The sequence below is a fragment of the Paenibacillus sp. OAS669 genome, from assembly GCF_014873645.1.
Taxonomy (GTDB): Bacteria; Bacillota; Bacilli; order Paenibacillales; family NBRC-103111; genus Paenibacillus_S; species Paenibacillus_S vulneris.
Genome location: NZ_JADBDR010000008.1, coordinates 230685 through 288355, shown reverse-complemented (window position 1 = coordinate 288355; position 57671 = coordinate 230685). Strand labels below are relative to the sequence as shown.

The window sequence follows — 57671 nt, the reverse complement described above, 5'->3', positions numbered from 1 at the left end:
AACGGGCCCGCGTTATTGATCAAGATATCGATGCCGCCTAGCTCATCGACCGTGTGATGAACAAGCTTCTTCATTTGGTCCTGGCGTGTGATATCGCCCTGAAGCGCAAGACACCGGACCCCCATGCTCTGTATGCGTTCTCTCAGCTCTATAGCTTCTTTATCGCTTTGAACGTAATTAATAACCATATCGCAGCCCGATTCAGCCAGCAGTAAGGCTGCCATCTTACCCAGGCCTTTGGCGCTCCCGGTTATGAATGCAACTTTTCGCTGTTCGTCCATGAACGTCCTCCTCATATGTTTCTTGGCTTCTCAAAAATGCTCATATTCAAAGGTTTGGACGGACCCTTTTGTACATTCTATTCAAAGTATAGAGGAACCATGCCTGGCTTTCAAGCTTTAGACCGGTCATGAGGATATCGGCCGGAAGACTCTGTCAGCTTGGTAATATAGGCAAAAATTAAACGGACGGCGTGATACGTCATCTCGCAGCCGGAAGCAAGATCCTGCATATGCTCCCGGATATTCTCCGTTCGGATCCTCTGCTCGCTGCCGTCGTTAGTCTCGGACACTCTCAACAGATCGTCCAGCAAATCCGCATTGATCGTATGGATCTCCAGATTCCGCTCGATTCGAAGCCGTTCAACGGGCTCTTCGTACTGTTCCTTCAGCCGGAATAGCTGTTCCTCCAGCTCCGTATACAGACCGTTCGTATGCATATTGCGAAGCACGGTGAAATAAGAGAAGCGAGCCTTGATCTCCTCGGTTCTGAGCCGGAACCGTTCATTCATGAATTGACCTAATTTGTCCAGGATGGCAAAAAGACGAATGATCGCATTTTTATAAAAATAAAGATGCCGATGGTAGTCGTCAAGCTCATTGTTGTCCATTTCATCAAGATAAGCCGAACGCACCCTCTCGCCGTACCTGGCGGCAGCGTATTGGCTCTGCTCCAGCTCATCGAGCGATCGGACAAAGCTGCCGCACCATACATAATACCGCCGCTCCTGCGGATTGCGTTCCTGTACCGGAATGTCACGAATCAGCTCTATGTAGCCGTGAATAGCTTGATTAGCCTTAAGCAGCTCGCCCTCATCCTTGCGGCGGGGTTCATTGAACAGCATTCTTAGCATTGCGACAGCCTCCTTGCTGTATTGGCGGGACATCGATACTTTCAGCCTGAGACGTATTCCTGACCCGCCATGAAAAGCAAATAATTGTAAGTATGCCCAAACCAGCGGATGGTTACTAATGCTGCCGGTAAAATCCCCCCACTAAGCGAGGCCCTGCTTAGCGGGAGGCTCCCGGAAATGTTCCAATGCATAAAAGGTATGCCGCGGCTTCAGCGCAGCATACCTAGCTTCCTTGCTTTAAACCTTATTAAAGTACTCTTTCCAGCGGCTGTCCACAAGCTTCACGATATCTTCACGCGGAATCAGCTCATCAGGATAGCCCGGCTTCATCCGGGCGTCGATAACGAGAGGCAGCTCGTAAGCCAGATGATGACCTTTGACGTGGGTTCGTGCATAAATATCGCTGGCCGGATTAAAACGTGTAAATACCGTCCACAGGAAGGCGGTTTGATTAGCCGTCGCTTGATCGGCATCATCCACGAGAATAACCATAGGCCATTCCTTCAGCCGATCGCCGGATCTCTCTACCAGCCTTTGCGCCAGCTCCGGTTCACGGGAATACTCCGCTCCCGATACGACGAGGCAGCCCCGGCAGTATACGGACAGCTTGTCGATCTCCGGAATCTCCCCGCCATCATAGACAGCCGGAAGGCTGCGGATCGGCTCGCCGACGCCCAGCATGATCGCTTTGCTTCCGTGGTTCAGACGTCCGCCGGTATAATCAAGCGTATCATGAGAGGTGTTGTTAAAGATGAATAAGTCGCGGTAAGGATCGAACCGTTCAAGCACCGCTTCCAATAACGGCGTGAAATGCTCCAGCGAGATGGGCTGGTCCGTCAGCATGAGGAACTTGGTCAATGTCAGCTGCCCCTGCCCCAGAATGGCAAAGCCGGTGGTCAAAGCCTCGCGGCTGTAGCTTTCCCGCACGACCGCGGCAGCAAGAGAATGGAAGCCGCTCTCGGCGTAGGTCCACAGCTCCTTGACCCCAGGCATGACCATCGGGAATGCCGGCGATAATAGACGCTGGAGAAACTCGCCTAGATAGTAGTCCTCTTGTCTAGGCTTGCCGACAATGGTTGCCGGATAAATGGCATCCTTACGGTGCCATACATGGTCAATATTGAAAACAGGGAAATCATGTGTTAACGAGTAATAGCCGAAGTGGTCGCCGAACGGCCCCTCTGGCCTGCGGACATGCGGCGGTACGGAGCCGCAGAAGGCGAACTCGGCCTCGGCTACGAGCCTGTGGCCCCCATGCGGGTTTTCCGCCATGGGCAGCTTTTGTCCGATGATGAGCGAAGTCAGCATCAGCTCGGGCAAATGCTCAGGCACAGGCGCAATCGCAGAAGCAATAAGCGCAGGCGGGCCGCCCAGGAACACGGTGACGGGCAGCGCGACTCCGCGCTGCTCAGCCTCGTAGTGATGGAAGCCCCCGCCTTTATGAATTTGCCAGTGCATCCCTGTCGTCCGGTCATCATAAACCTGCATGCGGTACATGCCGAGGTTATGATGTCCGTTAGCGGGATGCTCGGTATAAACCAGCGGCAGCGTGAAGAACGGGCCGCCATCCTCCTGCCAGCAGGTCAGAACGGGCAAACCGGCAAGCGGCGCATCCTTGCGAAGCTGCTGCATAACCGGCGCGGCCGAAGAAGGGACGGTTTTGGTCCCTACCTTCATCAAATCCATGATCAGGCCGCGCTCATTCCATAACGCTTTGGGCGTCGGAGGCATCAACGTGTCAGTCGCGTTAATGATTTGCTTCATAAACTGCTCCGGCTTCGGACCGAACGCCATATCCACTCTTCGGCTCGTCCCGAACAGATTCGTTACGACGGGAAAGGAGCTCCCCTTAACATTCGTAAACAATAGGGCAGGACCTTCCTCATCAATAACTCTCCGATGAATTTCGGCCAGCTCCAGATTCGGATCGACCGGCGCGCTGATCTCGACCAGCTGCTTGTCCTGGCGCAGCGCTTCCACAAATGCACGTAAGTTCGTGTAAACCATTCGTCACCTTCTCCTTTTATCCTAACGTTATGTATAGCGAGTCCAGTTCCACTATGTTTTCGCGGCCACCGCAAGGTGCCTGTCTCGCCTGATTTCCTATGCAATAATAAAGGCTTACGCAGCTCATAAGAAAGCTCCGTAAGCCCGTCATTAGCGGATTCCTTTCCTGCCCTGCAGGGTTAGAACACATAAATAACATAAGATTCCGAACAAACAAGAAATAAGAATCGTATGCAGCATGCTGGCAAGCAAATACCAGTCATACCCCATAGACAAAGTTACATAGCCTCCGCTCAATATTTGCAGCAAAACGAAGATCAAAGCCCATTTCCCCGCTTGAACCACATTGTCGCTGTCCCCCATTTGTTTCTTCACGGTGAAATAGAACCAAAGGAGAAGGACCAGCAGCAAAACCGCGCCCAAACGGTGAATAAACACGATAAGCGTAGCTCCGGACAGCTCTGGGATAACTTGTCCGTTGCATAACGGCCAGCCTATGCAGCCGCCTGCAGAGTTCGTATGTCGGACGAAAGCTCCCAGATAAACAACCCCATAACAATAAATCGTGATAAGCCATATGGCCCATTTGATTCCCGGACTTAGAGATTGCTTGGTTTCCGACAGCATCGACCCAAATCGGGTGTAGACCAGAGCAAGCAAAAGAGTTAATGCGAAGGCGACCAGCGAGATACCGAAGTGCAGTGCAAGAGTTGCTGATGATTGGGGCCACATTACAGCCATAGCGCCTAAAATCGCCTGAAGAACGGTAAAGACCATCGCCAAGCTGACGAACCATTTCGCATCTTTCCTTGTGCTATACCGAAGGACCAGGATTAAAGTAACAAGTAAAATCATACCCACAATGCCTGTCACGAAACGGTGACTGTATTCAATGATGGATTCGATGGTATAAGCAGGAACGAATTTGCCGTTGCATAACGGCCAATCATCTCCGCAGCCGCGGCCCGACTCCGTTTTGGTTACCAGAGCGCCCATAATCAGAATCAAGAGCATTCCATACATACTGGCAAAGGATGACCATTTTAACCATTTCTGCCTATTCATGTGATGAACTCACCTACTTTTTTAAGTCTCGACATGATGAGTCAAGTCAATCGCTCATGTTTCATTATAGCCATAAAACTAAAGCAAATCCATGCGGAATTGTTACAAACCCTTGAAACAAGACAGCCGGTTTTCATAGCATTCCCGGTAAACCCAGACGGGCCGCGCGATGGGCAATAGTGACATTTTGATGGCAATGGGATAACGATGCTCTCCCTCTGAAACAGGGCCGCATTTGCCCCATTTATTCTTCCTCGAATGCAACGGTACATTACCTTATTAAAACAAACCGCCGCCCTATTGCCAGATTCCTCTGAGCAACGGGCGGCTGATGATGATGCCTGATTATTTTTTCAAAGCCTCTGAAACCTCTATTGCACGATCCAGGAATTGTTCGATCTCGTCTCTAGTTTTACGCAATTTGCTGACGAAACGGACCAGCTCCTGCCCTTCGCGGAATGCAATGAAGCTTGGAATGCCGAGAATGTTCAGCTTCTCGCAAAGATCCGGCACCTCATCCCGGTCCAGCTCGATAAAATCTAACCGGTCTTTATAGGCTTCTACCACTTCTGGCATAAACGGTTCAATAAAGTGGCAGTCTTTGCACCAGGTTGCTTTAAAAACAGCAATAGTCGGCTTTGCACCCTCTATTTTTTGTTGAAAAACTTGCTCGGAATGGACTTTTTCCATAGATATACACCACCTTCGAGTTGTCTTACAACACGTTATAGCATGCCTCAACCCTTGTGTCAATGCACTCGGCTCTTATGGTAATTTGCGGTACTTTACAATTATTAGAAAAAGTGATATCATAAAAATATCAAAAAGATATTTATTTGATAACAAATTCTTGTTTAAGAAGGAGTGCAGACCATGAAAGAAAAAAAAGCGTGGGTTCTCAACGGATTTCTCGGAGTACTATTGATCTTGATCTTTGTCGCCGCAGGCTTGCTGTTACTGATTAACGTCAATGAAATTGTCGGCGTTGTTGCTATCGTTATTGGCGCTCTTCTTGCGAGTGGACTTACGGTCGTTCAACCGAATGAAGGCTATATCGTTACCTTTTTCGGCAGCTATGTAGGAACGATCCGCGAGAGCGGAATCTGGCTGACCGTACCCTTGTCCTTACGCAAGAAAGTATCGCTCCGCGTTCGCAACTTCAACAGCGCGAAATTAAAAGTGAATGATATTGAAGGAAATCCGATTGAGATCGCTGCGGTTGTCGTATTCAGAGTCGTTGATTCGGCTAAAGCGACGTTCGATGTGGATCGCTATGAGCAATTTGTTGAAATCCAGAGCGAAACCGCCTTGCGTCATGTCGCTAACAAATATCCTTACGATGTATTCGAAAGCACTGGATATTCGCTTCGCGGTAATTCGGAGGAAATTGCGGAAGAGCTCAGCAAAGAGCTCCAGGAGCGGTTGTCTGTTGCAGGGGTTGAGGTGCTCGAAGCCCGTCTGACTCACCTGGCCTACTCTACGGAAATTGCAAGCGCCATGCTGCAGCGCCAGCAGGCAACCGCGATCATCTCTGCACGCTCTAAGATCGTGGAAGGCGCGGTAGGCATGGTACAGCTAGCTATTGCCCAGCTGCAGAAGGAAGGCGTCATCGAGCTCGACGAGGAGCGGAAAGCCGCTATGATCAATAATTTGCTGGTAGCCATCGTGTCCGATCGTTCCGCTAATCCTGTTATTAACACCGGAAGTCTCTATTAAGCCTTAGCCCTATGGCACCCAAGAAAAACTTTGCCCTTAGACTAGACCCTAAGCTGTATCAGATTCTTGAACGATGGGCCGAGGATGAATTTCGCAGCGTGAACGGGCATATCGAATTTTTGCTCCGCGAAGCAGCCTCACGTGCGGGACGCCTTCCCGGCCCGCGGCCTCCCGGTATTCCTCTGGAATCAACGGATTCGGAAGAAGACAACTAAGGGCATTCAGCATGAATATAAAAAAGCCTGATCCGGCGGAATCAGGCTTTTTTTGTGCTTGCCACAGATGTAGAAGTGTCGGCTATCAATTACCCGAGGAAGTAACGTTATAAAGTGGATGGGCTTCGAAGACTGCTGCAGGTGCTTTGAGGGAAGCCTCGGAAATGTACAGATTCTGTTACGAAAAAAAGAGAAGGTCGTCTTTCAACGGCCTTCTCTTCGAAAATAACAATTGATGATTCCATTATGAACGGGAAATACTAATCGCGAGTGATCGTTACCATTTTCAGGTCAGGATTCCATTCTACCTTGGCCCCCATGCTCTCTGCAATGAAGCGCACCGGTACGAATGTCGTCCCGTTAGTAAGCTCAGCCTCTGTCTCCAACGCTTTGATCGTTCCGTTGACGGAAGCCTGCTTGCTGCCGACGTTCAGCTTGATGACGGCGCCGCTTACCGGATCGGTAATGGTAACCTGCTTCGTAGCCGCATCCCATGCTACATCCGAATCGAGCTGTTCAACAACAAAACGTACAGGCACCATCGTCACATCATGGCTAATGTAAGGCTTGGAGGACTCATCATAATAGCTGTCGTCCATAAACAGGTTAATTTCTTTTTTGGTAATGCGCAAATCGTATTTGAGCAATTGGTACAGCTGAGATTTCGAATCCAGCGCCGCAAGGATCTTGCCCGGCTTGCTGAGCGAGTTCATCTCCAGCAGACCGCCGCTGGTATTGATGGTATCTGCCGTAACCGGCTTGTTAATATTCCAGACATCTGTGCTCGATGTAATTTTGATTCCGCTGACCGGTTGATCTGCGCTCTCAGGGAATGTGATATGAATTTCCATCGCCGATTTGCGTGGCATAAGGTCGCTGTCTACATACAGATCGTAAGTGGCATACTGCTTATCGCTCAATAGTACCTTCAGGTCTTCTCCACCTGCCGAGCTGAGCGCCGATTGTACGGATTGATCATAATTGTCTACAACCTCTTTCAGCTTCGTTTGCAGGAAGGTGAAAGCAAATTCGACCGCCAAGGTTTTGTTGTTCAAGTAAGGAGCGATCATCTCATCCATCGGGCTGCCGCCTTGAGCCTTGCTTTCTTTGATAGCCTGCTGTGCAATCGGAAGCATCAGATCGTACAATTGACCGAGAATGTCCTTCATTCCCTTTTCGTCCTTCAACAGGTTCGTTAAGAAGCCTTTGACCAGATCAACGAGCTCGCCGCCTTTAATCTCAGCATGAATCCGTTTGAGGTTCAAGCCTTCATTATTGACATATTCCTTGGCATCCATAATCGTAATGTTCTTCGGATTAGGCAGGTTGCCGCTGATATACCCCGCGAAGACTGGAGTCAATTCAGCCGATTTTTTGTACAGCTGCTTTATTTGCTCCTTCATTTCCTGGGACAGCACATCCTGTGCTTGCTCCATGGCTGCTACGCTGTTATGTAGGACGATCGGTTTGTTCGCGCCTTCCACCGTCAGGTAGTAGTCTTGATCTGACAATACCATCAGGAATGGAATTTTTCCTTTGTTATATTCAAATGCCCCTTTAATCGATACGTGCGTAGTATCCTGCTGCTTCATATCGGTAATGCTCAGCTTCACCTTGCTGAACAAATCCATCATCCGCTGCTGCTCATCCGTCAATTTGGCTGATGCGTTAGGTATGAGCTCCAGGGTCATCGTCTGAGTGCCTTGAGAAGACTTGACGCTTACAGAATTTTGCATCACCTTGTTCAGATCGACTCCGCTTACGGACTGACAGCCTGCCAGAACCACCAGCATGACGACCAGCAGTATAGGCAGCCATCGGTTCCATCTTTTGTTTTTCATGCCGTACCTCCATTTATAGAAAATAAGTGCGCTAAGTCAAGCATAAGTATATACGCACAAAGTGGAAAAATGATTCGTTTTCCCACATATATCTAATTCGACAGCAGGAAGCGAATTCCTTTTTTAACGCTGGAAATAAAGGCAGAAGGCTGCTTGCAGGGAGGCCGGGAACAATGATGAAGCGTGGAAAATACAGATGGAACAGCTGGGATTTATTCAGCAAGCTGGCCGATACGCCGCAGGAAATTGTCCAGTGGACAAAAGGAAAGGCCTCCTCCTTCCTGTACGAAACCGCCCAGCTCGATCAAATCGGCGGGATCGGCCTGTCGAAGGAAGCGGTGGATGGGCTGCGGTCGCGGCTTAACGCGGCGCCCCCTCCGACTCCATGGCCAAATCAGCACCACCATGCGGCGCTGATCGACCGAATCCGTTCAACGACCGCCTGGCATAACCGCAATAATGTAACTCGCACCCATGCCTACCTGCATATGTACCGGAAGCATCCGGAGCTGCACTGGGCCTTGCTCGCCCATCTGGTCTCACGCAACGGAGGCTGGAGCATGACCGATTTGAAGGGAGAGCTCCTCCCCTACCTGCTGGACGAATCTCAACGGGAGCACCTGTTTACGTTTCTGGAGCGTGCCAATGCGCTTATTTTTCATGACGCTTATCCGCAGCTTCTGCTTTACGAAGCCAGCCTCAACGCAGGCAAGCCGCTGTTTCAGTATCTTCGCCTACTTCATGTCTCGGACTTTATGCAGCCGGTATGGGAGCAGTTCTGGGAGGCGCGGAATTCCGCTCTTCTCACGATGGGGCTTATCATCAACGAGCAGAGCTATATTGAGCAGCGTGTCGTACAGCATCCTGTATACCGCAAAACGGTGCTGGATACGATATGGTTCCAGGCCCAGTCGCTGCTTCAGCTGAATCAGGTCGTGATTCCTTATAACGATGCCGACAAGGTACGATTGGCGGGCCTTATTTTGGAGAATTTCGGAAGCTTGAAGGAGAGGATTGAGGTAGGAAAGAAGCTGTATGCGGTGCTGTTCGGAATCCCGGTCGTAAAAAAAGGTGCGCTAACCTTTGCATTGGATACTCAGCATACCGGATCGCGTGCCGATTACTGGCCTCATCTGTTCGCCCCGATTCGCCAATCGCCGCCTGTGCCCAAAGGACAGCTGAAGGAGTGGCTGGACGGATGCCGCCTTCGTCCCGACGCCTCCCCCTTGTACAGTCCGCGTTTGACCGATGCTTGGCGGGACCGTCCCTTCTCCCCGGCTGAGGATGGGGACTGGTACACTCCTTCCGAATTGGAGGCCGTTCTGGCCTATCTGACCCCGGTAGAGCCTCCGTTCGCCTTCGAAATGACTCACGAATACTGCTTCGGCTTGAACAAAATAGAGCTTGCCGTGCTGGCGGGAGATTTGCTGCATTAATTTAGTTGGAGCGGCTCCAGGTTTGGTAGGCATCGACCTCCTGCACGGCAGGATTGATGTTGTAACGGTAATAGGAAGCCGAATATTCATATGGCTGCGATTGTTCAGGACGACGGTCTTGATCTATGACCAGCCTGATTTCCCATATGTGGTCGTTCCAGTGAACCTTGCGAGCAATCTCATCCATATGATCCAGCGTGGAGAATGCCTTGACCTTCTCGAGAATCGAGTCTAGCAGCTGCTCATCCGGATCGGTGGACACATTGACTCTGCAAGTAAGCTCAGGACGTGTGAACGAGCAGCGCACCGATGATACCTGCGGGGACAGCTCCCGCAGCTCCTTGCTTAATGCTGTAACGGACGCTGTCTTCACCGGAAAGGTCTGGCTGCATGCCGCGAGCAGCATCACGACCATCCCGATAAAACTATATTGCAGCAGCCTTGTTCTCATCCGGGCTCTCCTTCCCATTCTATCCATTAAGAGCCGCCCCGGCATCCAAGCTTCCCTGTTGCAGAGCAGGCGCCGCCGAGGTTATGGGGCTTTACTATCAGCTTATTTCGTAGACAAGCCAGTTGGAACGATGACCGCCCATTTTGCTATAAAAGGACTGCGCGGCCAGATTATCCTGAGCCGTCTCCCAGGTCATATAGGCAAATCCGTTGGATCGCACATGCCGGAGACAAGCCTGGAACAGCTCCTCGCCCGTCCCTAAGCCCCGCTCGCCGGCTGTAACGAACAGATCGTTCATAATAGCGGCGGGCTTCAGCTGCAGCGTGCTGTAGGTAAAGTACAGCGTTGCAAACCCGGTCAGCCTTCCTTCCCGCTCGGCTACGAACTGGACCCCCGAAGCAGGATTCTCCTGCAGGCGGTTAATAAATTGGCGCAGCGCTTGCTCGTCGGGTCGAGGCCTTTCGTAAAAATCGATGTACTGGTTCATCAATGTCATCAGCTGATTCACGTCTCTCTGTTCAGCCTGCCGTATCGTTCTGTTGGTCATCGTATTCATGTCTCCCCTGCCATCCCATGTTTGTTTCCTTATCTTATCATGATTAGGATGGGCTGAACATACCAGCTACTCCAGGCTGCGGCGCAATATGCGGTAGCCCAGCGGCTCCAATTCCAGATGCATCATCCCGTCTTCGGGACGCACCTCTTCCCCCGTCAGCGCATCGGACCAGTCCGCTGTATCCATCGGATGCGAGAGCACCGTCTTCTCCTCCGTATTATTCATCCAGACGGTAAGATGCTCCCCTCCTCCCAGACGTTCATAAATAATCCTGGAGTCACCCCGATCCGCTTTCAGGAACCGGAAGCTCCCTTTGACAAGCGCCTCCCGCTTGCGGCGCAGGCCGATCAGAAGCTTGTAGAAATCATACAGCTCCCGGTCCTGCTTGTCCGGGTCCCATTCCATACACTTGCGGCAGTCCGGATCGTCCTTGCCGGTAAGACCGATTTCGTCTCCGTAGAAGATACACGGCGTCCCCATGTAGGTCAGCAAAAATACAATGCACAGCTTCAATCTCCGCTTATCGCCCCCAACCCGGGTCAACGCCCTCGGCGTATCATGGCTGCACAGCATGTTAAAGACAACCTCGTTCGTCTGCTGCGGGTACCGCATCAGCAATCCGCCCATACGGTTCGCGAAGGTGAATCCGTCCATAGACGATGCCGAGAAAAATTCCAGCAGCTTATTAGAGAACGGATAATTCATCACGGAGTCGAATTGATCACCCATCAGCCATTTCAAGGAATCACTCCATACTTCCCCGACTATGTAAGCTTCCGGATTGGCAGCTTTCACCACCTTGCGGAAATCTCTCCAGAAGTGATGGTCTACTTCGTTGGCCACATCGAGCCGCCAGCCGTCGACGCCTACTTCCTTCGTCCAATATTCTACAACATCCAGCAAATAATGCTTCACCTTCGGATTGGCTGTATTCAGCTTGGGCATGCTGCCGAAAAATCCGAATGTATCGTAGGACGGTATACCATCCTTACATTCCAGAGGAAAGCTGTTGACGTGGAACCAATCGGCATACTCCGACTGCTCTCCATGCTTCAATACGTCTTGAAATGGAGGGAATTGCTCGCCGCAATGATTGAACACGGCGTCCAGAATGATTCGAATATCCCTGGCGTGACATGCATCCACCAGCTTGCGGAGCAGCTCATTGCTGCCGAACGACGGGTCGACCTTTTTATAATTGGTCGTATCGTACTTATGGTTCGACGGCGCTTCAAAGACTGGAGTGAGATAGATCGCATTGATGCCGAGATCGGTCAGGTAATCCAGCTTGTCAATAATCCCCTGCAGATCGCCCCCGAACCGATTGTCGCCGGTCGGCTGCTCCCCCCATGGAGAGACTCCCTCAGGATCATTGGAAGGATCCCCGTTCGCAAACCGGTCGGGAAAGATTTGATAAAACACAGCCGATTTGGCCCATTCGGGGACCGAATTCGTATCAATCGGATGGATATATGGAAAGTCATAATAATCGCCGGTAGGCGCCGGCCTATCATGCTGAATGCCCTTTTCCGTCATCCATACGGTTTCGGAGCCCGCTCTCAGCCGAAAGCAGTAGCTCACCCGCCGGTAGGGCGGCACCACGGAGACCTCCCAATAATCGAACATCCCGTCCGCTGCCATTTTGACGAGTGAATACTCGGCATAGGTACGTTCCCAATCATATTTATCTCCTGTTTCCGCCACCACTTCTTCCACATCATCCCGCTTCGTTCTAAGTCGAAGATGAATCGTTTCGTTATCGTACGCATAAGCCCAGTTGCTTTGGGCCGCATGGTATAAGCACTCTAACAGCATCAGGATCGCCTCCATCCGTTATCTGGGTTCTATCACTCATTAACCCGCCGGAATCCCGGCTAAACAAAGGCTCCTGAAAACGCCAAAAAACCTCCCGTGCTTCGCCCTGCTTGAAGGCTTGAAGAAAAGGAGGCTTCTGCAATCTTATTTGATCTTTTGATAAACTTTTTCCTCGGAGTTTACGGTATCATAACAGGCTTCAAAGCCGCTGAACCTGATCGTCTCGCGTTCACCAAGAACTAGCATGCCGAACCGGGACAGACTTTCGTAGAATAAACGGTGTACCCGCTTCTGCAGGTTCCGGTTGAAATAGATCATCACATTCCGGCAAAAAATCACGTGAAACTCGTTAAAGGATTGATCGGTCACGAGATTATGCTTGGCGAACAGGACGTGCTTTAAGAGAGATCTGTTAAACGTCACCTTATCTTGAGCATCAACCGTATAATAATCCGAGAACGAGCCTTTGCCGCCGGAGGCGATATAATTGTGCGTATACTGCTGCATGCTGCTGAGCAGCACCTTGCCGGACTGCGCCTGCTCCAGCGCTTCCTGATCGATATCGGTCGCATAGAGGCGGGCCTTCTCGTACAGTCCTTCCTCCCGCAGCAGGATGGCCATGGACAGCACTTCTTCTCCGGTCGAGCAGCCGGCATGCCATATCCGAATAGAGGGATACGTATGGAGAAAAGGCACGACTTTATTGCGAAAATAAAGAAACAAGGAGGGCGTTCGAAACATTTCGGTCACATTGATCGTCAAGCTGCGCAGCAAGGGCTCGATCATCTTCGGATCGTGCAGCACCCGCTCCAATAGGGCCGTAATCGAAGGCAGCCCTTGCTGCTTCACGAAATGAGTAATACGCCGGCAAATGGAATCATAGGCATAATCCCGAAAATCATTGCCGTACATGCGGTATATGCCTTCGAGCAGCAGCTCGATCTCGATCCTCTGCCTCTCATCATCAACTGGCTCCTCCGAAGACGGGAGATGGCCCATGTAATCCGACAACGTCTTCACCCCTCCTTACTTATATAACCACACCTTCAGCATCGAAAGCAGCTTGTCTGTATTAATAGGCTTGCTGATATAATCGGAAGCTCCGGCTTCTATGCATTTTTGCCTGTCCTCCTTCATGGCCTTGGCCGTGAGGGCGATGACCGGCAGCTGCTCGTGCCTCGGATTGCTGCGGATACGCTTCATGGCTTCGTAACCGTCCATCTCCGGCATCATGATGTCCATCAGCACCAGATCGATGTCCGGGTTTTGCTCCAGCAGATTCAGCGCTTCCCGCCCGTTCTCGGCATAGGTTATCTTCAGCTTGTGCTCCTCCAAGACATTGCTGAGTGCGAATACGTTGCGGATATCGTCCTCCACCAGCATAATATGTTTGCCGGCGAACACATCCTCCGCATTGTTGAGCTTATGTAGAAGCTTTCTTCGTTCCTCTGGAAGCTGGGATTCCACCCTGTGCAGGTATAGCGCCGTTTCCGCATAGAGCCGCTCCTGCGACTTTACATTTTTGACAATAATGCTCTCCGCATATTTACGCAGCTCCCGCTCCTGCTTCATGTCCAAATCTTTGCCGGTAAAAATAATAATCGGCAGCGTGCGCAGCCGGTCTATATGGCGAATCCGGTCCAGCAGCTCGAAGCCGGACATGTCGGCCAGCTCCAGATCGAGCACCATGCAGTCAAAATGCCCGGCATGAAGCTCACGCAGCGCCTCTTCCCCATAGCCTACCGCTGTAATGGCGACATCGTCATGGGCAATCAGCTCGACCAGGCCGTCGCGAAGCGGCACATTGTCCTCAACGATAAGCAAGCGCTTCGGAACCCGGTTCAATTGCTCTTCCATATGGTCGAAGGCCTGCTCCAGCATGTCCTTGCTGACCGGCTTTTTCATATAGGCCATCGCCCCGGATACCAGGCTTTGCTGCGGCTCGTCCACTACGGACAGCACATGAACCGGAATATGGCGGGTTTCCGGATTTTGCTTAAGGAGGTCCAGGACGGTCCAGCCGTCCATGACCGGCAGATGAATATCGAGCATGATCATATGCGGCTTATATTTGTTGGCCAGCGCCAAGCCTTTGTCGCCCTGTGTTGCGACCAAGCCCTTAAAGCCGCGGGATCGAGCCGTATCCAGGATACATTTGGCGAACGGAACATCATCCTCGATGATCAGCATGACCTTATCGCCAGTCTCGATGGCCTCCCTATCATCCTCTACCTCATCCGGCAGGAGAAGCCCCGGATCCGACAATGCCACTTGAGGGATAACGATATCGCTAATATGGGGCACTGAAGGTCTAGCCGGCTCTGAAGCCGTTGTTTCCGCCGCTGCTGCAGCTTCCCTCATCGATTCGTTCAAGGATGGCGCGCCTTCCAGCTCCATCTTCGCCGGAATGTAGAGCGTAAACGTGCTGCCCTGCCCGCTTTCGCTTTCGACGCGGATATCTCCGCCGAGCAGCTGCGCGAGCTCACGACTGATGGTAAGACCGAGTCCGGTCCCGCCGAATTTACGGCTTGTCGTCCCGTCTACCTGTTGAAACGCTTCGAAGATCAGCTCCTGCTTGTCCTTAGGAATCCCTATCCCGCTATCGGTAACCGCGAATGCAACGGCCTTCTGGCCGACAATTCCCGGAGCCTCGGTGAAGGCAAATTCCGTCGGGTAAATGCGAAGGGAAACCTCGCCCTGCGGTGTAAACTTGAAGGCGTTCGACAAGAAGTTTTTCAAAATCTGCATGAGCCGGTGACTGTCCGTATAGAAGTAAGGCGGAACCTGCGGATCTGTCTCGACCCGGAATCGCAGTCCCCTCTTCATGGCAAGAGGCTGAAAATTACGGTGAAGCATGCCCGCTATATCTTCGACTACCGTCAGGTCGACATTCAGCTCGAGCTTCCCGGCTTCTACCTTGGACAAGTCGAGAATTTCATCAATCAAGCGCAGCAGGTCGCTTCCGGATGCATGAATCGTATGCGCAAATTCCACCTGCTTGTCGCTCAAATTGCCTTCCTTGTTTTCCGCAAGGAACTGGGACAGAATCAGCATGCTGTTCAGCGGAGTTCGCAGCTCGTGCGACATGTTAGCCAAAAATTCGGACTTGTATTTGGACATCGTCGTCAATTCCTCCGTCCGCTTCTGCAAGGCTTCCTTCTGCCGTTCGATCTCCATGTTGACCTCTTCGGAGAAACGGACCTGCGCCTCCAGCTGAGAGGTGCGTTTGGACAATTCCGCATTGACCTTCTCCAGCTCATCCTGCTGCCTCTGCAAACGTTCTTCGGATCGCTTCAATGATTCATTGGAAGCCTTCATCTCCTCCTGCTGACTCAGCAGCTCCTCCGATTGAGCTTGCAGCTCCTCGGACTGCGTCTGCAGCTCCTCTGCAAACGCCTGGGATTCTAGTAATAAGCGGGCAATTTCCATCCGCCCCAGCACGCTGTTGACCACCGTTCCGAAGGAGGCGCGCACCTGCTCCAGAAGCTCCAGATGAAGCTCGCTGAACGGCTCGAAGGAAGCCAGCTCAAATACGGCCTCAACCCGGCCTTCATAAGCTACCGGCGTAACCAGCAAGCTTCTCGGAGCGGCACCGCCAAGTCCGGACGTAATCTGAATATAGGATTCCGGAATATCCTGCAGCAGCAAAATCCGGTTCTCGACCGCTGCCTGTCCCACAAGTCCTTCACCCATCGGGATGACAGACTTTCCTGCCGATGAGCCGCCCCCCGCGTAGGAAGCCATCCGAACGAACTGCTGCTGTCCGTCCTGCCCTCTGCGAATATAAAATGACCCGTGCGAAGCGTTCGTTACGACTGCCAGCTTGGTCATGAACGATCGTGCCAGCTCCTCGATGTGATTAATGCCCTGGCTCATTTCCGCGATTTCGGCAATGCTTGATTTCAGCCAGTCCTGCTTCTGAACGTTATCGAGCAGCAAGTTGGTCGCTTCCGCAAGCTCGCGGATTTCATCTCTTGTCCGGACTTCGATCCGATCGCCCAAATTTTTATCCGAGGAAGCAATTTGCCTGATGGCTGTAACCACCTGCCGAATCGTTCGGACGACAGAGCGGGAAATCATCCACGTTCCAATAATCGAGAGAAGGAGTGCCAGCGCCATCAGAATATACAATTCGTATTGCAGCTCCCGGTTTCTGGACTCCAGGTCGGCGACACGCTCATCCGTCAGCTGCTTCTCCACACTGCGGAAATGCTCCCATTGAGAGCGCATCTGGTCCATATATCTCTTGCCTTTATCGTCCCTGTAATACCGGAGGATCTCCTCCATATTGTTATCCTTGCGCAGCGGAATCAGCCTGTCACCGGAGGCTGCCATCCATGCTTCAATGTTGCTCTTGATGGCTTCCAGATTTTTTTGCTGCGCCGGATTGTCCGAGATCCGTTCGTACAGCTGGCTGTAGCCCTGCTGCCAATTCCTTTTGCCATCGTTGTATGGCTCCAGGTAGCTGCTGTCCCCCGTAATGACGTATCCCCTTTGCCCGGTTTCCATATCCAGTACATTCTTTTCGATTTGATTCGCCAGATTATGGACTTCAATATCATGGTCGGCTATAAAATGAATTTCTTTTTGCAAATCATCAATCCGGTTTATGAGGAAAAAAATCGAAGCGGCCATACACAAAAAAATTAAAACATAGCCTAAGGCGATTTTAGAACTGATGTTCCATTTTCTGTTTTTCAGCATACAACTAACCCCTTAAAAAAGATGCGAATGATTGCCATTCTAATCAGTATAGCATATTTCAAAGCATAGCCGGAAACCTCTGGAAAGGCATAGTAAGCCTTCAAGGACATTGCATCCAACATAACACCGCACAGCGGGGCTTAAGCTTTGAAGCTGATTCAGGTACCTTGCCGGGAGCCCCCAAACGGCAAAAAAAACCGCCGGTACCCAGTCTTCTCAGCTTGTCCCGGCGGTTATTCTTATGATGTAATTCAAGACGGGCACGCTGCTAGCGTGCAATCTTCTAAGATTCAATTATCCATGCTGCTTGGCCTTTTGAAGAAGTCCGGGAGCAACACGCCCGACCAGCTTCTGAAGCGGCCGCGGCATATGCTGCAGATCCGACAAGCCGACGGTTCGGGTCGCAAATAGCAATAGAGGATAAGCTCCCCCTACTATGGCGCAAATAATGATGGTTTGAATACAGGCGTTCCACCGCGGATTTCCGAATGGAACTACATAGCTCTGCGCGAGCCAATCCAGACCGATTCCGACTACGACCATGACAGCCGTCGTCACGCTCAATCCGGCCCAGCGCTTGGCTCCCAGCACCCGGAAGTTCACTTCCTTACGAAGAACACGCAGGTTGAGCCATGTCATGATGACAAAGCATAGACAGGTCGCGGCTATGATACCGTAGATGCCCAGGGACGGCGCCAGAACGAAGCTAGCAATCAGCTTCACCGCGATGCCCGCAACCACGTGCAGCATCAGCGCGCGCATCTTGCCCATGCCCATGAGCACGGCGCCGGAGGTTTGCATCACGATCTGGAAAATGGCGCTGACGGTCAGCACAATGATGATAGGAGCCGCATAGGTTTCAACGATTGCCGAGTCCTTCGGAATGCCGAAAATAAAGGCATTGATCGGAGCTGCCGCCAAGCAGATGACAAGCACCATAGGAAGACCACTCAAGATGGACAGCTGCAGCACTTTCCCTGTCTGATCGGATACCTGGTTCATATCCTTTTGCGAATAAGCCGACGAAATGATAGGTACGACCGATTGACTGAGGGCAACGGCCAGGATGATCGGAATACCGGCTAACGACTGCGCTCTGCCGACCAGAATCCCGAGAATTTCCCGCGCGCTCTCCTCTCCCACCTGGTCTTTGAGCAGGAGGGTCACTATCGAGGAATCGATCGTGTAAATGAGTGTCACCGTCATCGAAAAGATAACGATAGGAATCGAAAGCTTGAACATTTGGCTGTAAATCGTCTTGAAGGAAAGCGTACTGCGCGTAACGCCTTCCTTGGTTTGATCCGCAGCCGCCGTCGCAGCCACCCGCTCAGCGGCATCGCTTCGGCGGAGGCGCAGGGCGTAGTAGACCATGACAGCCGCTGCCGCGACGCTGCCGATCACTCCGCCGAACGAAGCTCCGGCCACCGCCCACTCCACGCTATGACCAAGCAAAATATAAGCCAGCACGACCGAGGTGACGACGCGGAATATCTGCTCGATAATTTGCGAGAGCCCGTTAGGCATCATCATCCTGCGGCCTTGAAAATAACCTCTCATAATCGCTATCAGCGGAAACAAGAGCAGTGCCGGAGCCAGGGCCTGAATAGGGAGCAGCGCCTGCGGGTTAATAATGCTTTCAGCATAATAAGGCGCAATAATATACAGGAATAAGGTCATAATGACGCCTGCGGCCGCTGCAAACCACAATGCGGCACGGTATACACGGTTCGCTTCCGCATGCAGTCCTAGCGCCGTACGCTCCGAGATCATTTTGCTAAGCGCGCTCGGAATCCCGGCCGTCGCGACAACAAGAAGCATCGAGTACAGGTTAAAAGCGATTCCGTAAGCCGCCATCCCGATATCGCCCAGCAGTAAAATCAGCGGAATCCTCTGCACCACGCCCAAGGCGCGGGCGACCAGCGCCGCTAATGTCAATATCAACGTACCTTTAACTAGCGAATCCTTTGCCAAAACCTTCCCTCTTCCCAAAAAAACTGATTGCTAATAATTCAAAACCCAAATGATGAACACGATGATCATTATCAGCTGCAGGATTACTTTGACGACCAGGCCGGAGAAGAAGCCGACCAAGGCTCCGATACTTGCCCGGATCGCTTGCCTCCATTCGGTCCCTACAATCATCTCCCCGATAAATGCACCCAGGAAAGGACCGATAATCAGGCCAGCTACCGGAATGACGAAAGGGCCGAGCAGCAGCCCGACCGTACTGCCGATAACAGACGCTCTCGTGCCGCCGAACTTTTTGACCCCCAGCGCGCTGACCAAATAATCGGCCACCATCAGCACGATGACAATCGTAGTCTGGATAAGCCAGAACCAAAAACCAAACGGACCGAAGTCCACCATCCATCCGTAGATGAAAAATGCCGCATAAATCGCCAGTGCCCCCGGAAGCACCGGATAAACGGCACCGGCCATCCCGACGGCAAACAACGCAATGACGATAATCCAGGCTGCTATAACCATGGCCGACACCTCTCGATATCCCCCTTAGTTCAAGGTCAGGATAAAATATATTGTTCTATAATCCGAGCTACGCCGTGCTCCTCATTCGATACGGTTACGACGTCGGCTTCGCTCTTCACTGCATCCTGGGCGTTGCCCATGGCTACTCCCAGACCGGCTTCACGAATCATGGAGATGTCGTTCAGGCTGTCACCCATCGCAATCACCTGGGACATTTCGATGCCGAGCATCCCGCATACCTGTCTCAGGCCGCTTGCCTTGCTGATTCCTTTGGGATTCAGTTCGATGTTGCAAGGGTGGGAGTTCGTAACCTCCATCTCTCCCCACTCGATCATCTGCTCGCGTATTGCGTTCAAGACAGGCTCATCCTCATAATAATACCCGAATTTGAGCCACTGCTCATCCCACACCTTCTCAGTCCAGCGATCTTTGTTAAATAGGCCGTTAACGGAATAAGCCCAGTACCACGTATCGTATTTCAGAGCAATATCGCGCATTTGGATGATGAGCTCGGGGTTGAACATGTTACGGCTGTGCAGCTTGCCGGGAGCAGACCATACCTCGCTGCCGTTGACGGCAACGATTGGGGACTGCAGCTTCAAATCCTCCACGTATGGAAGTACGTTAGGAATTCCGCGGCCAGTAGCGAACATAACCGTAACCCCCGCTTCGGATGCGGCTTTGACGGCCTTGCGGTTCTCGGCGGACACCGTCTTATCCTCCATCAGGAACGTTCCGTCCATATCCAAAGCAATCAGCTTGTAATTACTCATGAAGCTGCTCCTCTCTATAGTGCTTCCGCAAGCGTTGGTCTAGGCAGTTCTTCCATGTAAGTGACATGCCACAAGGCAAACATATAGATGGTCCATAGACGGCGGGCATAATCTCCCTGGCCGTTCTGATGCTTGACGAGCATCTGACGAACGGTATCCATGTTGATGTAATCCTCGATGCCGCTCGCTGCGATCTGTTCCATCATCACTTTGCCCTGATTGCCCTTCACCCAATCACGGAGCGGAACCGGGAAGCCGAGTTTCGGACGGTTCAGGATAAAGTCCGGAATAATCCCTTCCATAGCCTTACGGAATATATATTTCGTTGTTCCTTCAGCGATGCGGTAACGGGCCGGAATTTTGCGCGCCACATCGTACAGCTCAACGTCCAGAAACGGTACGCGCAGCTCCAGGGAATGAGCCATCGTCATTTTATCCGCCTTCATCAAAATATCTCCCGGCAGCCACAGATTCATGTCGATGTACTGCATCCGCGTAACCGGATCCAGATGGCGGGTCTTATCATAAAATTTCTTCGCGATTTGCAGCGGGTTCGTATAGCTGCCCAGCATCTCACGGTCGATTCTGACGACTTCCGCCTTCATCTCTTCCGTGAAAATTTTGGCGTTACCGATAAACCGCTCCTCCAAAGGTGTCGTTCCGCGTAAAATATAGTTTTTGCCGTACGTTCCGTTAGGCAGAAGCCGTGCCAAAGCATGCAGCATCCGCTTCAAAGCATGCGGCAGGCGTTCGACAGGCTGCAGCGCCTGAGGCTCCCGGTAAATGCGATAGCCGCCGAACAGCTCGTCGGCTCCTTCACCCGACAGTACGACTGTTACGTGCTCGCGGGCAAGCTGGGCCACATGGTAGAGCGCAATGGCCGACGGATCGGCTACCGGCTCGTCCTGATGCCATACGGCCTTGGGCAGCGTGTCGAAGAAATCCTTTTGTGTAATGATTTTGGCATAATGCTCCGTATCGAGCGCCGATGCGGTTTGGCGGGCAATCTCGGTCTCGTTGTTAGGCCCTTCAAAGCCTACCGAGAACGTACGGATCGGTTCAATGTTGCGCATATGGGTAGCAATTGCCGTGGAATCGATACCGCTGGACAAGAAGCACCCGCGCTCCACGTCGCTCTGCATATGATGGATGACCGAATCCTTCAGCCCTTCGCGGATCTGCTCCACGTACTCCTCAAACGGGCGTTCCACAGGCTCGAACATCGGATCCCAGTAACGCTGGATTTTCATATCCCCATCGTAGCTCACGGTGACGGAATGACCCGGAGGAAGCTTATGAATTCCTCTGAACATCGTATCCGGCTCAGGCACGTATTGGAATGTCAAATAGTTCAGCAGGCTCTCCGTATGAATCGTGCGATCCATCCCGTCAGCCGCCAGCAGACTCTTGATTTCCGATCCGAACAAAAACCGCTTGCGATCCTTGTAATAATAAAAAGGCTTAATGCCGAAATGATCGCGCGCCCCGAACAACAGCTTTTTGCGGCGATCCCAGATTACGAAGCCGAACATCCCCCGCAGCTGCTTGACGCAGTCCTCTCCGTACTCTTCATACATATGTACGATGACCTCAGTATCCGAATGGGTCTTGAACTGATGGCCTCTTTCCTGCAGGGTGTGCCGTAAATATTTGTAGTTGTAAATCTCTCCGTTGAACACGATCCATACCGTGTCGTCTTCGTTGGCCATCGGTTGATGGCCTTCGCGGATGTCTATGATGGACAGCCTTCTAAAGCCTAACCCAATCCGGTTCTCGCTCCAGAAGCCGACATCATTCGGTCCGCGATGGATGATCACGTCGGTCATCGCTTTCAGCATAGCCTGAGACGGCTCTCTATCATCAAAATACATAGCTCCGGTAATCCCGCACATCGTATTGCTTCCTCCTCAAACGTCCGTACAGTAACGGTTCGAAATAATTCGATAGTCTAGTATACCATATTCGCAGCGAGTTCAGGAAATGGAACCAAAAATCCGTCTTTTTTTTTGATATTGGACAAAAGAATCGGCTGAAGGGAGTAAATAAAAAGCCCTCCAACCGGAAGGCTTTTTGCTGATAATAAAAGACACAATAGCACCTTGCACACGTTCGTAAGCTGTGCGCAATGTATATCGGAAGCAAACCAGGATGAAGCTGCAGGTAATGTACTATGGGATCACGCGGCGGTCTCGAGCCTATTCCGCCGCTGCTTCAGCTTGCGCCATACGACTCCGTGAGACGGAGAGAACAGCAGGGCCAGCACGAACATGGCTCCTGCTACGGTAATCATGCAGCCGGCGATGGAAGCATCCAGCAGCATGGAGACATAATAGCCCGCAACGGCGCTAATAATGCCTGCCAGCATGCTGTAGACGATCATGACACCGAGCCGTTCGGTCAGGAGGTAAGCGGTCGCCGCCGGAACTACGAGCATCCCGACGACCAGAATGGCTCCGACACTCTCGAACGATGCGACCGTCGTTACCGAAACAAGGCCCATTAGCAAATAATGGAACAGCGCAACCGGGATGCCTACCGCCGCTGCCATCGCCGGATCGAACGAGCATAGCTTAAATTGCTTATACAACAGCCCGATTACAGCGCCGCTCAGCAGCAGCACCAGACTTAGCACCCATACGGCCTTAGGTCCGATATCCACACCCGCAACCGTTAACGTATCCCAGGGAACGCGAATGATTTCACCGTACAGCACGCAGTCCAAATCCAGGTCCACCTGGCGTGTATACAGGCTTACCAGCACAACCCCAATTGAGAACAGGGCTGTGAATACAACGCCTATCGACGCATCCGACTGGACCCCGCCCTGCTGAAACAATTGAATGAGAAACACGGTGATCAGCCCAAGTACGGACGCGCCGAGCATCATGAATAACGAATCGCGTGAGCCGCTGATCAAAAATGCGATCACGATACCTGGCAGTACGGAATGACTTATCGCATCGCCAACCATCGCCATTCGTCTTAGCACCAGAAAGCAGCCCAATAAGCTGCAAGAGCAGGCCACAAGAGCCGCTGTAACGATAATCCAAAAATCGTTCATGCCCCTCTGCCCTCCTTTCCCGCCTCGAACGCTGCCCTATCTAATCCTCCGGAAGCCACGGCCTTCTCCTCCAAGACCGCTCTTCGGACCGAAAGCCGCTGGAGCACCTTGGAAAGCACCCCCCGTTTCGGCGCTATTAATACCGATACAACGAAAAGGGCAGTGGCCGCCAGAACGCTAAGAGGCCCTGTCGGCATATTGTTGGCCGTCGAGCTGATGAGCGTGCCGGCAAACCCGCTGACGGCCCCGAAGAAGCCGGAGAGCACGACCATCACCCCAAGCCGCTCGGTCCAATACCGTGCCGTAACCGCCGGCGTGATCAGCAGTGCCGACATCAGCACGACACCGACGGACTGGATGCCGACAACCACCGCCACAACGATCAGAAACATCATGAATTGCTCCAGAAAAGCGACGGGATAGCCTAACCCTTTGGCAAACCCGGCATCGAAGCTGAGCAGCTTGAACTCTTTGAAGAGCAAGGCGCATACCGCCACCAGCACTCCCGCAACTGCCGTCATAATAACGACATCCTTGTGTATCATGGAAGCCGCCTGACCGAACAAAAACTTATCCAGTCCGCTCTGATTGCCGCTGCCGCCGTGCTGGATTTGCGTTAACAGGACAATACCGAGCCCGAAGAACACCGACAAAACGATCCCCAGTGCCGAGTCCTGCTTGATACGGGAATTTCTTGTGACGAAGCCGACGCCAAAGGTGGCGATCAAGCCGGAAACTGCAGCTCCAATGAGGAAAAATACGATCGATTTGGAGCCGGTCAGCATGAAGGCAATGCACACACCCGGCAGCGCCGCATGGGCCAGCGCATCCCCCATCAGACTCTGCTTCCGCAGGTAAGCGAAGCTGCCCAATACCCCGCTGCTCAAGCCGAGCAGGATGCTACCGAGCAAAATCCACTGCGTATTCGGATCGGATAAAAGCTCCAGCCAGTTTCTGCCCATTTCTTCTCACCTCGCACTGACGATAAGCGACTCGTCGTCCCGTTCTAGCAGCGCCAACCGGCCGCCGTAGGTTTCCTGCAAATTCCCTTTGGTAAAAATATCTTTGGTCGGCCCGATGCCCATCAGCTTTACATTAAGCAGCATGACCCAATCAAAATATTCCTTCACGGTTGCAAGGTCATGGTGCACGACCAGCACGGTTTTCCCTTGCTTTTTGAGCTCGTTCAGCAGGGTGATGATAGCCTTCTCCGTAGCTGCGTCGACACCGACGAACGGCTCATCCATGAAATACAGCCGTGCATCCTGCGCGAGCGCCCGGGCCAGGAATATGCGCTGCTGCTGGCCGCCGGACAGCTGGCTGATCTGCCTGCCTGCAAAATCGGCCATGCCGACCTTCTCCAGGCATTCCATCGCAATTTGCCGTTCTTTGGCGCCCGGCCGCCGGAACCATCCCAAATGCCCGTAGCGTCCCATCATCACCACGTCCAAAGCGCTTGTCGGAAAATCCCAATCGACCGATTCCCGCTGCGGCACATAGCCCACCAGCTTGCGCTGCTCCGTATATCGTTTCCCATAGATGGTCACCTCTCCGGTAACCTTCGGAATTAAGCCTAGCGCCGCTTTAATCAGCGTGGATTTGCCCGCTCCGTTCGGTCCTACAATTCCGATCAATTTACCTTCCGGTATGGCGAAGGAAATCTCGCGGAGGACCGGCTTTTTCTGGTAGGCAACGGTCAACTGTTCAATGCTCAATGGGGTTTCGGTATGCTTCATTTGCTCATCACTCCTATCCGTCCTCATTCGTTATTTCAACGCCTTCACTATCGTGTCGACATTGTGGCGGACCATCCCGATGTAGGTTCCTTCCGGCGTCCCGTCTTCTCCCATCGCATCGGAGAACAATTCCCCCCCGATTGTTACCTCATGTCCCTGCTTCTTGGCGCCTTCAATGACGGCCTCGATCGACTTCTTCGGTACGCTCGATTCCACGAATACCGCTTTAATCTTGCGGCTGACCAGAAATTCACGAAGATCGCTTACATCCTTCGAGCCGTATTCGGACGCCGTGCTGATCCCCTGCAGTCCCATCACCTTGATGTGATAGGCATCCCCGAAATAACCGAAAGCATCATGAGCCGTAACGAGCACTCTCTGGTCCTCGGGAATGGAACCGATCTGCGTCATTGCGTACTCATCCAGCTCCTTCAGCTGCTTGATATATGCGTCTGCATTGCTTTTGTAGGCCTCCGCATGGGCGGAATCGAATTTGCTCAGTTCATCCCGGATCACTTCCGCAGCTGAGATCCAGTGCTTGACATTGAACCATATATGCGGGTCATGGGAGGCCTCGCCCCCTTCCCATCCTCTCAGCTGCGCTTCGGGAATATTCCTGGATACGGCGACTGTCGGCTTATCCTTCGCCATTTTCTCGAAAATGTCCACCATTTTCCCTTCAAGATGCAGCCCGTTATAGAAAATCATCTGCGCCTGCTCCAGCTTCTTCACATCGCCTTGGGACGCCTTGTAAAGATGCGGATCCACACCGGATTTCATCAAGCCCGTCACTTCCACATGCTCTCCTCCGACCTGTCTCACCACATCGGAAATCATACCAATCGTTGTCGTAATTCGGAGCTTGCCTCCCGCCTCATTCTTGCTCTTCCCTTCCCCCTGAGCGACGCATGCCGCTAGTACGCCAGCTAAGGATAAAAACATGATGGTCATAATAAATCTTTTCCATGACGACACGATGCTTCTGGTTCTCACATTTCCCAACTCCCCTGCATGTTTGTTTAAAGACACTTTTTTTGCCCAAGCCTCAAATGTTTCCTTCTGTTATTTTTGTTTCCTTAATGCAACTTTAATTTATTATATACAAAATTGTTTCCGCAGTGCAACATTTTTCTTGCAATAATTTCCTTCTTTTTTTGTTAACCCTGTCTTTATCATGGAGCTTGGAGTTCTTGCATTATTTTTGATAAGATAAAAAGAAAACATTTTTTAACAGGAGGCCTCTGATGGCAAATTTCGAACAGCAGTTGAATCAATATGCCGACATCATTGTAAACATTGGCGTCAACATTCAAAAAGGGCAAATCTTGGCCATTAACGCGGCTATCGACGCGGCGGAGCTGGTTCGCCTGCTTGTCAAGAAGGCTTATGAAGCCGGCGCTTATCAGGTCAAAGTGAACTGGTCCGACGATACGGTCGCCCGTCTTCGGTATGATTTGGCTCCGGACGCTTCTTTCCTCGAGGAGCCCAAATGGTATGCGGGGGAAATGCTGGAGCTTGCGGAGAAAGGCTTCGCGGTCATCAGCGTGGTTTCATCCGATCCCGATCTGCTCAAGGGCGTGCCTCAGGAACGGATTGTCAATCATCAGAAGACGTACGGTAAGGCCATGGCCAAATACCGCCAATACATGCAGTCGGATAAATTCAGCTGGTGCGTCGTTGCGGCTCCGTCCAAGGCTTGGGCGGCCAAAGTGTTCCCGAACGTGCCGGAGGACGAGCAGCTCGGTAAGCTGTGGGAGGCTATTTTCAAAACCGTTCGCGTCGATCAGGCTGATCCTGTAGCCGCATGGGAAACCCACATTCGTACCTTGAACGAAAAATCCGACTACCTGAATGCGAAAAAATATAAAAAGCTGCACTACGTGGCGCCAGGCACCGACCTGACGATCGAGCTGCCGGAAGGCCACATCTGGGTAGCGGCAGACAGCATTAACGAGCAAGGGAATGCCTTCGTCGCCAACCTGCCTACCGAGGAAGTATTTACTGCCCCGCTTGCCACGGGAGTAAACGGCAAGGTGTCCAGCACCAAGCCGCTTAGCTACGGAGGCAATATCATCGACGGCTTCACCCTTACTTTCGAGAACGGCCGCATCGTCGACGCAACGGCGGAGCAAGGCCTCGACACACTGAAAGGGCTGATCGAGATGGACGAGGGCTCGCATTATTTGGGCGAGGTTGCGCTTGTCCCTCATCAATCCCCGATCTCGCAATCGAACATTCTGTATTACAACACGCTGTTTGATGAGAATGCTTCGAATCACCTGGCCATCGGCAGCGCCTACGCGTTTTGTCTCGAAGGCGGCAAAGGCCTGTCCCAAGAGCAGTTGAAGGAACGGGGACTCAACACGAGCATGGCCCATGTCGATTTCATGATCGGCTCCGGTGAGATGGATATTTTCGGTGTCACGGCAGACGGCAAGGAGGAGCCTGTGTTCCGTAAGGGGAATTGGGCATTTTGAAGCGAGTGAAAAAGGGGGCGCTGCTAGCGCCCCCCTTGTCTGTTTAGAAACCTGAAGAAATTAAACTATGACAATCTGCTCCAGTGGGATATGCCCCTCCAGCCGCTGTTGAAACCCGTGAAAGGTGATTCTGTTTAGCGGTATTTTCACGGGTTTCAAAGGCGGACGTAAACTCCTCCGAGGCATACCCCACCTCCATATAGCATAGTTCTCGCAAAACAGGTTTCTAAACAACACGGGGGCGCTAAAAAAGCGCCCCCTTTTTTTAATAATATAGAGTGGATACATTCTGGGTTTACCCGCAAAATGCCAGGTTCAGATTCGCCCCTCACTTTATAGGGGTTATGAAAATAAATAATCAATATCGGTGAGTACCCGCTCCGTCAAAGGAAAAACAAACTCCTCTTCCTTCTCCAGATGATCGATAAGGATACGACAAGCCTGGGTCAAATAAGCTCCGGCGCGTTTGATCTGCATCGCGTCCGAATCCGGCTTGAGCGCGTGAACGGCTCTGAAGAACGAGCTCAAATGATCCATCGCCCGCTCATGGTCTTTCTCCAGCATCCATAAGGAAGGTACGATCGTCGGCTTGTTCTGCTTATGGAAATAGACATTCAAGAATGGGTAGAGCACCTCTTCCTCCCATTTGGAATGGCGGTCCAGCTCCTCCTGAAAAGCCATCGCCCACAGCCTCAAATGCACCAGCGTTCCCCTTGCCTTGCCCTTGTCGGCTTCCTGCTCGGCTTGGATCGACTGCTCCTTCATTTTCAGCAGCACCTGCATTAACTCGGCATGCTCCAGCTTCAAACGGTCCACCAGCTCGTAAAGCCCGTTGGGATGAGCGGTTACCGACGCAGCCTCCGGCTTGTCGTGCATATTCATGGTTCTTCGCACCTCCAAGGATAGTAATGATCTGTTCTTTACAGATTACTACGCTACCCCTTGGTTGTATGTGCGACTTCTAACACTTTTTTAGATGAGAGCTTACGGCTTGGGAGTTTCCGATTGCTTGCCTTTAGGCACACCGTCCAGACCGTAAGCCTGATCGTAAGCATCGAAAATTTTGCGCGCAATCGGAGCCGCATTCCACGCCCCGAAGCCGCCCTCCGGTACGACGACTGCCACGGCAAGCTTAGGCTTTTCGGCAGGCGCGTAGGCTATAAAGACCGCATTATCGATCATTTTGCCGCCGACCGATTGGGTGGACGTACCCGTTTTGCGGGCTACCGAATAAGGGAAGCCCTCGAAGCCCTGCACATTAACCTTAAGCATCCCCCTGGTAATCGAATCCCAGTATGCATTAGGGAACGTCGTTTCCTCCAGCACCTCCGGCTTCATTTCCTTAACCGGCTGGAAGTCGTAGGTTTCGATTTTGTCGACCAGAAGCGGCTTCATTTTTTTGCCGCGGTTGGCGAGCGTTGCTGCGTACTGCGCCATCTGGAGCGTCGTGTATTTCTCATTCTGGCCCCAGGATGCATAGACCATCCGGGATTGCAGCGTCTCCTTCGTATTCGTCTTGAATTCGCTGATCCCCGCCGATTCTCTCGGCAATCCGCTGCCCGTCAGGACGCCGAGTCCGAACTTGTTCAAGTAGGACTCCCAAATGTCGACGGCCTTTTGGCCGCTGCGCATGTACAGCGGGTTACCGATCATTGCCGACATGAACGTATTCGACGAATGCCAGATGGCGTCCGCTGCATTAATCGGTCCGTAAGCCGCACGGTCCGAGTTGGTCAGCTTGGCGTTGTTGTCTTTACCGTAGGTGAACTCCCCTGTATCGTTATAAGTCGTATTCACGCCGAACAATCCTTCGTTTAACCCTATCAGCACGGACAGCGGCTTAATGATGGAACCGACATAAACGATGGAGGTCGGGTGATTTTTCAATTCGTTTTCCGGATAATCCGGATAAGCGGTCGTTATGGTGCCGTTGTTAATAAAAGGCTGGATGCGGCGGTATTCCTCCGAGGACAGCCCTCCGCTCCATACGCCGGGATAATAATCCGGCATGCTGGCCATGGTCACGACCCGCCCCGTATCGACTTCCATAGCGACGGCATAGCCGGCTCTGGCATTAGGCGCATAGCCGTAATGCGAGGCGCGGGCTGTAGCGGACTTCGCGTAAGCCAATTGATCCATAATGGCCTTCTGGGCAACCTGCTGAATATCTTTATTAATCGTCAAGATCAGATTGTTGCCTTTCTTAGGCGGTTCAATAGAAACCTTCCCGATGATTTTTTGGGACGCGTTGACAGGATAGGTTTTCATCCCGTTCTTCCCGCGCAATTCCTCCTGATACATCAGCTCGATACCGTCATACCCGACATCCTCTGTATCCAGGTATCCCTCGGTATTGTTTTTATTTTTATAGAAATCAAGTCCGTTCTTAGGCTCTCTTGCCTGAGAAAACGGCCTCATGTACCCGACAAGCTGAACCGCGATTTGCGAAGGATCATAATTCCGGACACTTTCCTCCATAACCTCGAGCCATTTCAGCTCGTCCCGATGCTCCAGCAAAAAAGCGATCTCCTTGTCCGTCAAGCCCGATTTAATCCGCCGCGGAACGAAGGAGTAGCTTGGGGCTGTGGTGGAATTTTTGTCCAGATCATACCCGACGTCCATTGCTTTAATAATATCCGCCGCCGTCAAGGGTGCCTTGGCAGGGTCGCCGAACTGCTTGAACAATTCCTCCAGCCTTTTGGCCAAGGCAATAACCTCATCCTTCTTCTGGTCGGATTCCATCCGAAAATAGAGCGACTGCGTGGAGCTGGTGTAAGCCAGAGGATTCCCGTTGCTATCGAAGATGTTGCCGCGTATCGGGGCGATCGGCGTATCCCGCTTGGTCGTCTGGGCCTCTGCAGCCTTCAGCTGCTTGCCCTCTACGAATTGAAGAATAGCGAGTCTGACAATAAGGACGGAAAACAAAAAGAACGTACAGAAGAACAATAAATTAATCCGAACGGTAAAATGACGCCGCTTGTTCGTTTCATGCTTTTGCGGATCATCCGTCGACATGGACTTTCTCATGATGTGACAGCTCCTTTACTATTACCCGAGCAGCTCACGTAATGAATGAATGCCAATGCCCGAGTGATAATCGTAACGTTTGATTTTGACAGCATCGATACCCGCCTGATTCGGCGCCCAAATATCGTTCAAATCATGATCCCCTACATAGAGCACATCGGCCGCCGATAGGCCGGAACGCTCCAGTGCCAGGTGGAATATGGCCGGGTCCGGCTTCTCCAAGCCGACCAATGTGGACACAATAACAGGGTCAAAATGATGTAAAATACCTTTATGCTCCAGAATATCGGGCAGCGTTGCGGCGAAGTTGGAAATAATGCCCAGGCGGAATCCCCAATCCTTCAGCGCAGCAATGCTTTCCTGGACATCCTCGAACAATTGGTATGGCTCGGGTCCTGTGAACAAATCATAAAGTCCATGGCAGCATTCATGAATTTGGTCCTCGGTCCAATCTTCCTCATGAACGCCGAGCTTTTCCAATATGTAGTGATAAATCTTCATCCAGAAAGCCCGGTCCGATTCCGGCGTGCATGCTTCAAAAGGATCCAGCTGCTTCCCGTAGTAAAACAGCCGGAACGCTTCGGTGAACAGATCCCCCACCTGCTCCTCCCCCCGATGAAGGGAACGGCTTGCCAGAAATTGCTGCATAATTATTCTTGAAGCCGGTATCGTCATTAGCGTATCCCCCACGTCAAAAAAGACGGCTTTATACGCTTCTATTGGTTTTGGTAACATCCGAATGTACTCCTTTGCCGTATTTCTCCCAAGAACATCCATAAAAACGCTTATTTTCGACAATATTCCGCCAAAAATGCGAATCCTCTCTAGTTTATCATACTTTGCCCGAAAGAGAAAAAGCCGGCGCTCCCCCATACGCATCGGAGAGGTCCGGCCTTCTTAAGCTAAGCTTCACGAATGTGCGTTTCATTAAAATTCGGCGGGTTAAACCAATTGCCTCCGCTGGCGACCCAGGTCGAGTCCAGCGGCACCCATTTGTTGCTCTCCGACAAATAGACTTCATTCCAGGCATGAGGACCATATCCGCCGCGCCCGTCATAGCCAAGCCCCGTCACTACCTTCACATCAAGACCGGCGGAACGGGCCAATACCGCATACAAGCGGGAAAAATCGATACATACGCCTTTCTTCGTCGCAAAGGTTTCTTCCGGGGTTTGCTCCTTCCAAATCCTCTGCTGCTCATACAGGTTGACTTTATCCCAATCATACTGAATCCGCGTCCCTACATAGCGGTACAGCAGACGAGCCTTCTCCTCGTCCGTCCCGGCTTTGGCTGTAATCTCTTTGGCAGCCTCAGCGATATTATTGGGAATTTTGGCGTCCAGCACTTCATACTTGCGCTGCAGGATATTATCGAATTCCTGTTCGACCGCTCTGGTAAACACAGGCAGCCGGCTTGCGAGAAAATCCCCGGTTACAGGACGAATGATCTCGTTGGCACCTTTTTGATATAAGTCCGAAGCCTGGATGTAGTTGGCCGCCGGTGTCTGTGGAAATAATGTGGCAGCGATGAACAGCACGGCTATAATGAGCAGCGAGCGGCCAAGCCCGGTCACGCAGCCGATAACCCCGCCAAGAATGCTGCTGATCAAGGTAGGCCCCCCGCCCCGGCGACGCGCATCATGTCTTAATGTCTCGGCGACCCAGCCGTCCATGACGGGATCGATGATCCGATACAGCAGCTGCTTCAGCAGCATATACCCAAGGACGAACAGTACGCCGTAACGCAGCAGCGTAAAATCCCTCACACTTGTCATAAATGTATAATACAGCTGCTGGAAGAAGCCTATATCCGTTGCAGGAATGACCAACTGAAGCGAGATTAGCCATGCCTGTACCTCCGGCGACAGCCAGGAAGCTATCCGCCAGGCAAGAAGCACACTAACAACGACGGCGACGGCCTCAGCTACCATCAGCATCAAATGGCGTGCAGAGGAGGAGGCTCCGCGAAACATCCCTTGGATAACGGAAACTAGTAACGTGGCCGCTAATAGCAGGGTTATCCAGTTGGTCGATCCGATAACGCCGATCCAATCCGTCACATTCTCACCTCACTTGTATTCCGCTGCAAGCTGCAGGGTTAAATCTTCGTATTTTTCTTGGCTTGTTCGATAAGCGCGTTAATGACATCATCCATTTTCATGGTGAAGGTCTGATTCATGAAGGTAACCTTAACCTCATTGGATTCCGGATTGCCTTCGAGCTTCAAGCTTTTTGTCGTTACGGTAAAGGTACCGTCCGGGTTCTGCTTGTACTGTGCGTCCTTCATTTCCCCGGAAATCGCCTTCAAGGCTTGATTCTTCGCCTCCGCCGTCACTGCGGTTCCCATCTCCATCAATTGATCCTTATAATCTGCTCCATAGTAGAACAGCCCCGCAAGTACGGCCAGTACGATAATCCATTTCACGACGGTCTTTACAATTTTAATAACCAAAAACAAAACGATGATCGCGCCGACAATAATAAACCAACGATCCTGCAAAAACGACATTAAAAAATCCAACTTCCATCTCTCCTCTAAGCGTAACCTTTTTTTGTTCCCCTGATTGCCCTTACTGATTGTCTTCTTCTCTACGGCGCCTTAGCTCCGCAAGCCTTTGTTGGATATGCTCCGACTTGTCCGCCCGTCTTGCCTTGCGGTAGGTGGATCGCAATCGCAATAAAGCGATGAGGACGATAAGTGCTAGCAACATAAGAATAACCGGATCCACTGTAAGCCGCCTTTCTTGATCACGAAACACGCGTATCGATGAATTGTACGTACGCCGGCGCAAAGGGTTGCAAAATAATGGTACTAACCCTAAGGCTCGTCACGTACAAGTAATGATAAGGCATTCCGTTGAACCGATTCACAAACATGAGATACGAGGTGAAGATGTTGAAAACCGCAATATGGCTGTATTTGTTTATGTTTGTCGCCTTTTTCGATCTCCATGCACAATACCCCATCTTGTCGCCGTTCGCTATTTCTCTCGGTGCCGTCCCATCCTTCATTGGACTTATATTAGGTGTGTATTCCATTACTCATCTTCCCGGAAACCTGCTGGCAGGCTATGGTGTCGATAAGTATGGCAGCAAACGGTTTATTGTGTTTAGCCTGATTGTAGCAGGTATCCTGCTATTAGTTCAATCCCGTGTTACCGATCCGTGGCAGCTGCTCTACATTCGATCGGTCAGCGGCTTCGTATTGGCTTTCCTGTCGCCTGCTTGCCTGTCTATGCTCGTCAAAATCGCGAAGGATAAGGTGCAGCAGAGCAAGCTGATGGCAGGCAACGGCTTCGTTCATACGATGGCCTCCGTGCTGAGTCCGGCTGCAGGCGCTTATCTGGTAGCCAAGCTGGGCTTTGTCCAATCGTTCAACCTTCTCGGGTGGCTTCTTATTATTACCGGGGTATTGGCGATATTCGGCGTTAAAGAACCGGCCTACCGGGAAACTTCCATGGCCGCATCCATACATGGACACGAAGCTCTGCCGGCCTCAACGGAGAACGCAGACCCATCCGTTCAGGACATCGGGAAGCAAGGGGTCCCTTGGCTGTTTTTTGGCATTCCTCTCGCACTCTCCTGTTCGCAGGGGATTTTATTTTTCGAGCTTCCGCTTATGAAGGAAGCGAGCCAATCGATTCTGACTTCGGGAATTTTGTTTTCTCTAGTCAGCCTTGGAGCGCTGGTAACGCTCAGCATGCTGTTTATTAACCGGATCTCGCCCTTTCTGCGAACCAGCATGGGGAGCCTTGCATTGGCCTTTATCTTTTTCGGCATGTCCGTGAATTGGCCGATTCCCCTTCATGTCTCCTTATTCATGATCGGCATGGCCAAAGGAGTCATATATCCATCCATCGCTTCCTTGCTGGCTGCTCTTTCAAGCGCCAAGCGGTACGGCCGCATTTTTTCATTTTTATCGATTTCCTATTCTATCGGAGCTTTTATAGGACCCATTGTTGCCGGACATTGGAGAAGCCATACTTCCCCGTTCTTTATGGCGTTCCTCTGCCTGATGCTCGCTCTTTGTCTGCTCCCCCTCAAGACGTTCAAACCTGTCGAGGCCTGATAATCATCCCTCCACTACATTTACCGCCTAATACGCACCCACATAATTTGCCGTAAATGGGTCAACGCACAGACCTTCCCCCCTCTCCTACATACTATAAATCATGTCAGGAGAGTACTTTTCAGATTGAGGGGGTGAATTCAATGGGAGGAGTCGGTGAAGTAGGAGGCATCTGGACTTCCACAGCTGTAATCCTGGTCCTTTTCATTCTTTTGGTCATCGTTCTGAGAGGCTGCTTTTATTAATTTTAAGTAACATGGCATACCAACCGTCCGATAAGGACGGTTTTTTCTTTTTTTTGTTTCATTGTCATTTAAGCGGGGTAAAGCAAGGTTAGGATCGAGCATGTGGTTTCAGCTTAAGGGGAGGGAATATTCCACATGGATTAAATTTCCACACGGGGACCACCCCAAAAGAAGAAATGCTTTCGAACGTTTGTAATTGAGAATTCGCAAGGAGGAGGTGAAAGTATTCGATGCAGGAGCCTACCGGCCATTCAAACCATTTTTCAGGTAAAGATAGGAGTGAACCATTCATGAAGCCAGCTGTCTTTAAAAAGACGGCGCAAGTAACCGTATTGATGATGCTCATCTCGGCATTACTGCCCGTTCTAGCTTTTGCGGCAACCGGTTTTAAAGACGTGACTTACCGCAACGGCACCGTTTCCGGTTCGGTCTATTCCGATGTATACAGCGTGAATGCGCAGGTGTACCTGTATGACCCGAACGGAAACTATGTAGGTACTGCCAACTCCGCTACATATAGCGTATATGAGGGTGTGTACAATTACAATTTCTCTTTGTCCAACGTTCCTTATTATCAATATTTGAACCTGCTGGAAAAAGTAACGGATTCCGTCTATCATACGGTGTATAACACGACCGGCAGCGGCGGAAGCGGCAGCGGTAACCACGGCGGCGGTGGTGGCGGCGGATATATTCCATCCGGACCGAGCATCAGCGTTCCTTCCGATGGATCTATCGACGCTAATACGTTGAAAACCGCTCTGACTAACAACGACGTTGTTGAATTGGTATTGAGCGGCGACATTGCCCTCATTCCAGCCAAAGCTCTGGTTGATTTTGTAGGCGACAAGAATAAAGCGCTGAAAATCACCGGCAGCAAAGGAACTTATACACTTCCTATTTATGTACTGAATTTGAGTGACCTTGCAAGCAAGCTTTCCATTACGACGGACGACATGTTCATCAAAGTGGGAATCAAAGCGGCAAGCGACACGAACGTAAGCGACATTAAAGCGGCTGCAGCTGCATTAGGCGCTACTGTAGCAAGCGATTCCGTCGACTTTACTCTGGAAGCCGTCGGCCAAGATGATAAATCCCAAGCAATCGACCTGGGCAGCAACTACATCAGCCGTACGATTCCACTTGCAAAAGCAGTTGATTCTTCCAAAGCAACTGCCGTTGTATTCGATCCAACCAGCAAAAAGCTCAGCTTCGTGCCTGCTTTGTTCTCTTCTTCGGAAGACAGCAGCGTAGCTACAATCAAACGCAACAGCAACAGCATTTATACTGTTATTGAATTGAATAAAAGCTTTGCAGATAGCAAAGGCCATTGGGCACAATCCTACATCGATTTACTTGCTAACAAGCTCGTCATTGACGGAGTGACTGACACGTCTTTCGAGCCTGAACGCAGCATCACCCGCGCAGAATTCGCAGCATTGGTCGTTCGCGCATTGGGTCTTGACCAAAACACAGGAGCAAGCTCCTTCAAGGACGTAGCTTCCACAGACTGGTTCTCCAGTGTCGTTGCAACAGCTGTTAATGCTAAAATCATTGATGGCTACGAAGACAACACCTTCAGACCGAACCAGCCTATCAACCGCGAAGAGCTGGCTGCTATGGTAGTACGCGCACTGGCTTATGCAGGCGCTAAACCGGACGTATCCTCCGATCGTCAAGCACAGCTGCTCGCTAAATTCAGCGACTCGAACCAAATCGTTTGGGCTCAGCAGGAAATGGCCGAAGCTATCGAGGCGGGCATCGTAGACGGCATGACCGATACGACTATTGCTCCTACGAAACAAGCTACTCGCGCACAATCTGCTGCAATGCTGAAACGCTTGCTGACGAAAGCGAATTTCATTAACTAGGCACCAGTTTTCTCCACTCTCCATTTCTTCTCTATGAAATAAGACGGCCTGACACAATGTCAGGCCGTCCTTTTATTTCCGCTGAGGAATGTTTACATTCTGATACATCTGCTCATCTCTTTTGGTACAACGGGTAATCCACATTGCCAGGCACTTCAATCAGCAGCAGACGTAATCCTGCTTCTGTCTTCACCGTAACCTCGGACGCATGTCCGGAATCGGCTTCCAGCACCGAAAAGTCCCTATGGTGAAATGCCGCCGGTTCCCCGGCACCAGTCCACTCTCCTTCGCCGCGAATCGCCAGCGCTGCCAGCGTGCGTCCTGCAGAGAGAGTATGAGAGTAGGCTTTACCCGCGGCAAGCTCTACGTCCCACATACGCGCATCGGCAACCAGCTGAACAGGAGCCCCCTCACCTATTACCTTTTTGACGGTTACCCCATCCGATACGACAGCCGGGAAATGCTCGTGATCATATTGATGATAAGTCGGCGTACGCAGCAAAGCTTCCTTAATATAAGGCTCGAACCAGATCTGAAACCCTTCCGAATCAGGACCGATAAACCGTTCGCTATGGGAAACCCCCGACCCGGTCTGCATAACTTGAGCCCCTCCGGCTGCCACTTGGCTCTGTGTACCTAATGAGTCGGAATGCTCAGCATGGCCATGAACCATGTACGTAATAATTTCAAAAGCCTGATGGGGGTGCATCGGGATATACCCTTCTTCCGGCGCATGCGCCCATGCCCAGTAAAATAACGGACCGATTCGCTTTACAGCCGAGCCTTCCCCCGGAAACCCAATAGGCTTCAGCTCCGTAATCTTCCCTCCGTCAAACGCTCCCTTTGCCTGCTTAGCCGGTGGATAAATCGTCAGCTTCATTAATAACCCCTCCTATTCAGACTAACCACAACATATCAAGTAATAAACTTACTATTTTATAGTTGCTAATTACATTATAATTGTTACCTCTTCTCTCGTCAATCCTTCTCTGGCACAACCCCTTTGCCGAACCCTCGACCCTTCATGATCTGAAAGTGCAAATTTCGACATTTCCTGGGAAATTATATGAAGCCCCGCTTGGAACCAGTGACAAAACTGGATATACTACAGAAGAAGCCGATTTCGGAGAGCAGGAGGATGGCGATGAGTATAGCGATCATTGTAGAAGGCAAAAACGACAAGAGCAGACTGCGGCGGCTCTTATTGGAAGAAGTGACGATTCTGTGCACCTTCGGCTCCTTAAATACCGATCGTCTGGAGGATTTAAAGAAAAAGGTCGGCACCAGCGAGGTCTATCTGTTCACGGACAATGATTCCTCAGGCAAAAAAATCCGTGCGATTCTAAGAGATACGTTCCCCGACGCGGAACAAATTTATACCAGACGGGGCTATGCCGGAGTGGAAGGCACACCGGATGAATATTTAATCCAGCAATTAGAAAAAGCCGGTCTAGAGGAGTACATTATATACCCGCCCCAAGACCCGGCTCTGAATTACCCGACAACGTTATAAACGCATTTATTATATAACCAGATACCTATGCAATGAACTTCATCAGATAAATGACCATAGTCACTGTAAAAATACTGAAGATAGTAGAAGAAAAGACGACTTGAGAGGAAAATTCCGGTTCATTATCATACTCTACGGCAATCAGCACGCTGCTTAAGGAAGTCGGTACAGAGCAGGATAGAACCAATGCCTGTGCCATAATCCCATGGATACCCATCAAGCAGACGATGGCAAAGCCGACCGCAGGCCCAACCAAGAGCCGGAGCACGTTAGACAGCATCACATCGGACAGCTTGAGCTTCCATTTCATGCTGCCCAATTGAACGCCAAGAGTTATCAGCGCTGTTGCTATGAAGGCGTTGGATACATAATTGATCGGCGCATAAACCGGTTCCGGCACAGGAATATGAAGCCAGCGCATGATGAAGGCGATCGGTATCATATAAATGACCGGCAGAGAAAAGATGGTCTTCAGCGTCTGTCTTGTATCCTTTTTATGAGCATTGACGCTGTAGATACCATAGGTATTCGGCAGCAAATTTTGCATCATCATAATGATGATTTGGATCGAGAGCGTGAACGCATCTCCGACAAAGACCAGCTGGTTAAGAGGAATAGCATAATTGGCGCTGTTATAAAAAATAACGCTGTTACGCATCGCCGGTACCATCCCGCCCTGATAGCCCCTCATACGGATAACGATTTCAACCAGAATGAACATGGCAATGAAAAACAAAGCAAAAAAAGCAAGCGTTTGGACCAGAAGCCCAAACGTCAGCGTCGATTCGTATAACATTTTAAAGACAAGTGCTGGAGAAAATAAATAAAAATTAAGCTTGGATAATGTCTTGATGTCCAGCTTGAACGCCCGGTATAAAATAGCTCCCAATGCGATCATGACCGATAGCGGGATTACGTTGTTCATTAAGATATGTGTAAAGTATGTCATGCCTTGACTCCCTGCTGCCATTCTACTCTTTGCTCAATGTGATCATATCCTGAACAATTCGGTCGATATTAAGATCTGCGTCGTTGCCGTTGTAATACGTTCTTAGATCCCCTTTTTTGTCTACGAGAAGAATGACATTATTATGAGTAAAATTGCCCTGCTGATCCTTCACAACCATCACGCCGAACTTGTTAGCCAGATCCATCGTGGCCGCTTCATCTCCGCGCAGGAAATACCAGCCCTTCGGATCGGCATGATACCGTCCCGAAAATTCCTTCAGCTGAGCGATCGTGTCCTTGGTCGGATCGAATGAGATGGATACGATGGCGGTTTTATCCCCAAAGACGCCTTTCTTGATGAGCTCATCTTGTACCTTGGACAGCGAGTACGTAGTAGGAGGACACACGTCCGGGCAGGTAGAGAAGAAGAAATAAACAAGCTTCGACTTGCCTTCAAGATCCGTCAATCCGACCTGTTTGCCGTCGATGTTTTCGAGCTTGAAATCAGGCGCTTTTTTGATGACGCCCATTTTTTCTTCCTTTCCTTTTAGCAGCATATAGCTGAACGTTCCGATCATGGCGAGAAGTATAACCATGACGATAATTTTGAATGCATTGCTTTGGGCTTTGGCGTTCACCTTCGGACTCCCTCTTTTCTCAAAAAAAATATCCCATGCTGCCATGGGATTAGTACTTGCCTATCACCTAAACTCCCGGTGGTACATTATCCTTGCTTCACTGTTGTAATGACCATGATAATGAACATCAGCGTCAAATAATTGATGGAGTAAATGAACGTTTTTTTCGCCCATAGCACTTCATCCTCCGCTTTAAATCCTTTCATGGAGAGGAATGCCCAATACAAGCCCATAACCGCTGCTGCGATGAAAAAGAACACATTGACGTAGCCGTAAACGTAAAGCAGCAGAGATACCGGAACCAGCAGCACGATATAGCGCATCATACTGATTTTGGTCACATAAGTGCCTCTAACAACCGGCAGAAGCGGAAATCCCGCTGCACGGTACTCCTCCATACGACGAATACCGAGTGCCCAGAAGTGCGGCGGCTGCCACAAGAACAAAATACCGAACAAGATCAACGCCCCGGCATCAAGGGTCGGATGAACGGCACAGTAGCCGATGACCGGAGGCATTGCACCGGAAAAGCTGCCGACAAAGGTGCTCCAAACCGAGGTGCGCTTGAACCATGCGGTGTAAATCCATACGTAGACGAACAATCCGATCATGCCGAGCAAGGCAGACATTGGATTGACGAGAAAGAATAATCCTGCCAGGCCGATAACTCCCAAGATGATGCCGTAAGCCAGTACCACTTGAGGAGATAACTTGCCGGTTGCAAGGGCACGCTTCTGCGTACGAGCCATTTTAACATCCATGTCACGGTCCAAGTAGTTATTAAGCACACAACCGGAAGCCATAACCAAAGCGGTTCCGATCATGGTATACAACAATTGCAGCCAATTGACATTCCATCCGGATGCAACCCAGAACCCGCCGAATGCCGTAATGGAATTAGAAAAAATAATTCCCGGTTTGGCTAGCTGAACGAAATCTCTCCAAGTAACGGGATCATGTTGAGTGGTTTCCAGTTTTGTTTCCGACGCAGCTGCTATTCCCTCCGCAGGAAGGTCTAGCCTTAATTGCTCTTCCACATTTATTACCCCCTTAAAGTTTTCCCGGAAGAAAACTTATATGTTCAAACAAAGATGAAGGAGGAACCCAATGTCCTCCGATTTGTCTATTTAATAATATCAACACGGAACCGGTTTGACAACAAAGCAGACCCCGAGTTCAAAATATTGTCGATATATAAACTTTAAGCTCCTTATTAATTCCTGTGCAGGAAATCATCCGCCGTTGAAAAAACAGCCTTTATCCGGGCGTTGTAAACCTCCACAAAGCTTGGTCCAGGCTTCGAAGCGGATTCAGATACTTAGCAGGAAGCCTCTGAATGTCAAAAAAGAGTCACATTAGTGACTCCAGATTGTCGATATTCCTACCTATTGTTCTTAGTATCTCCTACTATTATTTGCGTATAACTAAAGGCTCGGCTGAAAATATACGACTTCGTGAAAACCTCCAGGCCTTTTCCAGAAATTCCTGAACCTCATACCCTTTAAACCCCAGCACGGAGACCAATACGCCCAACCGGCAGGAACGGCTTACCCCATAAAATAAAGAAGAAATGCCGGGCGCGGGCGCAGCTAATCCCGTTATTTGGTCCAAATATTCCCGCAGAGCCTCCGCGAAAGAGGCATCCGCCTCCTCGCTGAACACATACAGGGTTCCGTAATGCGTGTAATTCCCCCAGCTGCCGATGCCCTTCAATGACTGTACGCTCGGTTGTATTCTCTGCCTTCCGCAAAAAATCCATTCATCGTCGTAATATACGTGGAATTCGTTCTTATACTGTTCATATTCGAACAGCTCTCCCCGGCGTGTCCGGCCGGGGCAAACCATCTCGGAGGCAATCAGCGTCGAAGACTTTTCCATCCGAACCTCGGTCAAGCTGTTAAAGCAAGCGTCTTTATACAGCATCAGCGGCTCCGGCATATACTCGACAAAGCTGCCCTCCATCAGATGAAGCTTCTGGGTTTGCCGGCTCGGCTCGTGCAAACCCTGCCCCTCCGCATCGCGAAACCTGGGATGTACCTTGGTATAGGATTGGTTCGTTACATATACTTTGGTGTTCTGGCCAAAGCGCCAATCCAGCTCGTAAGCGTCACCGGACATAATGCCCGGCGACGCGTCCATGAGGTAAACCCCGAGCTGTCCTTCGTCAAACGGAAAGGCCTTTGCGATCTTCAGCGGATATGAATGATACCGGTCTCCGAGCCGCGTGACACCATTCACTTCGGTGAAGGATGCAGACACACGGCCAGTTACTCTAGGCATGACGATATTCCTTCTCAATCCAATGCACGATCTCGTCCAGACCTTGGCCGCCGAACAAATTGGAGAATACGAACGGCCGGTCGCCGCGCATTCTCAGCGTATCCTCTTCCATTACAGCCAAGCTCGCCCCGACATAAGGAGCCAAATCGATCTTGTTAATGACGAGCATGTCGGAACGGATGATGCCGGGCCCCCCTTTGCGGGGGATCTTCTCTCCCTGCGCCACATCGATAATATAGATGAAGCGATCCACCAGCTCCGGACTGAAGGCTGCCGCCAGATTATCCCCGCCGCTTTCAATGAAAATGATGTCCAAATGGGAGAATCGGGCTTCCAGCTCCTCAATCGCTTCGAAATTCATCGATGCATCCTCGCGTATCGCGGTATGCGGGCATCCTCCGGTTTCCACCCCTATAATCCGTTCCGCAGGCAAAGCTTCCGACCGAATCAGGATATTAGCATCTTCCTTGGTATAAATATCGTTAGTAATGACGGCTATGCTGTATCTGCCGTTCAGCTTGCGGGCCAATCGCTCTACCAAAGCCGTTTTGCCCGAACCAACAGGACCTCCGATACCGATTCGCATCGGGCGCTCCTGACGGTCACGTTGCGGTGTTTCCCATTGGTGGTGATGATGATGCGTTCCTCCTTGACACATAGACAATTCCTCCTTTTAAATGTTGAATCTGTATTATTGAAAGCTAGCGGCTACGACATAAACAATCGTGAGTAGAGAGATTCGTGGCGCATCATGGCAATATCGGCTGACGGGGTATTGGAATAACCGTCATCGAGCGCATCCAAATGGCTGACTTCCCGCCAAGAGCGCGAGATCACAGGAAGCAGCTGCCCAAGCAGGCGCTGGCCCTCGGTTTGGCCAATGGACATCAATCTCAGCCCGCTGTTAATAGAAGTCGTTGCGCATGTATACAAATACCCTTCCGCCGCCATATCGAGCGGTACCTTCAAATGATAACTGACCCATCCGTGAATCAGCGGATGCGTACCAAAGCAATGCTTGGCTCGAATCGCTTCCTGCAGCGGTTCCCAGGGCAGCTCAGGATGAACGGCTTGAGCCAGCTGACTCAAACGGCGCCCCATTTTGAGCACGCCTTCCCTCGTTTCAATCGCGATACGCTGAACATGCTGCATTCGGTCGACCTTCCAAAGCGACGGCCAAGCCTCCACGGGCGCATATTGATAAACCGCTTTGACCGCAAGAGCATCTACAGGAGCCCAGCTATGCTTCAGCATCGTTTCAATATATTCGCGAAGCTGCTCCGGCCGTTGAACCATACCCAGCTGCACCAAAGTTTCTAATCCAAACGAGTGCGAGAAGCCGCCGATTGGGAGCGCAGAATCAAGAAGCTGCACATAAGAGAGCCATGATGGCGTAGAAGAGTCCGTCTCCATTCGTGGTTCCTCCTCCCGAATCCTAGTTACTTCATTATTTAAAATAAAAAGTACCTTTGGGCCATCGGAAGCACATCCGCCGGCTCGCATGTGATGACCTTGCCGTCCACCTTGACTTCATAGGTTTCGGGATTCACCTCTATTCCAGGGGTTTCGCCGTTATGAATCATATCCTTCTTGGTAACGGAACGGCAGTTTTTCACCGGCTCGATCCGCTTTTGCAGCCCTAGCTCGTTGTGTACTCCCTTATCAAAAGCAGCCTGGGAAACGAAGGTGATGCAATGCTTCAGCGCTTTGCCGTAGGAACCGAACATGGGCCTGCCGAATACCGGCTGGGGAGTCGGAATGGATGCATTGGGATCTCCCATTTGGGCATAAGCGATCATCCCCCCTTTGAGCACCAGCTCGGGCTTAACCCCGAAGAACATGGGGCTCCAGACGACCAGATCGGCGAGCTTCCCAGGCTCGACGGATCCTACAAGATGCGCTACCCCATGGGTGATGGCCGGATTGATGGTATATTTGGCAATATAGCGTTTAATGCGGAAATTATCCTGCTCCCCCGCTTCGCCGTCATCGGCATTCGCTGCCTGAAGTTCATCCGGCGACGGCAAATGCCCGCGCTGCTTCTTCATCTTATCCGCCGTCTGCCACGTACGGAGAATGACCTCCCCTACCCGGCCCATGGCCTGGGAGTCCGAGCTCAGCATGCTGAACACGCCCATATCGTGAAGAATGTCTTCCGCGGCTATCGTCTCCGGACGGATCCTGGAGTCTGCGAAGGCGACATCTTCCGGAATTCGGCTGTCCAGATGATGGCACACCATCAGCATATCCAGGTGCTCCTCTACCGTATTAATCGTATACGGCCGGGTCGGATTCGTGGAGGACGGCAGCACATTGGACTCCGCCGCTGCCTTGATGATATCCGGGGCATGGCCCCCGCCGGCGCCTTCCGTGTGGTACGTATGAATGGTACGGCCGCCTATGGCTGCCAGCGTATCTTCCACAAAACCGGATTCATTCAAGGTATCGGTATGAATGGCTACCTGAACGTCAAAGCGGTCCGCAACCCGAAGGCAAGCGTCAATAGCCGCCGGCGTGGTTCCCCAGTCTTCGTGCAGCTTTAACCCGATGGCTCCCGCCTCTACCTGTTCAACCAGCGGTTCAGTAAAGGCTGCATTGCCTTTACCGGTGAAGCCGAGGTTCATCGGAAACGCTTCAGCCGCTTCCAGCATCCGATACATATGCCACTTGCCCGGAGTACATGTCGTGGCGCTCGTTCCCGCCGCAGGTCCAGTACCCCCTCCTATCATGGTGGTCACACCGGAGGCCAGGGCCGTTTCGATCTGCTGGGGACAAATATAATGAATATGAGTATCAATACCGCCGGCCGTTACGATCTTCCCTTCCCCCGCTATCACTTCCGTCCCGGCTCCGACGATCATGCCGGGATGAACGCCGTCCATGACATCGGGATTTCCCGCCTTGCCGATAGCTGTAATGATCCCGTCTTTAATCCCGATATCGGCTTTTACGATCCCCCAGTGATCGATGATAACGGCATTGGTTATCAGCGTATCGAGGACGCCTTCGTCCCGGGTATGCCGGCTCGATTGTCCCATACCATCGCGAATCACCTTACCGCCGCCGAATTTGCATTCATCTCCATATACGGTATAATCCTTCTCAATTTGAGCCCACAGCTCCGTATCGGCCAACCTTATGGAATCTCCGACAGTAGGACCGAACATTTGAGCGTAAGCGCTACGATTCATTAGCACCATGCGGTTGCGTACCCTCCTTCCATGCATCCAGCCTCCGACCGACCTCTTCAGGCATCGAACCGTTCACAGCCTTGCCCTGAGATAACCCGTTCAGCCCGAATGAAAGCCTGTCACCCCCCAATTCCACAAGCTGGACCGGCTTCTCCTCCCCGGGCTCGAACCTTACAGCCGTGCCGGCCGGAATATCAAGCCTCATGCCGAACGCCTTCTCCCTTTCAAAGGAAAGGCCACGATTCACTTCGAAGAAATGATAATGAGAGCCGACCTGAATGGGTCTGTCCCCCAGATTGGTGACGATAAGCCGCACGGCTTTCTTTCCTTTATTCAGCTCCATGTCCCCTGAACGGACACGATACTCGCCAGGAATCATTCTCTCGCCTCCTTCCGCTTATACCCTATTGGGTGATGTACGGTCACCAGCTTCGTACCATCGGGAAAGGTCGCTTCGACCTGTACCTCGTGAATCATTTCCGGCACACCTTCCATAACTTGCTCAGCGGACAGCAAGGTCGTACCATACTGCATCAATTGAGCCACGGTCATCCCATCACGGGCCCCTTCCATAATCTCCGAAGTGATCAATGCGATGCTTTCCGGATAATTCAGCTTCACACCCCGCTGCAATCTCCTCCGGGCCAAGTCAGCCGCTACGGTAATAAGCAATTTTTCTTTTTCTCTTTCTGTTAAATGCATAGGTAGTACTCCTCCCAAGATCTTGTGTCATATTACATAACATAAAAACACGAATATTCGGGAATCTTTGCCTTTATTATATTCGCATTTTCGTATCCTGTAAACTATAATGTTAGTTTTTATAACAAAACTCAGTTCACATTTTACGACTATCCACATATAACTAACTCATAACCAACATATTCTCGTTGTTTTTAAGTACTAAAACACGAACATAAGGCATTATAAAATATTTTATGTAAAGTATATTGACATTTAAGTTACACGCGAACTATGATATGTCATGTGAGAAATGTTTCCACATACAAAACATAGCCATTGGAATCATGAATCACCCGATGGGCCAGCCCAATCTAGAAAACCATACTGAATCATTAGAGGCAGGCTTTCGACCAGGTATGAAAATTGAAAAGGAGTGGATCGTCATGAAATTAAAGAGAAAAGGAATTCCCGTACTTATGGCAGTCTGTATGTCAATTTCGGCATTGCTGGCCGGATGCGCTACCGAAACCAAGCCGGCCGCCTCCCCATCCTCAACCCCAACAACCGCCAGCTCAGATGCAGGAAAGGATGATACCATTCCGGTCGGTATTCTGCATTCCCTTACCGGCACCATGTCCATCAGTGAGGTTTCCGTAAAAGATGCGGAGCTGATGGCCATCGAGGAAATTAATAAGGCAGGCGGTGTCCTGGGTAAGCAGCTCAAGCCGATTATCGAGGACGGAGCGTCGGATTGGCCTACCTTTGCAGAGAAAACGAAGAAATTGCTGCAGAAGGACAAAGCGGCCGTCATCTTCGGCGGTTGGACCTCGGCTAGCCGCAAGGCTGTGCTTCCTGTCGTAGAGCAAAATAAAGGGCTCTTCTTCTATCCGGTGCAATATGAAGGGCTGGAGGCCTCCCCCAATATTTTCTATACCGGGGCAACAACGAACCAGCAAATCGTTCCTGCTGTAACCTGGCTGCTGCAAAATAAAGGCAAAAAGTTCTTCCTGCTCGGTTCCGACTACGTCTTCCCGAGAACAGCCAATAAAATCATCAAAGAACAGCTGAAGGCCGAAGGCGGCACTCTGATCGCAGAAGAATATACACCGCTCGGACATACGGACTACAACACGATCATCAGTAAAATCAAGAAAGAGAAGCCGGATGTCGTATTTAATACTTTGAACGGGGACAGCAACGTAGCCTTCTTCAAACAGCTGAAGGATGCGGGGATTACGTTCAAGGATTTGACTACCTTGTCCGTGAGTATTGCGGAGGAAGAAATTCGCGGTATCGGCGCGTCTGTTCTGGAGGGTCACTACACGGCATGGAACTACTACCAAACGACGGACACGCCGGAGAACAAAAAATTCGTCGAAGCCTATAAAGCGAAATACGGCAAAGACCGTGTGACGGACGATCCGATCGAGGCAGGCTATTTCGGAGTCTATCTGTGGGCTGAAGCCGTGAAGAAAGCCGGCAGCGTAGACGTGGATAAAGTCAAGGAAGCTGCCAAAGGCATTGAGTTCAGCGCGCCGGGCGGCAAAGTCAAAATTGACGGAGACAACCAGCACGTGTACAAAACCGTGCGCATAGGCCAAATTCAAGCGGACGGCATGATCAAGGAAGTATGGAATTCCGGCCAGCCGGTGAAGCCCGATCCATTCTTAAAAACCTACCCTTGGGGAGCAGAGGTAACCAAGAAATAGTCGCAGACTTTGTCGGGGTATGAATCGAACTTGGAATTTGAAAAACGGGGCTGCCCCCTTTCCAGCGGGCGGTCCCCCGTTTTATGACGGAGGATGAGACCAATGAGCTTACTGCTACTGCAATTATTTAACGGCGTTTCGTTAAGCTCCATTTTGTTATTGATCGCTCTCGGTCTGGCAATTACGTTCGGATTAATGAACGTCATTAATATGGCACACGGAGAGTTCATCATGATCGGCGCTTATATGGCTTACACAATACAGCAGCTGTTTCAAAAGTTTTTGCCTGCTTCGGCGTTCGGATGGTACTTTGTCCTGTCGCTCGGCGTGGCGTTCGCGGTCGCATTCGGAATCGGCTGGCTGCTGGAGGCTGTCTTGATCCGTTTCCTGTACGGCAGACCTCTTGATAGTTTGTTGGCGACCTGGGGCGTCAGCCTGGTTCTGCAGCAGATAGCCCGGCAAATTTTCGGAGCCCCCAATGTGGCCGTCAAAGCGCCGGAATGGCTGGAAGGAGGCTTGGCCCTCACCCCGGATCTGATGCTCCCCTACAAGAGGCTCTTTATTATCGGCCTTGTTATTGTATGTATCGCCATTATCTATTTCTACCAATACCACACCCGTGGCGGGCGCAATATGCAAGCCGTCATGCAAAACCGCAGCATGGCCTCATGCCTTGGCATCTCGACCCGGCGCGTCGATGCTCAAGCCTTCGCGTTCGGCTCCGGGATGGCAGGGATCGCCGGGTGTGCGTTAACGCTCGTGGGGCCGATAGGACCTACCATTGGCACCTACTACATCGTGGATGCTTTCATGGTCGTCGTTCTCGGAGGAATCGGGAAAATCATCGGTACGGTCGCCGGAGCGCTCGGGATCGGGGTGCTAAACACCGCATTCGAGTACACCACAAGCGCAACTATCGGGAAGGTCATCGTCTTCACACTCATCATCGCCTTCCTGCAGTGGAAGCCTTCGGGGCTGGTCACCATCAAGTCCCGCGCTTTGGATTGAGGAGCTTTACGAAGTAAGTTTCCATACGGAAACTCAACGAGTGCTTACGAAGTAAGTTTTGCTTACGCAAAACCAGTCTACGCTTTCGAAGTAAGTTTCCTTACGGAAACTTTTAGGAGTTGATACCATGACCATTACCAATACAAAAATGAAAATCGGAATCACTGTCATCCTGCTTATTCTGATGATGGCAGCGCCCATGTTTTTATCCGAATTCCGCTTGTCGCTGCTGGGCAAATTTCTAGCCTACGCCATCCTGGCTATGGGGCTGGATCTGATCTGGGGCTATACCGGCATATTGAGTCTGGGCCACGGTGTGTACTTCGGGCTGGGCGCCTACTGCATGGCTATGCATCTGAAGCTCGTCGCTTCCGAAGGAGGGCTTCCCGACTTCATGTCGTGGAGCGGTATCGACAAACTCCCCTGGTTCTGGGCACCGTTTCATTCCGCGGCAGGCGCCTTTCTTCTCGCTTTGCTCGTCCCGATGGCCGTCGCCTTCATCCTGGGCTATTTGACCTTTCGCAACCGAATTAAGGGCACCTTCTTCTCGATCTTGTCGCAGGCACTTGTTATCATTACCGTTACCCTTTTCGTAGGTCAGCAAGGATATACCGGCGGGACTAACGGATTGACCAATTTCAATACGTTTCTCGGTTTATCCGTAGCGGAGCATTCCACCAAGCTTGCTTTGTATTACGTTACCGTCGCCGTAGTCATAGGCACTCTTCTCTTATGCCTCTGGCTGGCAGGGACCCGGCTCGGCAAAATTCTTGTAGCCATTCGGGATGCGGAAAACCGCGTTCGTTTTATCGGATATAATCCGGTTACGTACAAGGTGTTCATTTACTGCTTCTCTGCAGGGCTTGCGGGCTTGGCCGGCGTGCTGTTCGTGCTTCAGGAGGGCATTATTTCTCCTGCGCAGATGGGCATCGTTCCTTCCATCGAGATGGTGCTGTGGGTCGCCATCGGCGGGCGGGCTTCCATCTTCGGGGCTATTCTTGGGGCTGTGATTACCAACACGGCCAAAACCACCTTCAGCGAAGCTTATCCCGAATGGTGGCCCATTATTATGGGAGCCATGTTTATTGTCGTCGTGCTGTTTCTCCCCCAAGGCATCGTCGGTACCTGCAAACAGTTTGCTGCCAAGAGAGGATGGTTTCAGGCGAAATCCGATTCCGCCTCCCCTGCTTCGACGCCGCTGGTATATTCAGGCCTGGAGCCCGAAGCGAACCCGCTCCAAAAATAAACCGAACCTGCAGCGGGACTCGAGCCGGTTGCACGGTACGCTGCACCGCATACTATGAACTTGTTGTGCGCTGAGGCCAGTGTTCTTTTGGAAAACGATAGCCGTAAGCCTTCGACTTCGGAAAATCTAAGGAGGTCTTAAAACCATGATACAATCTTCAGCAAGAAAAGAAACGGCAGCCGATCTGGTCCGTGTCGAACAGCTAGAGGTAGACTTCGATGGCTTCAAGGCGATCCGTGGTCTTGATTTCTCCCTGCAGCCTGGAGAATTGCGATTCCTCATCGGTCCGAACGGTGCCGGCAAAACGACCCTGCTGGATGTGCTGTGCGGCAAAGTAAAGCCCTCCAGAGGAAAAGTAGCCTTCAAGCATATGGATCTGGCCAAGTACCAGGAGCATCAGATAGCACAGCTCGGGATCGGAAGAAAATTTCAGGCTCCATCCATCTTTGTCACCTTGACGGTTCTGGAAAATTTGCTGCTTTCCATGCGCCAAAAACGCGGTCTGCTGAGCTCGCTGATTACGAAAACGACTCCGGAGCAGCGTGACCGCATCAAATATTACATGCAAATGATCGGCCTTGCCGAAAAAGCGAAGCAAGTCGCCGGCTCCCTTTCCCATGGCGAAAAGCAATGGCTTGAAATCGGGATGCTCCTGATCCAGGAGCCGGAGCTGCTGCTGCTTGATGAGCCTGCCGCCGGAATGACGGACAGCGAAACGGAGAAAACCGGCGAGCTGCTCCACAAAATCAGCAGCCGGCAAACGGTGATTGTCGTCGAGCACGATATGGAATTCGTTCGGAACTATGCCAAAACCGTTACCGTTATGCATGAAGGCACGGTGCTCCGGGAAGGCACAATGGAAGAAATTCAAAATGATGCCAAGGTAGCCGAGGTCTACTTGGGAAGACGGGGTGAACGCAATGCTGATTCTTAATGCAGTGGAAGCCGCCTACGGCGAAAGTATGATTTTACGCGGCGTCAGCATGAAGGTGGAGCCAGGCCAGGTGGTTTGTCTGATGGGCCGTAACGGCGTAGGCAAGACGACGCTGATGAAGACGGTGATGGGGCTTATCAAGTCCAAAGGCGGCAGCCTCTCGTACAACGGGAAAACGATAACCGATTATACCCCGGACCGCCGCGCCAAGGCAGGAATCGGCTATGTGCCCCAAGGGCGGGACATTTTCCCTCAGCTGACCGTAGAGGAAAACCTGCTGCTCGGTCTAGAGGCCGCCGTGACTCGAAAGCATGCCATCCCCGAATCGGTCTATGAAATGTTCCCTGTCTTATGGGAAATGAGACGACGCAAAGGCGGGGACTTAAGCGGCGGCCAGCAGCAGCAGCTGTCTATCGCCCGCGCCCTTGTCGGAGAGCCCGAATTGCTGCTTCTCGATGAACCGATGGAAGGTATTCAGCCGTCTATCGTGATGGAGATTGAACAGGTAATCGAATCGATCAAAGCCCGCAGGGAAATGTCGGTTTTGCTGGTTGAGCAAAGCTTGACCTTTGCTACGAGCATTGCGGATTACTATTATGTGCTGGATAAAGGCACTATTGTAGCCGAGGGCGGTTCAGCGGATTTAAGCGAAGATCAGGTGAAGAAGCATCTGGCCGTATAAAATCAACCGCACGCGGCCCTGTACCCCGGTTCCATCCCCCTCAACTTCCCTGCTGCAGCTTTATCAGGATTTCGACGGAGATCACTCGCCAATGCTAATGACAGCCTTGACCCCCAGCCGGAGGTACAAGGCTGTCATTGTGTTTTCATGCGGTGCCGCCATCCCCGTGATTTTTTACCCGGTAACAAAGTATGGTAAAATAAACATGTCTGCCGACTCCCTCACAAATTGAGGCCGGTTTTGCGCAGTTATAGAAAAAACATAATAATGAGGAGGCACCTGCATGACTCAGCATATTTCCGACAGCACCGTTCTTAGCAACGGCGTCAAAATGCCTTGGCTTGGGCTAGGCGTATGGAAAACCCAAAATGGAGAAGAGGTCATTCAAGCTGTTAAGGCCGCGATTCAGGCAGGCTACCGGAGCATTGATACAGCCGCCGTATATGGTAATGAAGAAGGCGTCGGCACAGCCATCAAGGATTGCGGTATCTCCCGCGATGAACTGTTTATCACCACCAAAGTATGGAATGCCGACCAAGGCTATGACTCTACTTTGAAAGCATTCGATGAAAGCCGCCGTAAGCTCGGTCTGGACGTTATCGACCTGTATCTCATTCATTGGCCGGTGAAGGGCAAATATAAAGATACCTGGCGCGCCCTGGAGAAGCTGTATAAGGACGGTGCGGTGCGAGCTATCGGCGTAAGCAACTTCCTCGTTCACCATCTGGAGGATCTGTTGGCTGATTGCGAAATAAAACCGATGGTAGACCAGGTGGAGTTCCATCCGCTGCTGACCCAGCCGGAGCTGCGCAGCTTCTGCCCGCAGCATCAGATTCAGCTGGAAGCCTGGAGCCCGCTCATGCAAGGGAATCTCGATATTCCATTACTCGCTGAGCTCGGAGCCAAATACGGCAAATCTCCCGCACAAATTGTGCTTCGCTGGGATTTGCAGCATGGTGTCGTGACGATTCCAAAATCGATCAGCGCTAACCGCATTCAAGAAAACGGGAATGTGTTTGATTTCCAGCTTACTCAAGACGAGATGGCAAGTATAGACGCATTAAACAAAGAGCATCGCTTCGGTCCGCATCCGGATCACATCAACTTTTAAAACGGATATTCAAGCACAAAACAGCTGTCGTATGTTCATACGGCGGCTGTTTGTTTTTTCATCAAAACTAGTCTAATTGTCCAAGCCATCATAATAGGTATTAATGTAGGAGCAAATTAATCTTGTCTAAGGAGGAATTTGTGAAGATGATAAACAACCCTTTCAACAATGGGGGACCCCAGCCTTTCCGCAGCTACGGTGGATATCAAGGGTTTCCGCAAGGCTTTCAGGGGTACGGTCAGGGACAACAAGGCTCACAGACGATGCACCCTCCAGGCCCAGGCGGCGCATACATAGGCCAACCCCCTGGAGGCGGTGCTCCTCAACCAGGCGCTCCGCAAGGAATACTCCCGATCGAGCAGTCCTATATCGAGAACATTTTGCGTCTCAACTTGGGCAAGACAGGAACCTTTTACATGACGTATGAAAATAATTCCGAGTGGAATGCCAAGATTTTCAGGGGGCGCATTGAAGCGGCTGGACGCGACCATATTATTATCAGCGATCCGAAGACAGGAATGCGCTTTTTGCTGCTGATGGTCAATCTGGACTACGTCACCTTTGACGAGGAGCTTCAATATACGTATCCGTTCGCGCCAACTCCACGTTAATCCAATGCAAAAAAAAGAGTGCTTAGCAAGCACTCTGAGTCTGTCGAGAAACCTAGTTTTGCGAGAACTTTGCTAAATATGGAGGTGGGGTATTCCTCGGAAGAGTTTACGTCCGCCTTTGAAACCCGTGAAAATACCACTAAATCTGATCCCTTTCACGGGTTTCAACAGCGGCTGGAGGGGCATACCCCACCGTAGTATATTAGCAATAGTTCAAGCCTTATAGGTTTCTCGACAATCTGGAGTGCTTAGCAAGCACTCTCTTTTTATTCCCTCCAAAGCCGCCTACCCGGCCACACTCGAGTAACGCTTAAGCCCGAAGCTCCAAATGCAATAGGTGATGGACATCATCACTGCCGCTACGGCAGGCACTCCCCACATCGCCCAGCCGTACTCACCCGGACGAAGCAGGAAGGCTGCAGGGAAGAAGCTGCCGACCGCATACGGAATCAGGTACGTCAACAGCCCGCGAAGCAGCGGGTGAAAAATTTCCAGTGGATACCGCGTGAAATCGTAAAGCCAATTGACCGGATAAATGACCGATCGTATTTCCTGGACCCAAAAGGTCAGCACGCTGATGGTCAGAAGAACCGCGAACTGGATGACCGCGCTGCTGATCAAGGCGATAATGACATACAGCACCGTCCCGACGGACCAATGCATATTCAGATGAGCTCCCGCATAGCCCATAATGGCCACTCCCGTAACCAGCTGCCCTACACCATTAAGCTCTTGAGAGTTACCTATAGCCTGGAACAGCACGCCCACAGGGCGGATCATCATAATATCCAGCTGCCCCCGGCGGATATAGCCGGTTAAAGAAAAGGGCGCATTCAATAGGGTCTGATTCAGTGCCTTCCCTGTTGCCGCCAGTCCGAATAGGAAAACCAGCTCGTAAAAGCTCCAATCCGCCAGCTTGGGGATACGTTGAAAAATGACCGACAAAAAGACCAGCGTGCTTCCCTGGGCAACGATCCCCGCTATGACGGCAATCAAGGTATCTGCCCGATATTCCACCAGAGTCTTGAAATAAATCTTCAAATATTGGCCGTACATTCCTATTAAATAAGCGGCTTGCTGAAACGCATTACGCTGCGGCGCAATCATACCTGTTACCCCCCGTTAATCGTCAATCGCTTTGCTGCCTTCATCCACAGCAGGCGGCTGATCACAATCATCACAACAGCCCAGCCTAGCTGCTCCAGCAGCGATTGAACCATCTCCCAGCCTGTCAGACGTCCCGTGTAGATGGATAAAGGAATATACGCCATAGACTGGAACGGCAAATATTCCATCACCTTGCGCAGTGCGTCCGGAAAAAACTCAAAAGGAATCAGCGTCCCTGCGAAAATATCCACTACTGCCCTCTTCGCCAGCTGAACGCCAAACGTATTGGTAGTCATAAAGGAAATCATCATAATGATTGAATTAATGCTGAATGCGACAAAAAAGCCGATGCAAAGGCTTACAACAAAGCCTAACGCAGCCATCAGGTTTGCCGGAGGCGATATGCCCAAAATAAAAATCAAGAGCAGCATGGCCGGTATGTTGACCCACAGCATTTCTACAATGAAAAACCCCGCTGCCTCCGAGAACCGCTGCATTTGAAAATCGACAGGGCGAATTAAATCGAGCGCAATATCGCCATTCCTGACACGCTGCGCCATAGCATAGGTCGGAGCCCTTTCCGCCGGAGACCAGCGTGCGAAATTGATCGCTTGTCCCACCATGACGTACGTTATCAGCTGCTCCCACGGCAGTGCCGTCTCCGTCGAGTACAGATAGATCGCCTTCCACAGCATATAATACATGACGCTGAACATAAGCGTGGAGAGCAGCGTCATAATAAAATCAAAGCGAAACTGCAGCCTCTGGCGGACGGCAATCTGCGACATGCCTATCATGCGTTCTACCGCTTGCATCATCGGCCCGGTCCCCCCACGGCTGCATAAGCCGGCTTCGGCTTGGAATCTATGCCTTCCCGGTAGATGCGGCTGATCAAGGCATCGATGCTTTCGTCCTGCATCGTCAGGTCCCGCGGGTTCGCTTGTTGCAGCAGCAATCTCAATAGCTCCGACGTGTCCGTCCTGTGCTGGTCGTACGTGATTCTGACCACCTGCTCATCGGTATGTACGGCTACCTCCGCCATGCCTGCGAATACGTGCGCTGCGGCTGCCGCTGCCTGCACGTCCGGGAAGACTGCACGAATTTGGCGCTCCGTCGCAAAATGATCCTTGATGTATTGCAGGCTTCCGTCATAAATCAGGTTTCCTTTATCGATGATCATCGTCCGCGGGCACAGTCTTTCAATATCATGCATATCGTGGGTCGTCAAAAGGAGCGTGACATCCTTTTCCCGGTTAATGCTTTCGATAAACGCCCGGATACGTTCCTTGGCTACAACGTCCAGACCGATCGTCGGTTCATCCAGAAATAATATTTCCGGATCATGCAGAAGCGCGGCCAATATTTCGCAGCGCATTCTTTGCCCTAACGACAGTGTCCTTACCGGCCTCTCCAGCAAATGGCCGACTTCCAGCAGCTCCGAATAGTCCTTTACGTTTTGATGATAGCGCTCCCATGAAATGCTATACATATACCGCAGCATATCAAAGGAATCCTTGACCGGAAGATCGAAGATCAACTGACTTCGCTGTCCGAATACGACACCGATTTGATAGCTGTTCAGCTTCCTATTCCGTGCCGGAACTACCCCAGCCACCAGAATCTCTCCGCCGCTAGGCTCCAGAACGCCTGTGAGCATTTTGATCGTAGTCGATTTGCCCGCCCCGTTAGGCCCTAGATAAGCCACGCTCTCCCCCTTCTCAATCGTGAAGCTGATGTCGTCTACCCCCACTACCTGGCGCTTCTCCGGGTTAATCAAGCTGCGCAGCGCTCCGAATTTCCCCTTGCGTCTGACGTTTGTCTCAAACACCTTTCGCACATGTTTCACTTCAATTAATGACATCGTCTATCATCTCCCCCTGAAGCTTGTGATGCGGATAATGTATTATAGCAGACTTTTTTCCAGATTTGGCATATAAAACAAAAAATTCTGACCGAAATCAGAATGGGACTGGCGGGAAACCTGTGTGACCCTTAAGAACGAATTTCCAGCCGATCCGCAGTACTAATAACATCAGAATTTTTTATTTCATTATTTCCGCGCGCTATCAATCGCCTTATTAGCTGTCTCTTCAGCTTCACGCATCACGGTATTGACATCCTTGTTCCCCAGCACATAGTCCGGAACCAGGCTCACGAGAGGCTTCTCGCCGATATTCTCATAAGCTCCCTTCACCGGGATCGGAGCAAACGGCTTGTAGAATACAGCGTTCCAATTCAGCTTCTTGCTATAATCCGCTCCCATGGACTTGCGCACCTCTTCGCTCTTCAGCGGCGTTATAAAGCCGAGCTTGGCTCTTGCCATCTGATATTCGTCGGAAGCCAAATACTTGATGATTTCCATCGATTCTTCCTTATGCTTGCTTGTTGAAGCCAGGATCGCATACGTAGGTATCGGTTGGAAGCCCACGTTCGGCAGCTCCTTATATGTCGGCGCGGATACCATGTCGAAGTTCATGCCCTGCATATTCGGATCGGTCGCAAGCTCCGAGAAATATACATACATGGCGAGATTTTTCTTCTTGATGAACTCGTCCTTGCCCGGCATTTTGTTCTTGTTGTCGGTCAAATATTTTTTGAACCCGGAATCCTGAGCTTCTCCTTTGAAGACCGTCTCCATAATCGTCTTCCACTTCTCATTATGGAAGGTAGATTTCGACGTCTGCGCATCGACATAAGGAAGCGAGAAGTTGTTCATCAGCAGCATATGCCCCGTGTTGCCGACGAGCCCCAAATATTGCGTGCCGTCCACCTCTTTGCTCAGCTTTTTGGACAGCTCCGTCATTTCGTCCCAGGTCATTCCATCCTTCGGGTAAGGGACGCCGAACTTATCGAAGATGTCCTTGTTGTAAAAGGTAACGACCGACATCATGCTGACCGGCAGACCCCATATTTGTCCGTTCGCCATCGTCTTCATCGCATCGATCGTCACCGGCTCGAACCGGTTCAAATCAATGTTATTTTTTTTAATGAGGTCCGTGATGTCATACTGGATTCCCGGATTGATGACTCCGTCAATAATCCCCGTATGCGCCTCAAGCACGACGTCGATCGCCGTCCCTGCCGTGACCAGCTCCTGGGCGGTCGTCCCCTGCGTCCGCTGGATGTAGTTGAACTTCCAGTTCGGGAATTTCTTCTGCAAAAACTGGGTCACCGCCAGATGGAAATTTTCCGGAGAGGTAGCTCCGCTGGAGGTCAGCGTAAATTCCAGAGGCGCGTTAAAATCAATATCCTTGGCCGTCTTCCCCTCTGCATCCGGTGACGCCCCGCCTCCGCATCCTGCCGTCATTCCGCTTAACAAAGTGAT

53 protein-coding genes (2 of these 53 cut by a window edge) are annotated in these 57671 nt (G+C 51.3%); 15 read left to right on the top strand and 38 right to left on the bottom strand.

The features are described from left to right. From GGC63_RS19475 to GGC63_RS19455, 5 genes are all read right to left on the bottom strand, one after another. Window positions 1–281: the beginning of an SDR family oxidoreductase gene (locus GGC63_RS19475; RefSeq protein WP_192703707.1), read on the bottom strand. It extends 508 nt beyond the left edge of the window; the window shows 281 of its 789 coding nt (coding positions 1–281); the start codon lies at window positions 279–281; its stop codon lies beyond the left edge, outside the window. A gap of 110 nt (window positions 282–391) precedes the next feature. Further along, window positions 392–1132 carry a Cthe_2314 family HEPN domain-containing protein gene (locus GGC63_RS19470; protein WP_192703706.1) on the bottom strand — a complete coding sequence of 247 codons (741 nt, stop codon included), beginning with the start codon at window positions 1130–1132 and terminating at the stop codon, window positions 392–394. Window positions 1133–1369: 237 nt separating this feature from the next. Beyond that, on the bottom strand, window positions 1370–3139 hold the full coding sequence (locus GGC63_RS19465) for a UbiD family decarboxylase (RefSeq protein ID WP_192703705.1): 1770 nt from the start codon (window positions 3137–3139) through the stop codon (window positions 1370–1372). Between the two features lie 150 nt (window positions 3140–3289). Continuing rightward, the gene (locus GGC63_RS19460; protein WP_192703704.1) at window positions 3290–4204 is read right to left on the bottom strand and encodes a COX15/CtaA family protein; all 915 of its coding nucleotides are present in this window, start codon (window positions 4202–4204) and stop codon (window positions 3290–3292) included. A gap of 345 nt (window positions 4205–4549) precedes the next feature. Continuing rightward, complete coding sequence (locus tag GGC63_RS19455) at window positions 4550–4894, bottom strand: thioredoxin family protein (protein ID WP_079909675.1); 345 nt, start codon at window positions 4892–4894, stop codon at window positions 4550–4552. 183 nt (window positions 4895–5077) lie between these two features. Between GGC63_RS19455 and GGC63_RS19450 the strand changes: the two genes are divergently transcribed. Continuing rightward, window positions 5078–5920 carry an SPFH domain-containing protein gene (locus GGC63_RS19450; protein ID WP_079909674.1) on the top strand — a complete coding sequence of 281 codons (843 nt, stop codon included), beginning with the start codon at window positions 5078–5080 and terminating at the stop codon, window positions 5918–5920. 11 nt (window positions 5921–5931) lie between these two features. Next, a complete protein-coding gene (locus GGC63_RS19445) occupies window positions 5932–6135 on the top strand; it encodes a hypothetical protein (protein ID WP_079909673.1) in 204 nt (67 codons plus the stop codon). A 260-nt stretch (window positions 6136–6395) separates the two neighbouring features. Here the strand turns inward: GGC63_RS19445 and GGC63_RS19440 are convergent, their stop codons facing one another. After that, window positions 6396–7976 (bottom strand): copper amine oxidase N-terminal domain-containing protein, encoded by a 1581-nt coding sequence (locus GGC63_RS19440; RefSeq protein WP_192703703.1) that lies wholly within the window; start codon window positions 7974–7976, stop codon window positions 6396–6398. Between the two features lie 173 nt (window positions 7977–8149). Between GGC63_RS19440 and GGC63_RS19435 the strand changes: the two genes are divergently transcribed. Continuing rightward, window positions 8150–9412, top strand: a complete 1263-nt coding sequence (locus tag GGC63_RS19435) for a DUF2515 domain-containing protein (RefSeq protein ID WP_225948328.1) — start codon at window positions 8150–8152, stop codon at window positions 9410–9412. A 1-nt stretch (window position 9413) separates the two neighbouring features. Here the strand turns inward: GGC63_RS19435 and GGC63_RS19430 are convergent, their stop codons facing one another. The 13 genes from GGC63_RS19430 to GGC63_RS19370 all read right to left on the bottom strand — a co-directional run bounded on the left by GGC63_RS19430 (window position 9414) and on the right by GGC63_RS19370 (window position 25946). Next, on the bottom strand, window positions 9414–9863 hold the full coding sequence (locus tag GGC63_RS19430; RefSeq protein WP_192703702.1) for a hypothetical protein: 450 nt from the start codon (window positions 9861–9863) through the stop codon (window positions 9414–9416). A gap of 97 nt (window positions 9864–9960) precedes the next feature. Further along, the gene (locus GGC63_RS19425; protein WP_192703701.1) at window positions 9961–10410 is read right to left on the bottom strand and encodes a GNAT family N-acetyltransferase; all 450 of its coding nucleotides are present in this window, start codon (window positions 10408–10410) and stop codon (window positions 9961–9963) included. Between the two features lie 75 nt (window positions 10411–10485). Continuing rightward, window positions 10486–12234, bottom strand: coding sequence for an alpha-glycosidase (locus GGC63_RS19420; protein WP_192703700.1), 1749 nt, complete (start codon window positions 12232–12234; stop codon window positions 10486–10488). 144 nt (window positions 12235–12378) lie between these two features. Beyond that, window positions 12379–13254, bottom strand: a complete 876-nt coding sequence (locus GGC63_RS19415; protein WP_412973877.1) for a CheR family methyltransferase — start codon at window positions 13252–13254, stop codon at window positions 12379–12381. Between the two features lie 6 nt (window positions 13255–13260). Further along, complete coding sequence (locus GGC63_RS19410) at window positions 13261–16938, bottom strand: response regulator (RefSeq protein WP_192703699.1); 3678 nt, start codon at window positions 16936–16938, stop codon at window positions 13261–13263. Between the two features lie 294 nt (window positions 16939–17232). Then, complete coding sequence (locus GGC63_RS19405) at window positions 17233–18909, bottom strand: polysaccharide biosynthesis protein (protein ID WP_192703698.1); 1677 nt, start codon at window positions 18907–18909, stop codon at window positions 17233–17235. Between the two features lie 30 nt (window positions 18910–18939). Then, window positions 18940–19425, bottom strand: a complete 486-nt coding sequence (locus GGC63_RS19400; RefSeq protein ID WP_192703774.1) for a DUF456 domain-containing protein — start codon at window positions 19423–19425, stop codon at window positions 18940–18942. 35 nt (window positions 19426–19460) lie between these two features. Continuing rightward, the gene (locus tag GGC63_RS19395) at window positions 19461–20198 is read right to left on the bottom strand and encodes a Cof-type HAD-IIB family hydrolase (protein WP_192703697.1); all 738 of its coding nucleotides are present in this window, start codon (window positions 20196–20198) and stop codon (window positions 19461–19463) included. 14 nt (window positions 20199–20212) lie between these two features. Beyond that, window positions 20213–22090 (bottom strand): asparagine synthase (glutamine-hydrolyzing), encoded by a 1878-nt coding sequence (asnB, locus tag GGC63_RS19390; RefSeq protein ID WP_192703696.1) that lies wholly within the window; start codon window positions 22088–22090, stop codon window positions 20213–20215. 284 nt (window positions 22091–22374) lie between these two features. Then, entirely contained in the window at window positions 22375–23259 is an 885-nt protein-coding gene (locus tag GGC63_RS19385; protein WP_079909663.1) for a metal ABC transporter permease, read from the bottom strand. Next, complete coding sequence (locus GGC63_RS19380) at window positions 23256–24221, bottom strand: metal ABC transporter permease (protein WP_079909662.1); 966 nt, start codon at window positions 24219–24221, stop codon at window positions 23256–23258. The genes GGC63_RS19385 and GGC63_RS19380 overlap by 4 nt, the downstream gene beginning before the upstream one ends. Before the next feature lie 6 nt (window positions 24222–24227). Further along, the gene (locus GGC63_RS19375; protein ID WP_192703695.1) at window positions 24228–24995 is read right to left on the bottom strand and encodes a metal ABC transporter ATP-binding protein; all 768 of its coding nucleotides are present in this window, start codon (window positions 24993–24995) and stop codon (window positions 24228–24230) included. A 30-nt stretch (window positions 24996–25025) separates the two neighbouring features. Then, entirely contained in the window at window positions 25026–25946 is a 921-nt protein-coding gene (locus GGC63_RS19370) for a metal ABC transporter solute-binding protein, Zn/Mn family (protein WP_192703773.1), read from the bottom strand. 293 nt (window positions 25947–26239) lie between these two features. Between GGC63_RS19370 and GGC63_RS19365 the strand changes: the two genes are divergently transcribed. Next, window positions 26240–27472: an aminopeptidase gene (locus GGC63_RS19365; RefSeq protein WP_079909660.1), complete on the top strand. Its 1233-nt coding sequence runs from the start codon at window positions 26240–26242 to the stop codon at window positions 27470–27472. Between the two features lie 342 nt (window positions 27473–27814). On the opposite strand, the gene GGC63_RS19360 is transcribed toward GGC63_RS19365, so the two are convergent. The 5 genes from GGC63_RS19360 to GGC63_RS19340 form a co-directional block, all read right to left on the bottom strand. Next, window positions 27815–28354, bottom strand: coding sequence for a hemerythrin domain-containing protein (locus GGC63_RS19360; RefSeq protein ID WP_192703694.1), 540 nt, complete (start codon window positions 28352–28354; stop codon window positions 27815–27817). Window positions 28355–28456: 102 nt separating this feature from the next. Continuing rightward, the gene (locus GGC63_RS19355) at window positions 28457–30499 is read right to left on the bottom strand and encodes a peptidoglycan D,D-transpeptidase FtsI family protein (protein ID WP_079909658.1); all 2043 of its coding nucleotides are present in this window, start codon (window positions 30497–30499) and stop codon (window positions 28457–28459) included. Window positions 30500–30520: 21 nt separating this feature from the next. Continuing rightward, on the bottom strand, window positions 30521–31234 hold the full coding sequence (locus tag GGC63_RS19350) for an HAD-IA family hydrolase (protein ID WP_192703693.1): 714 nt from the start codon (window positions 31232–31234) through the stop codon (window positions 30521–30523). Between the two features lie 167 nt (window positions 31235–31401). Beyond that, window positions 31402–32559 (bottom strand): transglutaminase domain-containing protein, encoded by a 1158-nt coding sequence (locus GGC63_RS19345; protein ID WP_318781084.1) that lies wholly within the window; start codon window positions 32557–32559, stop codon window positions 31402–31404. A 38-nt stretch (window positions 32560–32597) separates the two neighbouring features. Then, on the bottom strand, window positions 32598–33020 hold the full coding sequence (locus GGC63_RS19340; protein WP_079909656.1) for a hypothetical protein: 423 nt from the start codon (window positions 33018–33020) through the stop codon (window positions 32598–32600). 375 nt (window positions 33021–33395) lie between these two features. Here GGC63_RS19340 and GGC63_RS19335 point away from each other — a divergent pair, with 375 nt between their 5' ends. The 3 genes from GGC63_RS19335 to GGC63_RS19330 all read left to right on the top strand — a co-directional run bounded on the left by GGC63_RS19335 (window position 33396) and on the right by GGC63_RS19330 (window position 36684). Then, complete coding sequence (locus tag GGC63_RS19335; protein WP_192703771.1) at window positions 33396–34568, top strand: MFS transporter; 1173 nt, start codon at window positions 33396–33398, stop codon at window positions 34566–34568. Between the two features lie 143 nt (window positions 34569–34711). Next, window positions 34712–34813 (top strand): sporulation protein YjcZ, encoded by a 102-nt coding sequence (locus tag GGC63_RS34530; protein ID WP_225948327.1) that lies wholly within the window; start codon window positions 34712–34714, stop codon window positions 34811–34813. Between the two features lie 290 nt (window positions 34814–35103). Continuing rightward, complete coding sequence (locus GGC63_RS19330) at window positions 35104–36684, top strand: S-layer homology domain-containing protein (protein ID WP_192703692.1); 1581 nt, start codon at window positions 35104–35106, stop codon at window positions 36682–36684. 112 nt (window positions 36685–36796) lie between these two features. Here GGC63_RS19330 and GGC63_RS19325 read toward each other — a convergent pair whose 3' ends face one another. Beyond that, window positions 36797–37564, bottom strand: a complete 768-nt coding sequence (locus GGC63_RS19325) for a pirin family protein (protein ID WP_192703691.1) — start codon at window positions 37562–37564, stop codon at window positions 36797–36799. 264 nt (window positions 37565–37828) lie between these two features. On the opposite strand from GGC63_RS19325, the gene GGC63_RS19320 reads away from it, so the two are divergent. Further along, a complete protein-coding gene (locus GGC63_RS19320) occupies window positions 37829–38197 on the top strand; it encodes a toprim domain-containing protein (protein WP_192703690.1) in 369 nt (122 codons plus the stop codon). A 25-nt stretch (window positions 38198–38222) separates the two neighbouring features. Here the strand turns inward: GGC63_RS19320 and GGC63_RS19315 are convergent, their stop codons facing one another. The 9 genes from GGC63_RS19315 to GGC63_RS19275 form a co-directional block, all read right to left on the bottom strand. After that, window positions 38223–39146: an AEC family transporter gene (locus GGC63_RS19315; protein WP_192703689.1), complete on the bottom strand. Its 924-nt coding sequence runs from the start codon at window positions 39144–39146 to the stop codon at window positions 38223–38225. 22 nt (window positions 39147–39168) lie between these two features. Beyond that, window positions 39169–39783, bottom strand: a complete 615-nt coding sequence (locus tag GGC63_RS19310; RefSeq protein WP_256865279.1) for an SCO family protein — start codon at window positions 39781–39783, stop codon at window positions 39169–39171. Between the two features lie 86 nt (window positions 39784–39869). Next, window positions 39870–40820, bottom strand: a complete 951-nt coding sequence (gene cyoE, locus GGC63_RS19305; RefSeq protein WP_079909650.1) for a heme o synthase — start codon at window positions 40818–40820, stop codon at window positions 39870–39872. 373 nt (window positions 40821–41193) lie between these two features. After that, window positions 41194–42063 (bottom strand): urease accessory protein UreD, encoded by an 870-nt coding sequence (locus GGC63_RS19300; RefSeq protein WP_192703688.1) that lies wholly within the window; start codon window positions 42061–42063, stop codon window positions 41194–41196. After that, window positions 42056–42721, bottom strand: coding sequence for an urease accessory protein UreG (ureG, locus tag GGC63_RS19295; RefSeq protein WP_192703687.1), 666 nt, complete (start codon window positions 42719–42721; stop codon window positions 42056–42058). The genes GGC63_RS19300 and ureG overlap by 8 nt, the downstream gene beginning before the upstream one ends. Before the next feature lie 50 nt (window positions 42722–42771). Continuing rightward, window positions 42772–43476, bottom strand: a complete 705-nt coding sequence (locus GGC63_RS19290; RefSeq protein ID WP_192703686.1) for an urease accessory protein UreF — start codon at window positions 43474–43476, stop codon at window positions 42772–42774. A 38-nt stretch (window positions 43477–43514) separates the two neighbouring features. Then, window positions 43515–45263: an urease subunit alpha gene (ureC, locus tag GGC63_RS19285; RefSeq protein WP_192703685.1), complete on the bottom strand. Its 1749-nt coding sequence runs from the start codon at window positions 45261–45263 to the stop codon at window positions 43515–43517. Continuing rightward, window positions 45244–45633: an urease subunit beta gene (locus tag GGC63_RS19280; protein ID WP_192703684.1), complete on the bottom strand. Its 390-nt coding sequence runs from the start codon at window positions 45631–45633 to the stop codon at window positions 45244–45246. Before GGC63_RS19280 ends, ureC begins: the two co-directional genes overlap by 20 nt. Then, complete coding sequence (locus tag GGC63_RS19275) at window positions 45630–45956, bottom strand: urease subunit gamma (RefSeq protein WP_192703683.1); 327 nt, start codon at window positions 45954–45956, stop codon at window positions 45630–45632. Before GGC63_RS19275 ends, GGC63_RS19280 begins: the two co-directional genes overlap by 4 nt. A gap of 425 nt (window positions 45957–46381) precedes the next feature. Here GGC63_RS19275 and urtA point away from each other — a divergent pair, with 425 nt between their 5' ends. The 7 genes from urtA to gerQ all read left to right on the top strand — a co-directional run bounded on the left by urtA (window position 46382) and on the right by gerQ (window position 53239). Next, a complete protein-coding gene (gene urtA, locus GGC63_RS19270; RefSeq protein ID WP_192703682.1) occupies window positions 46382–47647 on the top strand; it encodes an urea ABC transporter substrate-binding protein in 1266 nt (421 codons plus the stop codon). 102 nt (window positions 47648–47749) lie between these two features. Beyond that, the gene (gene urtB / locus GGC63_RS19265; protein ID WP_192703681.1) at window positions 47750–48655 is read left to right on the top strand and encodes an urea ABC transporter permease subunit UrtB; all 906 of its coding nucleotides are present in this window, start codon (window positions 47750–47752) and stop codon (window positions 48653–48655) included. Between the two features lie 127 nt (window positions 48656–48782). Beyond that, window positions 48783–49901, top strand: coding sequence for an urea ABC transporter permease subunit UrtC (gene urtC / locus GGC63_RS19260; RefSeq protein ID WP_079909640.1), 1119 nt, complete (start codon window positions 48783–48785; stop codon window positions 49899–49901). 145 nt (window positions 49902–50046) lie between these two features. Next, entirely contained in the window at window positions 50047–50835 is a 789-nt protein-coding gene (gene urtD, locus GGC63_RS19255; RefSeq protein ID WP_192703680.1) for an urea ABC transporter ATP-binding protein UrtD, read from the top strand. Beyond that, window positions 50822–51517: an urea ABC transporter ATP-binding subunit UrtE gene (urtE, locus tag GGC63_RS19250; RefSeq protein WP_192703679.1), complete on the top strand. Its 696-nt coding sequence runs from the start codon at window positions 50822–50824 to the stop codon at window positions 51515–51517. Before urtD ends, urtE begins: the two co-directional genes overlap by 14 nt. Before the next feature lie 283 nt (window positions 51518–51800). Continuing rightward, window positions 51801–52628, top strand: a complete 828-nt coding sequence (locus GGC63_RS19245; protein ID WP_192703678.1) for an aldo/keto reductase — start codon at window positions 51801–51803, stop codon at window positions 52626–52628. Between the two features lie 146 nt (window positions 52629–52774). Beyond that, window positions 52775–53239: a spore coat protein GerQ gene (gene gerQ / locus GGC63_RS19240; protein ID WP_192703677.1), complete on the top strand. Its 465-nt coding sequence runs from the start codon at window positions 52775–52777 to the stop codon at window positions 53237–53239. Between the two features lie 285 nt (window positions 53240–53524). On the opposite strand, the gene GGC63_RS19235 is transcribed toward gerQ, so the two are convergent. The 4 genes from GGC63_RS19235 to GGC63_RS19220 all read right to left on the bottom strand — a co-directional run. Next, window positions 53525–54346, bottom strand: coding sequence for an ABC transporter permease (locus tag GGC63_RS19235; RefSeq protein WP_192703676.1), 822 nt, complete (start codon window positions 54344–54346; stop codon window positions 53525–53527). Window positions 54347–54351: 5 nt separating this feature from the next. Continuing rightward, on the bottom strand, window positions 54352–55164 hold the full coding sequence (locus GGC63_RS19230; protein WP_192703675.1) for an ABC transporter permease: 813 nt from the start codon (window positions 55162–55164) through the stop codon (window positions 54352–54354). After that, window positions 55161–56207, bottom strand: a complete 1047-nt coding sequence (locus GGC63_RS19225; RefSeq protein ID WP_079912577.1) for an ATP-binding cassette domain-containing protein — start codon at window positions 56205–56207, stop codon at window positions 55161–55163. Before GGC63_RS19225 ends, GGC63_RS19230 begins: the two co-directional genes overlap by 4 nt. A 189-nt stretch (window positions 56208–56396) precedes the next feature. Beyond that, on the bottom strand, window positions 56397–57671 hold the 3' portion of the coding sequence (locus GGC63_RS19220; RefSeq protein WP_192703674.1) for an ABC transporter substrate-binding protein. It continues 33 nt past the right edge of the window; 1275 of the gene's 1308 nt are visible here — the last part of the coding sequence; its start codon lies beyond the right edge, outside the window; it ends in the stop codon at window positions 56397–56399.

Bases quoted from the DNA above. Each gene is read 5' to 3' on its own strand.
- GGC63_RS19470 (WP_192703706.1), bottom strand. From the start codon at position 1,132: ATGCTAAGAATGCTGTTCAATGAACCCCGCCGCAAGGATGAGGGCGAG.
- GGC63_RS19465 (WP_192703705.1), bottom strand. From the start codon at position 3,139: ATGGTTTACACGAACTTACGTGCATTTGTGGAAGCGCTGCGCCAGGAC.
- GGC63_RS19460 (WP_192703704.1), bottom strand. From the start codon at position 4,204: ATGAATAGGCAGAAATGGTTAAAATGGTCATCCTTTGCCAGTATGTAT.
- GGC63_RS19455 (WP_079909675.1), bottom strand. From the start codon at position 4,894: ATGGAAAAAGTCCATTCCGAGCAAGTTTTTCAACAAAAAATAGAGGGT.
- GGC63_RS19450 (WP_079909674.1), top strand. From the start codon at position 5,078: ATGAAAGAAAAAAAAGCGTGGGTTCTCAACGGATTTCTCGGAGTACTA.
- GGC63_RS19445 (WP_079909673.1), top strand. From the start codon at position 5,932: ATGGCACCCAAGAAAAACTTTGCCCTTAGACTAGACCCTAAGCTGTAT.
- GGC63_RS19440 (WP_192703703.1), bottom strand. From the start codon at position 7,976: ATGAAAAACAAAAGATGGAACCGATGGCTGCCTATACTGCTGGTCGTC.
- GGC63_RS19435 (WP_225948328.1), top strand. From the start codon at position 8,150: ATGATGAAGCGTGGAAAATACAGATGGAACAGCTGGGATTTATTCAGC.
- GGC63_RS19430 (WP_192703702.1), bottom strand. From the start codon at position 9,863: ATGAGAACAAGGCTGCTGCAATATAGTTTTATCGGGATGGTCGTGATG.
- GGC63_RS19425 (WP_192703701.1), bottom strand. From the start codon at position 10,410: ATGACCAACAGAACGATACGGCAGGCTGAACAGAGAGACGTGAATCAG.
- GGC63_RS19420 (WP_192703700.1), bottom strand. From the start codon at position 12,234: ATGCTGTTAGAGTGCTTATACCATGCGGCCCAAAGCAACTGGGCTTAT.
- GGC63_RS19410 (WP_192703699.1), bottom strand. From the start codon at position 16,938: ATGCTGAAAAACAGAAAATGGAACATCAGTTCTAAAATCGCCTTAGGC.
- GGC63_RS19400 (WP_192703774.1), bottom strand. From the start codon at position 19,425: ATGGTTATAGCAGCCTGGATTATCGTCATTGCGTTGTTTGCCGTCGGG.
- GGC63_RS19395 (WP_192703697.1), bottom strand. From the start codon at position 20,198: ATGAGTAATTACAAGCTGATTGCTTTGGATATGGACGGAACGTTCCTG.
- asnB (WP_192703696.1), bottom strand. From the start codon at position 22,090: ATGTGCGGGATTACCGGAGCTATGTATTTTGATGATAGAGAGCCGTCT.
- GGC63_RS19385 (WP_079909663.1), bottom strand. From the start codon at position 23,259: ATGAACGATTTTTGGATTATCGTTACAGCGGCTCTTGTGGCCTGCTCT.
- GGC63_RS19380 (WP_079909662.1), bottom strand. From the start codon at position 24,221: ATGGGCAGAAACTGGCTGGAGCTTTTATCCGATCCGAATACGCAGTGG.
- GGC63_RS19375 (WP_192703695.1), bottom strand. From the start codon at position 24,995: ATGAAGCATACCGAAACCCCATTGAGCATTGAACAGTTGACCGTTGCC.
- GGC63_RS19370 (WP_192703773.1), bottom strand. From the start codon at position 25,946: ATGACCATCATGTTTTTATCCTTAGCTGGCGTACTAGCGGCATGCGTC.
- GGC63_RS19365 (WP_079909660.1), top strand. From the start codon at position 26,240: ATGGCAAATTTCGAACAGCAGTTGAATCAATATGCCGACATCATTGTA.
- GGC63_RS19360 (WP_192703694.1), bottom strand. From the start codon at position 28,354: ATGAATATGCACGACAAGCCGGAGGCTGCGTCGGTAACCGCTCATCCC.
- GGC63_RS19355 (WP_079909658.1), bottom strand. From the start codon at position 30,499: ATGAGAAAGTCCATGTCGACGGATGATCCGCAAAAGCATGAAACGAAC.
- GGC63_RS19350 (WP_192703693.1), bottom strand. From the start codon at position 31,234: ATGTTACCAAAACCAATAGAAGCGTATAAAGCCGTCTTTTTTGACGTG.
- GGC63_RS34530 (WP_225948327.1), top strand. From the start codon at position 34,712: ATGGGAGGAGTCGGTGAAGTAGGAGGCATCTGGACTTCCACAGCTGTA.
- GGC63_RS19330 (WP_192703692.1), top strand. From the start codon at position 35,104: ATGAAGCCAGCTGTCTTTAAAAAGACGGCGCAAGTAACCGTATTGATG.
- GGC63_RS19325 (WP_192703691.1), bottom strand. From the start codon at position 37,564: ATGAAGCTGACGATTTATCCACCGGCTAAGCAGGCAAAGGGAGCGTTT.
- GGC63_RS19320 (WP_192703690.1), top strand. From the start codon at position 37,829: ATGAGTATAGCGATCATTGTAGAAGGCAAAAACGACAAGAGCAGACTG.
- GGC63_RS19315 (WP_192703689.1), bottom strand. From the start codon at position 39,146: ATGACATACTTTACACATATCTTAATGAACAACGTAATCCCGCTATCG.
- GGC63_RS19300 (WP_192703688.1), bottom strand. From the start codon at position 42,063: ATGCCTAGAGTAACTGGCCGTGTGTCTGCATCCTTCACCGAAGTGAAT.
- ureG (WP_192703687.1), bottom strand. From the start codon at position 42,721: ATGTGTCAAGGAGGAACGCATCATCATCACCACCAATGGGAAACACCG.
- GGC63_RS19290 (WP_192703686.1), bottom strand. From the start codon at position 43,476: ATGGAGACGGACTCTTCTACGCCATCATGGCTCTCTTATGTGCAGCTT.
- ureC (WP_192703685.1), bottom strand. From the start codon at position 45,263: ATGGTGCTAATGAATCGTAGCGCTTACGCTCAAATGTTCGGTCCTACT.
- GGC63_RS19280 (WP_192703684.1), bottom strand. From the start codon at position 45,633: ATGATTCCTGGCGAGTATCGTGTCCGTTCAGGGGACATGGAGCTGAAT.
- GGC63_RS19275 (WP_192703683.1), bottom strand. From the start codon at position 45,956: ATGCATTTAACAGAAAGAGAAAAAGAAAAATTGCTTATTACCGTAGCG.
- urtA (WP_192703682.1), top strand. From the start codon at position 46,382: ATGAAATTAAAGAGAAAAGGAATTCCCGTACTTATGGCAGTCTGTATG.
- urtB (WP_192703681.1), top strand. From the start codon at position 47,750: ATGAGCTTACTGCTACTGCAATTATTTAACGGCGTTTCGTTAAGCTCC.
- urtC (WP_079909640.1), top strand. From the start codon at position 48,783: ATGACCATTACCAATACAAAAATGAAAATCGGAATCACTGTCATCCTG.
- urtD (WP_192703680.1), top strand. From the start codon at position 50,047: ATGATACAATCTTCAGCAAGAAAAGAAACGGCAGCCGATCTGGTCCGT.
- urtE (WP_192703679.1), top strand. From the start codon at position 50,822: ATGCTGATTCTTAATGCAGTGGAAGCCGCCTACGGCGAAAGTATGATT.
- GGC63_RS19245 (WP_192703678.1), top strand. From the start codon at position 51,801: ATGACTCAGCATATTTCCGACAGCACCGTTCTTAGCAACGGCGTCAAA.
- gerQ (WP_192703677.1), top strand. From the start codon at position 52,775: ATGATAAACAACCCTTTCAACAATGGGGGACCCCAGCCTTTCCGCAGC.
- GGC63_RS19235 (WP_192703676.1), bottom strand. From the start codon at position 54,346: ATGATTGCGCCGCAGCGTAATGCGTTTCAGCAAGCCGCTTATTTAATA.
- GGC63_RS19230 (WP_192703675.1), bottom strand. From the start codon at position 55,164: ATGATGCAAGCGGTAGAACGCATGATAGGCATGTCGCAGATTGCCGTC.
- GGC63_RS19225 (WP_079912577.1), bottom strand. From the start codon at position 56,207: ATGTCATTAATTGAAGTGAAACATGTGCGAAAGGTGTTTGAGACAAAC.